Source organism: Tepidiphilus sp. HLB4 (genome assembly GCF_054823945.1).
In genome coordinates, this window is the sequence record NZ_JSYB01000094.1 from 1 (window position 1) to 55899 (window position 55899).

The window sequence follows — 55899 nt, forward strand, 5'->3', positions numbered from 1 at the left end:
ACGAGGTTTGTCCGGTTTTCATTAGGTATGTGTCAGGTCCCGGACAATTACGTGGTGTTTTTATGAAAAGTTCCGGTTTTTCCGCGTACTATCTTTTCATGGCCTCGATGGGCGGGACATGTCCCAGGGCCTTCTGGGGAAGGGGTGATTGTGCCGCCACGTAGCGCTGAATCGTCGCCTCCAGCGCTTCGTGACGGTCGAACCGTTGAGGAAGAGGGCGGCATAAAGCCTCGGAAACCGCTTTCCATAACGCCCTGATACCACGACAACCCCCTCTCCTCCCTAGAGCTTGCGAATAAACCTGCTGCGCGGCCCGATTGCTCTTCGTTGCGCGGAGCTCGCTCCTCGCCTATCTTCGGGATATGTCTCGTCGCTGCGCTCCGGGCGCCTCGCACTCGAACCGCTCGCGACGGTTTCTTCGCCAGCGCTCAAACCGCCTTGCGCCGGAACACCGGTCGATCCGGGCTCGAGGCCGCAGGATCGTAGGCGTAGCCCTCGAGCGAGAAGCCGAGCAGATCCTCCACCTGCTCCGCCCTTTTCAGGGCCGCATGGCGCGCCATCAGCCCGCGGGCGCGCTTGGCATAGAAGCTGATGATCTTGAAGCGCCCACCCTTCCAGTCCTCGAACACGGGGCTCACCACCCGTGCCCCTAGTGCCGCGACGTCGACTGCCTTGAAGTATTCTTCCGAGGCGAGATTGACGAGCACGGGCACGCGCCCAGCCGCCGCCTGCGCCTCGAGCAGCCGCCGCAGGGCCGCCGTCACCGTCTCCCGCCAGTAGGCATAGAGATCGCGCCCGAGCGGATTCTCCAGCCGCGTTCCCATCTCCAGCCGATGCGGCAGGATGCGGTCGAGCGGGCGCAGCACGCCGTAGAGCCCCGAGAGGATACGCAGATTCTCCTGCAGCCAGGCGATCGCCGCCGGGGGCAGGCTCGCCGCCTCCAGCCCCTCATAGACATCGCCCGCGTAGGCGAAGAGCGCCGCCTTCGCCGCGTCGGGCGTATGCTCGGGCGACCAGGCCGCATAGCGTCCCACGTTCAGGGCCGCGAGCTTGTCCGACAAATCCATCAGCTCCTGCAGCTCGGCCGGCGTCAACCGCCGCAACCGCCCGACAAGCTCCTGCGCCCGATCGAGAAAATCGGGCAGTGTCGTCTCCGCCACGGGGGCGGGCGTATCGAAGTCCATCGCTTTGGCCGGGGAGATCACGAATATCATGAGACGACTCCTTTCTTGGCTTGGCAAAGCCGCTGCCGCACCGCCTCGAACAGACACACCGCCACCGCTGCGGCGACGTTGAGCGACTCCATCGCCCCTGGCATGGGGATGCGCACGCAGGCATCCGCCACGGCCAACCACTCGGGACGCACCCCGGCCCCTTCCGCACCGAAAAGCCACAGCGCCGGCGCTTTCAGACCGAGCGCGTAGAGCGGCACGGCATCGGCAGCGAGCGCCGTCGCGAAGACGCGACCGCGGCGCGCGGCGAACCAGGGCGCGGGATCGTCGATCGAGGCAAGGGGTAGCACGAAGTGCGCTCCCATCGCCGCGCGCAACACCTTGGGCGCCCAAGGATCGGCGCAACCCGGTGCGAGCAGCACCGCGCCCACGCCCGCGGCGGCGGCGGTGCGCAGGATCGCGCCGACGTTGCCCGGCTCCTGCACCCCATCGAGCAGCACGAGATCGCGCCCGGCGAGTTCTTCCGGCGTGACTTCCAGTGTACGGCGTGCGAACCGCGCCACGATGCCAGACGGCGTCTCGGTGGCGGCAAGCGCGCGAAAAACCGGGGCAGAGACGCGAACACGCGCGCACGTGGGCGGCAGCGCCTCGAGCACGGCCGCGAAACGCGCTTCCCGCCCCTCCTCGACGAACACCGCCTCCGGCATCCAGCCGGCCTGCAGCGCCGCGGTGAGCAGGTGATCACCCTCGAGCACGAGCCACGGCTCGCGCCTGCGAAAGGGCGCCTCGTTCAGCCAGCGCCGGATCGCGCGCACCTGCGGGTTGTCGCGCGAACGGATCTCCTGCCAGGCGCTCATCGCACGCTTTCCTCGATCGCCGCGCGCACCGGGGCGAAACTGCGACGATGCTCGGGACAGGGACCGAGCCGCGCGAGCGCCGCCAGATGCGCGGCCGTGCCATAGCCCTTGTGCCGGGCAAAGCCATACCCGGGATGGCGGGCTTCCAACGCCACGAGCCGCGCGTCGCGATGCGTCTTGGCAAGGATAGAGGCAGCCATGATGGCCGGTTCGAGGGCGTCGCCGCCGATGATCGTGCGCACCGGCACCTCCAGCGCCGGCGCCTGGTTGCCATCGACGAGCACCTCGTCGGGCATCACGGGCAATGCCGCCACGGCGCGCGCCATCGCCCGCAGCGTCGCCCGCAGGATGTTCCATTCATCGATCTCCGCGGCCGACGCTTCGGCCACCGCCCAGGCGAGCGCCGTGGCGCGGATCTCGGCGGCGAGCCGTTCGCGCCGACGCGGGCTCAGTTTCTTCGAATCGTTCAGCCCCGATAGCGGCGTGTTCGGCGGCAGGATCACCGCCGCGGCCACCACCGGCCCGGCGAGCGGTCCGCGCCCCGCCTCATCCACCCCGCAGATGAGCCTCGACATCGTCTATCCCCTCCCGAGTCTCGGGCCGAAGCGCGTCAGGATCGCCTCGCGCGCGCGCTGGGCGGTGTCCTGACGCAGCATGAGGTGCAGTTCGGTGAAGCGCTCGGCGAGCCGCGCGCATGCCGGCGCGTCTTCGAACCAGCGCAACACCGCCGCGGCCAGATCGGCGGGATTCGCTTCGTCCTGCAGCAGCTCTGGCACCACCGTCTCGCACAGCAGGATGTTGGGCAAACCCACCCATGGCAGATAGGCCATGCGCCGCAGCAGGCGATATTGCCACGGATTCATGCGGTAGGCGATCACCATCGGGCGCTTGAGCAGCGCCGCTTCCAGAGTGGCCGTGCCGCTGGCGAGCAGCACCACGTCGGCCGCCGTCATCGCCTCGTGCGCCCGGCGCGGCAGCACGTGCACCCCGAGCTCGGGCGCCTCGGCCAAGGCTTCGGCCACGAGGGCATCGCCCAAGGCGTTGGCCGTGGGCAAGAGCAGCACCAGATCGGGCAGCGCCTGCCGCAGGCGCGCCGCCGCGGCGAGAAAGACCGGCAAGAGGTGCCTCAACTCCCCCTCGCGGCTGCCTGGCAGCAGCGCCAGCACCGGCGCCTGCGGTGCGATTCCCAGCGCGGCCCGGGCCCCCGCCTGGTCCGGTGCGAGCGGCAGCCGGTCGGCAAGCGGATGGCCGACGAAGCGCGCTTCGATCCCGGCCTCGGCATAGAGCGCTGGCTCGAAAGGAAAAAGGCACAGCATCAGATCGACCGCGCGGGCGATCGTCTTCACTCGCCGGCGGCGCCAGGCCCAGATCGAGGGGCTGACGAAGTGCACCGTGCCGATACCGGCGCGTTTGAGCTGCGCCTCGAGCCCGAGGTTGAAATCCGGCGCGTCGATGCCGATGAAGAGATCCACCGGCGGCGCCGCGAGCGCGTGCACGAGCGCGCGGCGAAAGCGCGCGAGCCGAGGATAGCGCTTGAGCGCATCGACGAATCCGTGCACCGCCAGGGGCTCGTAGGACCAACGCGCATCGAACCCCTGGGCCTGCATCGCCTCGCCGCCCACGCCCCAGAAACGAACCCCGGGCAGCGCCAGGCGCAAACCCTCGAGGAGCAGCCCGCCCAAGAGATCGCCCGAAGCCTCACCGGCCACGAGCGCGACCGAAGGCGTTTCAGCGGACGATGCCACGGCCCGGTTGTGCGAGGAAGTCGATGAGCGGTTGCAGCTCCGGCTGCTCGACGGCCAGTTCCGCGATGCGCTCGCGCGCCTCGGCCAAAGTAAGCCCGCTGCGATAGAGGAGCTTGTAGGCGCGCCGGATGGCGGCGATCGCCTCGGGCGAAAACCCCCGACGACGCAACCCCTCGGCGTTGATGCCGTGTGGCGCGGCCGGGTTGCCCGCCACCGTCACGTAGGGCGGAAGATCTTGCAGCAGCACCGTGCCCACGCCGCAAAAGCTGTGCGCCCCCACGCGCACGAACTGGTGCACGCCGGTGAATCCGCCGAGGATCGCCCAGTCCCCCACGACGACGTGGCCCGCGAGCGTAGCGTTGTTGGCGAAAATGGTGTGATTACCCACCGTGCAGTCGTGCGCCACGTGCACGTAGGCCATGATCCAGTTGTCGTCGCCCACGCGCGTCTCGCCGCCGCCCTGCACCGTGCCGACGTTGAAGGAACAATACTCGCGGATGGTGTTGCGATGCCCGATCGTCAGACGCGTGGGCTCCCCCGCGTACTTCATATCCTGCGGCACCTGCCCCAGCGAGCAGAAAGGAAAGACGTGGTTGTCCTCCCCCAGCGCCGTGTGCCCCTCGAGCACGCAGTGCGCCTCGATCCGCGTGCGCGCGCCGATCTTCACGTGCGGACCGATCACGCAGTAAGGGCCGATCTTCACCCCCTCGGCCAGCTCCGCGCCGGCAGCGACGATCGCGCTCGGGTGGATGTCGACCGTGCTCATTTCAGCCCTTTGAGCGCGCACATGAGCTGCGCCTGGGCCGCCACCTCTTCACCGACGCGGGCCGTGGCGGAATACTTCGAGATGCCGCGCACGTTGCGCAGCAGCTCCACTTCCAGCAGCAGCTGATCCCCCGGCACCACCGGGCGGCGGAACCGCGCCTCGTCGATGCCGGCAAAATAGACGATGGAATCGGCATCGGGGCGCGTGCCCATGGTCTCGAAGGAGAGCACGGCCGCGGCCTGGGCGAGCGCTTCCAGGATCAGCACGCCCGGCATCACCGGCGCATGCGGGAAGTGTCCGGGGAAAAACGGCTCGTTGATGGTGACGTTCTTCAACGCCAGGATGCGCTTGCCCACTTCCATCTCGAGGACGCGGTCGACGAGAAGGAACGGATAGCGGTGCGGCAGATACTGCAGGATCTGTTCGATGTTCATCATGTCGCAGGGCTCGCGGCAGGAAATCGGGAAAGCGACGAGGATCAGTCCTCGTCGGCGAGTTCGGCCAGGCGCTTTTCCAGGCGGCGGATGCGCTCGGCCATCGCGTCGAGATGGCGCAGGTGGGCGAAGTTGCGCCGCCACTCCTCATAGGGCTGCAGCGGGATGCCAGCGCCATAGACGCCTGGCCTGGTGATGGGCTTCATCACGCCGGAACCGGCCATGATGGTCACGTCGTCGCAGATCTCCACGTGCCCGGCAATGCCGACCTGCCCGCCCAGGCGGCAGCGGCGCCCGATGCGGGTGCTGCCGCCCACGCCGACGCAGCCGGCCATGGCCGTGTGCGCCCCGACGTGGCAGTTGTGCCCGATCTGGATTTGGTTGTCGAGGATCACGCCCTCCTCGATCACCGTATCTTCGAGCGCGCCGCGGTCGATCGAGGTGTTCGCCCCGATCTCCACGTCATCGCCGATCACCACGCGGCCCAGTTGCGGGATCTTCACCCAGCGCTCTTCCCCACCGTCCCAGGCGAAGCCGAAGCCGTCGGCGCCGATCACCGCCCCGGAATGGATGCGCACACGCGCGCCGATCACACATCCGGGGTAAATCGTGACGTTGGCGGCGATGCGGCATTCCGGTCCGACGCTGCTACCGGCGCCGATCACGCTGCCCGCGCCGATCACCGTGCCTGCTCCGACCCGCGCCCCGGCTTCCACCACCGCGTTGGGCCCGATGGCGCAGCTCGGATCGACCTCACCCAGCACCACCGCGCTGGGATGCACCCCTGGGCACACCTCGGGTTCGGGGTGCAGCCACTGCGCTGCCTTGGCATAGAGCAGGTAAGGATCGGGCGCCAGCACCAAGGCAAGGTGGGGCGGCGCGCGATCGGCGAATTTCGGCGCGAGGATCACGGCGCTCGCGCGGCACTGCGGCAGGCGCGCGAGATACTTCGGCTGTGCCACGAAGGTGAGATCGCCCGGCTGCGCCGATTCGAGCGAGGCGACGCGGCGCAGCACGAGCGCGGGATCGCCGCGCACCTCGACGCCGAAGCGCTCGGCGAGCGCCCCTAGCGTACGCTCAGCCATCACTGCCCCGCCGACTCGAGCGCTTTGATGACCTGGTCGGTAATGTCGATGCGCGGGCTAGCGTAGACCGCGTCCTGCAACACGAGGTCGTATTTGCCGTCTTCCGCGACTTTCTTGATCGCCTTGTTGGCCTGGTCGAGCACGCGCGCGAGCTCCTCGTTGCGCCGCTGGTTGAGATCCTCACGGAATTCACGCTGCTTGCGCTGGAAGTCGCGACTCATCTCGGCAAACGCCCGTTCCTTGCGGCTGCGTTCGCTCTCGTTCATCGACGAGCCCTTGCGCTCCAATTCCTGCTGCAGCGCCTGCAGCTCGTCGGCCATGCGCTTCAACTCCCGGTCGCGCGGCTCGAACTCCTTCTCCAGGCGTTTTTGCGCCGCCACCGCCGGCGGAGCCTCGCGCATCAGGCGCTCCGAATTGACGAACCCGATCTTGGCCTCCGCCCAGGCCATCGCGCTCGTCAGGCCCAGCGACAACGCCACCAACACCGCCACGGATTTTCTCTTCACGCTGACCTCTCTCGTCGTCATTGCACAACCCACCTTCCGGCATCCTCACACCGACGCCGGAAAAACCGGGACATAGGCTCAGAACATGGTCCCAAACTGGAATTGGAAGTTCTGCGTATCGTCTTTGTAATTGGAACCTCCGACGTCCTTGCGCAGCGGCACCGCGAAGCTGAATTTCAGCGGCCCCAGCGGCGAAGACCAGGAGAAACCGACCCCCGTACTCACGCGCATGTCGTTGAGCTGGATGGGATCGTCCTGATCCCACACATAGCCCGAATCGACGAAGACCGACATGCGGAAGGTCTTGTCCATCCCCATGCCTGGCAAGGGGAAATAGTACTCGGCGTTGAGCACGATCTTGCGCGTGCCGCCGTAGGCGTCGTCGTTCTCGTCCTTGCGCCCGAGGCTACCGGCCTCGAACCCTCGCACGGAACCGATGCCGCCCACGTAGTAGTTGCGGAAGAAGGGGACGTCTTTGTCGCCGTAGGACTCGATCCAGCCGATGTCGCCGTTCAACATGAGCGCCTGGCGCTCGGTGATCGGGATCCACCATTGATGCTGGTAGGAGAGCTTGACGATCTCGATGTCGCCCGGCGGCAGGTCCACTTCGGCCGAGACGCGCTGATAGCGCCCTTTCATCGGGTAGATGCGCGAATCGCGGGTGTCGCGCGCCCAGCCGGCCGTAAATGCCAGCGACGAGACACCATCGCAGTCATAGTCACTGCCCGGACCGCAGAACTCGATGTAGCGCAGCGGGCTATCCCAATAGACGTCGATCTTGGTGAGATCGTAGGCCAGACCGAACTGGATGTTGTCGTCCTCGCCGATCGGCCAGCCCATGCGCAACCCACCGCCCATCGAACGAGTCTTATAGCGGGATATGTTGTAGCTTTCCGAGGGATCGAAGGTGCGGTAGTAAAGGTCGTAGCCGAGCGAGACGCCATCGATCGTATAGTACGGATCGGTGAAGGAGAGCGAGGCGGTGCGTTTCGACTGGCTGGTGTCGAGCTGCAGGCCCAGCGACTTGCCGCTGCCGAAGATGTTGTCCTGCGTGACCGCGCCCGAGAGCACGACGCTATCCGAGCTCGAAAAGCCCGCGCCGACCATCAGGTTGCCCGTGGGCTTTTCCTTGACGGTGAAATTGACGTCGACCTGGTCGGTGGTGCCGGGCACTGGCTGAGTCTCTACTTGCACGTCGTCGAAGTAGCCCAGACGGTCGATGCGCTGCTTGGACTTGTTGATCTTCTCGGCGTCGTACCACTCGCCCTCCATCTGCCGCATCTCGCGGCGGACCACTTCGTCGCGGGTGCGCACGTTGCCGCCCACGTTGATGCGATGCACGTAGGTACGCCGGCCCGGATCGACGAAGATGGTGAAAGCCACCTGGCGCTTCTCGCGATCGATCTCGGGGGCGGCGTTGACGTTGGCAAAGGCGTAGCCTTCGTTGCCGAGCCGGTCGGTTACCGCCTTCACCGTGGCATTGAGCTTCTCGCGCGAGAAGACGTCGCCGGGCTTGAGCTGGGCGAGCTTGCGGTATTCCTCTTCCGGCAGAATGAGATTGCCGGCAAAGCGCACCGCCGAAACGGTGTAGCGCTCCCCTTCCTTGACCGAGATCGAAATGTAGATGTTCTGCTTGTCCGGTCCGATCGACACCGAAGCCGACTCGATCTCGAAATCGAGGTATCCCTGGTTCATGTAGAATGAGCGCAGCGATTCCAGATCCTGCTGCAGTTTCTCGCGCGAATAGCGGTCGGATTTGGTGTACCAGGTGAGCCAGCCCGGGGTGGTCAACTGGAACTTTTTCAGGAGTTCTTTTTCGGAAAAGGCCTTGTTGCCGACGATCTTGATCTCGGCGATCTTGGCCGGCTCCCCTTCGGTGATGTCGAAACGGATGGCCACCCGGTTGCGCGGCAAGGGCGTGATGGTCGTTTGGATATCCACCGCATAATAGCCGCGCGAGAGGTATTGGCGCTTGAGCTCCTGCTCCGCTTGCCGCAGCAGCGAGCGGTCGAAGATGCGCGATTCGGCCAAACCAACGCCGCGCAGCGCCTGCTTGATGGAGTCGACGTCGAATTCTTTCATGCCGACGAACTGGAGCTCGCCGATGGCGGGCCGCTCATCGACGAGGACCACCAGCACGTCGCCGTCGGCCTCGATGCGCACGTCGCTGAAAAATCCCGTCTCGAAGAGCTTGCGCACCGCCTCGTCGGCCTGCTCCTGGGTGATGCGCTCGCCCACCTTCACCGGCAGATAGCTGAAGATGGTCCCGGCCTCGACGCGCTGGATCCCTTCGACGCGGATGTCCTTGACCACGAACGGCTCGAACGCCTGGACCGACCCCACGAGCAAAGCTCCGATCAGGGCCACCGTCGCCGCCAGTTTTTTCTTCATCCGCTCACACTCGACCAAATCCGGGACACATCGTTGAACAGCGCAATCGCCATCAACGTCATCAACAGCGCCAAGCCAATCTGCTGGCCGATCTCCATCGCCCGCTCGGAGAGCGGCCGGCCGCGCACGGCTTCGAGCGAATAATACAGCAAATGCCCGCCATCCAGAATCGGCACCGGCAGCAGGTTCAACACCCCCAGGCTGATGCTCACCAAGGCGACGAAGCGCAGATAGTGCTCCAGACCCATTTTCGCCGTCTGACCGGCATAGTCGGCGATGGTGAGCGGCCCGGAGAGGTTCTTGAGCGAGGCCTCGCCGATGAGCATGCGCCCGAAGAGGCGCAAGCTCATCGCGCTCACTTCCCACGTCTGCCGCAACGCCAGATTCAGCGCCTGCAGCGGCGGATAGCGCACGGATACGAGGAATTCCTCGTCGGGAACGGGGCGTACCGCCACGCCGATGCGTCCGATCGTTCCCCCTTGGCCATCGTCGGCGGACTCGGCGAACACCTCCCGTTCGAGCGTCCGGCCCTCCTGCTCCAGGGTGAAACGCAAGGTCTTGCCGGGATTCGCACGCACGATCTCGACCAGATCCCGCCAATCGGCGATCGGCTTGCCCTCGATGGCGCGCACCCGCATCCCGGGCACGATGCCGGCGCGCTCGGCCGGGCTGCCCGGAGCGACGCTGCCCACCACCGGCTCCAGGGGCGGACGCCAGGGCTTGAGCCCCAGCTGTACCATGACGTCGTCGCTGCCGTGATCGACGACGACCCCGGCGAGCGGCAAAGAGATCGTCAGGCGCTCGCCGGCGCGCTCCACCTCCAGCGTCGCCGCATCGCGGCGCAGGGCCGCGGCGAGCACTTCCCAACGCAGCTGCGGCAGGCTCAGCACCTCGCGCCCGTCGACGGCCATCACCCGGTCGCCCGGCTGCAACCCTGCCTGCGCCGCGATGCTCTCGGGCGGCGGATCGATTCGCGCCACCGGCTCGCGCACTCCCACCGTATAGAGCGCCGCATAGAGAACGATCGCCAACAAGAGGTTGGCCAGGGGGCCGGCGACCACGATCAGCATGCGCTTGCCCACCGGCTGACGGTTGAACGCACGGGCGAGATCCTCGGGCGCCACCGGGCCTTCCCGCTCATCGACCATTTTCACATAGCCGCCCAAGGGGACGGCGGCGAGCACCCATTGCGTGCCATCGCGCCCGAAACGGCGCGACCACAGCGCTGGCCCGAAACCAATGGAAAAACGCAGCACTTTCACGCCACAGGCCCGGGCGACGAGGTAGTGCCCCAGCTCGTGGAAGAAGATGAGGCCACCCAGGGCGATCACGAAAGGAATGAGGTAGGAGAAGACGTTCATGCGCCCTCCCCCGCGAGCAAGGATTCGGCCCGGTCTCGCGCCAGGCGGTCGAATTCCAGCACCGCCTCGATCGTGTCGAGCTCGCGCTTCGGCAGCTGCGCGAGCGTGGCTTCGATCAGGGCCGGAATGCGGTCGAACCGCAAGCGCCCCTGCAGGAACGCAGCCACCGCCACCTCGTTGGCCGCATTGAGCGCGGCAGGGGCCGAGCCGCCTTCGCGCAGCGCCTCGTAGGCGAGCCGCAGGCAAGGAAAACGCTCCAGGTCGGGCGGTTCGAATTCGAGCCGGCCCACGCGCACCAGATCGAGTGGCCTCACCCCCGCCTCGAGCCGCTGGGGAAAGCCCAAGGCATGGGCGATCGGCGTGCGCATGTCGGGCGTGCCCAGCTGCGCGAGCAGCGAACCGTCGCGGTATTCCACCAGCGAATGCACCACGCTCTGGGGATGGATCAGCACGTCGATGCGCGAGGGTGGCAGGCCGAAAAGCCAGTACGCCTCGATCACCTCCAGCCCCTTGTTCATCATCGTGGCCGAGTCGACCGAGATCTTGCGCCCCATCGACCAGTTGGGATGGGCACACGCCTCTTGGGGCGTAATGGCAGGAAACGTCTCCTGCGGCCGCTCGCGAAACGGCCCCCCCGAAGCGGTGAGGAGGATCCGCCGCACGCCGAAATCGTCCGGCCGGCTGCGGTCGTAGTCCGGCGGCAGCGCCTGGAAGATGGCGTTGTGTTCGGAATCGAGCGGCAGCAGCCGCGCCCCGTGACGCGCCACCGCCTCCATGAAGAGTCCGCCGGCGAGCACCAGGGCCTCCTTGTTGGCGAGCAGGATCTTCTTGCCCGCACACGCGGCGGCCCAGGCAGGGGGCAGCCCCGCCGCGCCAACGATGGCGGCGATCACCGTATCCACTTCGGGATGGCGGGCGACTTCGGCGAGCGCAGTCGCTCCTTGACGCACTTCGGTCGGAATGCCCTCACGGCGCAGTGCCGCGCGCAAGGCGTCCGCAGCGTCCGCCTCGCCCAGCACCGCCCAGCGGGGTTCAAACCGCCGGCACGCTTCGAGCAACTCTTTCCAGCGGCGCTGCGCCGTGAGGGCTACGACTTCGAAGCGCTGCGGGTGGCGCGAGACCACGTCCAACGCGCTCGCGCCGATCGAACCGCTCGCGCCGAGGATCGCCAAGCGTTCCCGCTTCATTGCCGCTCCAGCCACCACAGGGCGAGAAAAGGCATCGTCGCCGTCAGACTGTCGATGCGATCGAGCACCCCGCCATGCCCGGGCAAGACATCGCCGGAATCCTTCACGCCGGCGACACGTTTCATCCAGGATTCGAAGAGATCCCCTTCGATCGCCACCGCCGTCAAGGCCAACAGTACAACGAAGAAATGCCCAAAGGGCGTGCCCGCGGGAGCAAGGCCGAGCAAATACAAAAGTGTGGCATACCCCCCCACGGCGACGAATGCGCCCAACGCACCTTCGATCGTCTTGCCCGGGCTGATCGTCGGGGCAAGCTTGTGCCGTCCCCAACGACGCCCGACGTAGTAGGCGGCGGCATCGGCCACCCACACGAGCGCCATCATCGCCAGCAGGTGCAAGGCAGAGAACTCCCGTAGCGCCACGACCGCCAGAGCAGCGGGCCACAGCACCAGAGCACCCACCGCAGCCCACAACGAACGGCTGCGGCAGCGCCAACCCGCGAGCAGCGTCCAGGGCGCGAGGCTCAGCCAGAAAGCAGCCCCGGCGATCATTACTGCCTCGAGCACCGGCAGCACGGGTTCACCCAGGCTCACGCCGCTTACCCGCCACAAGAAGGCATACCCGACCACGTAACCCAGAGCCCCGCCCCAGGCGGGCACCTCGGCCCAACCGATGAGCCGGCACCACTCACGGCCGGCGAGGAACACGACGAACGCGACGGCCACCGCCCACAAAGTGGCCGGCGCAAAAAAAAGCAAGAGGAGCAAACCGGCGATCAAGATCGCTGCGGTAAAGAGCCGGCGCGAGGCATTCCCGAGAGGGGCGATCATGGAGAGGCGGCGAGCTGCTCGCTCGTGCGGCCGAAGCGCCGTTCGCGGCACTGGTAGGAGCGAACCGCCTCGTCGAGTGCCTCCTCGCGGAAATCCGGCCAGAGCATGTCGGTGAAATAGAGTTCGGTGTAGGCGAGCTGCCAGAGCAGGAAATTGCTCAAGCGCTGCTCGCCGCCAGTGCGGATGAAGAGATCGGGTTCGGGTGCCCAACCCAGGGCGAGCTCCGCCTGCAGCTCGGCCTCGGTGTAACCGCCGGCGCGCTCGGGATGTTTGCTGGTGAGCCGGTTCATCGCCTGCACGATGTCCCAGCGACCGCCGTAATTGGCGGCGATGTTGAGGCAGATCTTGGTGTTGGCCGCGGTCTTCGCCTCGGCCCTGGCGATGAGCGCCTGCAATTCCGCATCGAAGCGGCTGCGATCGCCGATGACGGTGAGCCGCACGCCGTTGCGGTGCATGCGCGCGACCTCGCGCTGGAGCATCATGCGAAAGAGCCCCATGAGAAAGCCCACCTCTTCCGCCGGACGGCGCCAGTTCTCCGAGCTGAAGGCAAAGAGGGTGAGATGCTCGACACCAAGCTCGGCGCAATGGCGCACGACGCGGCGCACCGCCTCCACGCCCTGACGGTGCCCCTCCATGCGGGGCAGTCCACGCTGCTTCGCCCAGCGGCCGTTGCCATCCATGATGATGGCGATGTGCCGCGGGATCGGGCGCACTTCGGGGATGCCCATCGTCGATGTCAGGGGAAGTTCGGCCACGGTGCCTCGCGCAGCCCCGCCGGACGCTGCGGCGGGGGAATGGGATCAGATCTGCAGCAGTTCCTGCTCTTTCTTCTCGATGAGCTTGTCGATCTCGCCGATGTAGCGGTCGGTGAGTTTCTGGACGTCTTCCTCGGCCCGGCGCGCCTCGTCCTCACTGATCGTTTTCTTCTTCAGGGCTTCCTTGATCTCATGGTTTACGTCGCGGCGCACGTTGCGCACCGCCACGCGCGCCTGCTCCCCTTCGTGCCGGACCACCTTGCCCAGCTCCCGGCGGCGCTCCTCGGTGAGCGGCGGCATGGGCACGCGCAGGATCTCGCCCATATTGGAAGGGTTGAGCCCCAGATCGCTCTCGCGGATCGCTTTTTCGATCTTGGAGAGCATGTTCTTTTCCCAAGGCTGCACGCCGATGGTGCGCGAATCGATCAGGGTGACGTTGGCCACCTGCGACACCGGAACCATGGAACCGTAATATTCGACCATGACGTGGTCGAGCAGGCCCGTGTGGGCGCGGCCGGTACGAACCTTGGCGAGATCGACCTTGAGCACCTCGACGGCCTTGGCCATGCGCTGCTCGGCGTCCTTCTTGAGTTCAGCGACGTTCATCTCGACTCCTTACGAATGCACGAGCGTGCCTTCGTCCTCGCCCATGACGACGCGGCGCAAGGCCCCCGGCTTGAAGATCGAAAACACGTTGATGGGCAGCTTGATGTCGCGGCACAAGGCGAAGGCGGTGGCATCCATCACCGCGAGATTGCGCCCGATCGCCTCATCGAAGCTGATGCGGTGATAGCGCTTGGCGGTGGGGTCTTTCTGCGGATCGGCGGTATAGACCCCGTCGACCTTGGTCGCCTTCAACACGATCTGCGCCCCGATCTCGGCGCCGCGCAGCGCGGCCGCCGTGTCGGTGGTGAAGAAAGGATTCCCCGTACCGGCAGCGAAGATGACGATGCGACCTTCTTCCAGATGCCGGATGGCGCGGGCGCGGATGTAGGGTTCGACCACCTGCTCGATGCGCAGCGCCGAGAGCACGCGCGACTCGACCTCATGCCGCCGGAAGGCGTCCGACAGCGCCATGGCATTCATCACCGTGGCGAGCATGCCGATGTAGTCGGCGGTCGCCCGGTCCATGCCACTCGCCGCCCCTTGGATGCCGCGAAAGATGTTGCCCCCGCCGATCACGATCCCGATCTGCACGCCGAGCCCGGAGACTTCGGCGATTTCACCGACGATGCGTTCGACGACCTTCTCGTTGATGCCGTAGGGGTCGTCGCCCATCAGGGCCTCGCCCGAAAGCTTCAAGAGGATGCGGCGATAGGCAGGGGTGGACATGGGCTCGCCTCGTCTTCAGGACTTGGCCGCGGCCGCTGCCTGCGCCGCCACTTCGGCTGCGAAGTCGGTCTGTTTCTTCTCGATGCCTTCGCCGACAACGAAGAGTGCGAAAGAGGCGACCCTGGCGTTGCGCTGCTTCAGGAGCGTCTCGACGCTGAGCTTGTCGTCCTTGACGAAGCCTTGCCCCAGCAGGGTGACCTCCTTGAGGTATTTCTGCACCGCGCCTTCGGCGATCTTGTCGAGGATCGCCTCGGGCTTGCCCGATTCGATCGCTTTCTGCCGCGCGATGCGCCGCTCGGTCTCGATAAGCTCGGCGGGCACCTGATCGGCCGAAAGGGCCTTTGGCTTGCACGCGGCGATGTGCATGGCCAGGTCCTTGCCCAGCGCCTCGTCGCCGCCGACGAGATCGACGAGCACGCCGATCTTGGCGCCGCCGTGCACGTAGGAGTACACCTTGCCCTGGGCCTCGATGCGGACGAAACGGCGAATGGTGATGTTCTCGCCGATTTTGCCCACGAGTTCGGTGCGCACCTGCTCGACCGGCTTGCCGTCGAGCTCGAGCTGGGAGAGCGCGGCCACGTCGGCCGGATTGCGCTCGGCTACCAGCTGCGCCAGGCGGTTGGCGAAGGCGATGAATTCGTCGTTCTTCGCTACGAAGTCGGTCTCGCAATTGACCTCGACCATGGCCGCGAGCTTGGCATCGGGCGACACCCAGATGGCGACGATGCCTTCGGCGGCCACGCGGCTGGCGGCCTTGCTCGCCTTGTTGCCGAGCTTGACGCGCAGGATCTCCTCGGCGCGCGCCATGTCGCCGCCGGCCTCCGCGAGCGCTTTCTTGCACTCCATCATCGGCGCATCGGTGCGCTCGCGCAGCTCCTTGACCATGCTTGCGGTAATTTCAGCCATCATCCGTCCTCACGAAAGATTGTCGGGCGGACGCGCCCGAAGCGCGCCCGCCGCATGCACACTGCTTCTGCCTTACTCGGCCGCCGGCGCTTCGCCTTCCTCGGAGGCCGTCTCACCTTCGGCGCCTTCGACTTCCACGAACTCGTCGGAAGCCGCAGCGACCACTTCCTGCAGCGCCATGGCCTTGCCTTCGAGCACCGCGTCGGCGATCGCCCGGGCGTACAGGCGCACGGCGCGGGCCGAATCGTCGTTGCCCGGGATCACGTAATCGATGCCCTCAGGCGCATGGTTGGTGTCGACCACCGCCACGACCGGAATGCCCAGCTTGTTCGCTTCGGACACGGCGATCTTGTGGTGCCCCACGTCGATGACGAAGAGCGCGTCGGGCAGACGATCCATCTCCTTGATTCCGCCCAGGCTGCGCTCGAGCTTGTCGAGCTCGCGCTGCAGACCCAGTGCCTCGCGCTTGGGCAACTGCTGCACCGAGCCGTCGGCGAACGCCGCTTCGAGCTCCTTCAAGCGCGCGATGGACTGGCGCACCGTCTTGAAGTTGGTGAGCATGCCACCGAGCCAGCGTTCATTGACGAAAGGCATGCCGCAGCGCTGGGCTTCCTCGGCGATGATGTCACGCGCCTGGCGCTTGGTGGCGACGAAAAGGATCGTGCCGCCCTTGGCCGAGAGCCGGCGCACGAATTCGACCGCTTCGCGCAGCTTCGCCAGCGTCTTCTCGAGGTTGATGATGTGGATCTTGTTGCGCTCGCCGTAGATGTAGGGGGCCATCTTGGGATGCCAGAAACGGGTCTGGTGCCCGAAATGGACGCCAGCCTCGAGCATTTGACGCATCGTGACGTTCATGAAGACTCCAATGGATAAGGGTTGAACCTCCGCCCGCGACCCACCGTGCGCGAACACGGACCCTCGTCGCTTGCGGGCGTGTGGAATGGCCTGCCGCGTACGGCAGGCCCGGCATTATAACGAAGGCAAGAGCGTCCGTCAAAAAAGGCGGGACGGCGCAATCCCCGGCTCGGGCGTCAAGCGACGTCCGGCTCGGGCTGATCGAGTCCGAAAGCCTTGTGCAGCGCGCGCACGGCGAGCTCGAGGTACTTCTCGTCGATCAGCACCGAAATCTTGATCTCGGAGGTGGAGATCATCTGGATGTTGATCCCCTCTTCGGCAAGCGTGCGGAACATCTTGGCCGCCACGCCGGGGTGCGAACGCATCCCGACGCCCACCAGCGAGACCTTGCACACCGACTTGTCGCCGATCACCTGACGCGCCCCGAGATCGTTCTTCACCCGCTCGAGGATCTCCATCACTTTCTTGAGGTCGTTCTTCGCCACGGTGAAGCTGAAGTCGGTGGTGCCGTCATGGCCGACGTTTTGCACGATCATGTCGACGTCGATGTTCGCATCGGCCACCGGCCCCAGGATCTGGTAGGCGACTCCCGGCTTGTCGGGCACGCCGAGCAACGTCACCTTGGCCTCGTCGCGCTGAAAGGCGATGCCGGAAATGATGGGCTGTTCCATGTTCTTTTCTTCCTCGACCGTGATCAACGTCCCTTCTCCCTCTTCTTCGAAACTGGAAAGCACCCGCAGCTTGACCTTGTACTTGCCGGCGAATTCCACCGAGCGGATCTGCAGCACCTTGGAGCCGAGGCTGGCCATCTCGAGCATTTCTTCGAAGGTGATCTGCGACAAGCGCCGCGCCTCGGGCACGATGCGCGGGTCGGTCGTGTAGACGCCGTCGACGTCGGTGTAGATCTGGCACTCGTCGGCCTGCAACGCCGCCGCCAGTGCCACGGCGGTGGTATCGGAGCCGCCGCGCCCGAGCGTGGTGATGTTGCCTTCGCCATCCACCCCTTGAAAGCCGGCCACGACCACGACCTTGCCTGCGGCCAGATCGGCGAGCATGCGCTCCGGCTCGATCTCCAGGATACGCGCCTTGGTGAAGGCGCTGTCGGTATGGATGGGCACTTGCCAGCCGGTATAGCTCCTGGCCGGGATGCCGAGCGACTGCAGGGCGATCGCGGTGAGTCCGATCGTCACCTGCTCGCCAGTGGCGAGCACGACGTCCACCTCGCGCGGATCGGGTGCGTCGGACAACGCCTGGGTGAGTGCCACGAGCCGGTTGGTCTCACCGCTCATGGCCGAGACCACCACCACCACCTGGTGCCCCTGCTGGCGGTATTTCGCCACGCGGCGCGCGACGTTCTGAATCCGCTCCGGCGAGCCCACGGAGGTACCGCCGTATTTCTGCACGATGAGCGCCATCTTCCCCTCGGAAACGATCTGAAACTTCGAATTTTATCAACGATCGCGTGTTCACGCCACGCGGCGAACTCCTCGCATTTCCGCCGCGGCACTTTCGAGACGATGATAAAGAGCGATACAAAAAATTCGTATTCGCTATCGAAAAATGGTTGTCTTACAATTTGCCTCGTTATATGATTATGCCTCGCTCAGGCACGACATGAGCGAGGCATGATCTCCTATCCACGAGTAATGGAGCCAATCTCGATGAAAAACCTTACCGGCGGCGACATCCGCGAACTGCGCAAGAAACTGGGCCTCAACCAGTCCCAGTTCTGGTCCAAACTCGGCGTCACCCAGAGCGGGGGCTCCCGCTACGAGAGCGGGCGCAACATCCCTCGCCCCGTGCAGGCGCTGCTGCGCCTCGTCCACGTCGAGCAGATCGACGTGAACAAGATCAAGCGGGAAGACTGGGAAGTCGCGCAATATCTCAAGGCAACCGATGCCGAGCGCTTCAAGGAACTCAAGAAAGAAGCGCGCGCCTGGCTGAAAAACCAGGGAAAGACGTCCGCCCCCGTCGAAGAAGGGGAAACGGTGGAAGACTGAGCCTCCTGGCTCGGCCGCGATCGACGGGATCACGGCGACCGCCGCGACCTTGCACCCTGCAGGCCGCGGCGGTTTTTTCCGCTAGAATCCTCCCATGCAGATCACCCGACGCTTCGAATTCGACGCCGGGCACCGCATTCCCAACCATGAAAGCCGGTGTCGCCACCTGCACGGCCATCGCTATGCACTCGAGGTGACGCTCATCGGTGAGCCGGTCCCAGAGGCCGGACGCAGCGACGAGGGAATGGTGCTCGACTTCTCCGCCCTCAAGGCCCTCGTCCACGAAACCGTGGTCGATCCTTGGGATCACGCCTTCCTCGTGCATCGCGACGACGCCTTGGTGCGCTCGCTCCTCGAGCGCATCCCGGACCATCGAACGGTCGTGCTCGACGCCGTTCCCACCGCCGAAAACCTCGCGCGCATCGCCTATGAGCTCCTGTCCGAGCGCTTGCACCTCGCCCATGGCGATCGGCTGCGACTGCGCCGGGTGCGCCTCTACGAGACGCCCAACTGTTGGGCGGATTACCCCGACGACTGAGCGCCTCTTGGCAAAACCCCGGCCGCTGGGGATAATCGCGGCGTCCCCGGCCGGAGAAAGGCGATGGAACGACTCGAACACCCGCTACCGGATGCGGCCGCCTGGATCCGGTTCTTCGCCGAGCGCGCCGACAAGGTCCCCATCCTCAGGCATACCAAGCGCCGCCTCGAGGAACTGCGCCCGGCGGCGGAAACGCTCAATGCCCACGTCCTCTCGCAGGTGGTGCTGCAGGATCCACTCCTCACGCTGCGGCTGATGGTGACGCTGCAAAAGCGCCGCCCGCCCGACCTGCGCACGCGCGAGCTCACCACCATCGACCGCATCCTCCTCATGCTGGGCATTCGCGCCTTTTATGCCGAATGCGACCGCATGGCGCTGGTGGAAGAGGAACTGGCCGATCTGCCCGACGAGCTCACCATGCTGCTGCGGCTCATCGCCCGGCTGCGGCGCGCGGCGCGTTTCGCCCGTGAATGGGCGCTGCTGCGCCGCGACATCGAAGTCTCGGAAGTGGTGGTCGCGGCGCTGTTGCACGACATCACCGAAGTCCTGATGTGGCTCTACGCGCCCCGGCTCATGTCGCTGCTCATCCGCCTGCGCCGCACCTACCCTGCCATTCCGCTCGAGCAGCTGCAGCGCAAGGTGTTCAACGCCACCGAAGTCGAGATCCGCAACGGCCTCATCGACGCGCTGGAACTACCCGAGATCCTGAAAAAGCTGCTCGACGACCACCTCCTGGAGAATCCGCGCACGCGCACGGTATGGCTCGCCACGCGGCTTGCGCGCCACCTCGCCCACGGCTGGAACGATCCGCGCATCCCGGCCGACCTCGACGCCATCCAGGAACTGGTGCACGTCAATCGCGAGATCCTGCTCAAGCAGCTCGGCGCGCCGGAAGAGGCGATGGCGCGCTTGCTCGGCCCCGCAGGCGAGACGACGCCGCCCACCCAAACGAGCGGCGAAGCGGCGGCCGCCGTTTCGGCGGATGCGTCCAAGCCCTCCGGGCCGGACGCCCCCTCCGGCGGCGAATGAGCGCTCACCCCTCGCCGGCGGCGAGCACCTCCAACTCCGACCAGCGTTCCAGGAGCGCCTCGATCTCTTCCTGCAGCGCCGCGAGCCGCGACTTCAGGCCGGCCACTTCCTGCGCCCGCTCGCTGTAGAGCCGCGGATCGGCGAGCGCCTCGGCGAGCGCCGCCTGCTCGGCCTCCAGGGCCTCGATGCGCTGCGGCAGCGCCTCCAGTTCCTGGCGTTCGCGGTACGACAACCGCCGCGGTCGGGAAGACCGAGGTTCCTCCGGCGCGGCAACCTTGGCTTTGACAGGGGCCTTGGTCGGACCCGGAGCCGCGGATACCGATGCGACCTCTCCCTTCAGCCGCAGCCAGTCGCTGTAGCCGCCGACGCACTCTTCCCAGCGCCCGTCACCGGTCGAGGCGATCACCTGCGTGACCACGTTGTCGAGGAAGCGCCGGTCATGGCTCACCAGCAGCAAAGTCCCCGAATAAGAGAGCAGGCGCTCTTCGAGGAGCTCCAGCGTGTCGAGGTCGAGGTCGTTGGTGGGCTCGTCGAGCACCAGCACATTGGCCGGCTGAGCGAAGAGGCGCGCGAGCAGCAGCCGGTTGCGCTCCCCGCCCGAGAGCGTCTTCACTGGCGAGCGTGCCCGCTGCGGCGAGAAGAGGAAGTCCTCGAGGTAGCCGACGACGTGGCGCCGCTGCCCAGCGATCTCCACCGTATCCGAACCGGGACTGACGACGTCGATCAGCCGCGCCTCGGGGTCGAGCTGGGCGCGCATCTGATCGAAATAGGCGACGTTGCGGCGCGTGCCGTGGCGCACCAGACCCGCATCGGGTTCGATCTCGCCCAGAATGAGTTTGAGCAAGGTCGTCTTGCCGGCCCCGTTGGGGCCGATGAAGCCGATGCGATCCCCGCGCAGGATGGTGGTGGAGAAGTCGCGCACCACCGTCCTCTCCCCCCAGGACTTCGTCACGCCCACGAGCTCGGCCACCAACCGCCCGCTCTGCTCGCCCGCCTCGAGCTGCAGGCGCACCCGCCCGAGCCGCTCGCGGCGCGCCTCGCGTTCCTCGCGCAAGCGCTCCAGCCGGCGCACCCGGCCCTCGTTGCGCGTGCGCCTCGCCTCCACCCCCTTGCGGATCCACGCCTCTTCCTGGGCATGGAACTTGTCGAAGCGCGCCTGCGCCTGCGCCTCGGCCGCGAGCTGCTCGGCCTTGCGCCGCTCATACTCGGCAAAGGATCCGGGAAAGCTCGCGAGCCGCCCCCGGTCGAGTTCGACGATGCGCGTGGCGACCCGATCGACCAGGGCCCGGTCGTGCGTCACCAGCACGACGCTGCCGCGAAAGGCGAGCAGCATCTGCTCCAGCCGCTCGATCGCGGCGATGTCGAGGTGGTTGGTCGGCTCGTCGAGGAGCAGCACTTCCGGCTCGGCCACCAGGGCGCGGGCGAGCGCCACGCGTTTCACCCCGCCGCCCGAGAGCGATGCGATGCGCGCCTCGGCCTCCAACCCCAGCGCCGCGAGCGCGGCGTCGATGCGGTGCTGCCACTGCCAGCCGCCTTCCCGCTCCAGCGCCTGCTGGACGGCGTCGAGTTCGGCAAGGAGCGCCGGCTCGGGAGTGGCCGCCACGTGGCGCGACAGCGCCTGAAACCGCCGCAAGAGGCCTGCCGCCTCGCCCAGCCCCTCGGTGAGCACCTCGGCCACCGTGGCCTGCGGCGGGAAGTCCGCTTCCTGCGGCACGTAGGCCAGACGCAGGCCCGGCTGGCGCCACAGGAGCCCGTCGTCGAGCGGCTGCTCGCCGGCGAGCACGCGCAGCAGGCTGGATTTGCCCGCACCGTTGCGCCCGATCAGCACCACCCGCTCACCCTCGTCGAGCTGAAAGGACGCGGCGTCGAGCAGAGGAACGTGACCAAACGCAAGATGGGCGTCGTCGAGGCGGAGCACAGGCATGACAAAAACCTTGAAAGGGAGTCCCCCCGCCAGGAATCGAACCTGGATCTAGCGCTTAGGAGGCGCTCGTTCTATCCATTGAACTACGGGGAGAGAGGGGTGATTCAGCGCGACGGCACTTCCGCATAGAGGTCGTGCACGTCGCAGTCGGTGACGAGGACTTCGGCGAATTCGCCCGGCTGCAAGTCCTCGCCGTTGGGAATGATGACGAGACCGTCGATTTCGGGCGCGTCGGCGCTCGAACGCGCGAGCGCCCCCTCTTCGTCGACCTCTTCCACCAGGACCGTGATCCGGCGCCCGATCCAGCGCTCCAGCCGCTGCGTGGAGATGTCCTCCTGCCACTGCAGCAGGCGCACGCGCCGTTCCTCGCGCACCTCCTCGGGCACGGCACCGGGAAGCGCATTGGCCGCCGCGCCCTCGACGGGGGAATAGGCGAAGGCGCCGACCCGGTCGAGCTGCGCCTCTTCGAGGAACTGCAACAGCAAGTCGAAATCCTCCTCGGTCTCACCAGGGAAGCCGGTGATGAAGGTCGAGCGGATCGTCAAGTCGGGGCAGATCTCGCGCCAGCGCCGGATGCGCTCGAGCACCCGTTCGGTGGCCGCCGGCCGCTGCATCGCCTTGAGGATGCGGGGGCTGGCGTGCTGGAACGGGACGTCGAGATAGGGCAGGATCTTGCCCTCGGCCATGAGCGGGATGAGCTCGTCCACGCTCGGATAGGGATAGACGTAGTGTAGCCGGATCCATACGCCGAGCTCACCCAGCAGACGGGCGAGCTCGGTGAGACGCTGGCGTACCGGCCGACCGTCGACGAAGCCCGTGCGGTACTTGAGGTCCACCCCGTAGGCGGCGGTGTCCTGCGACACGACCAGGATCTCCTTGACGCCGGATTCGACCAGCGCCTCGGCCTCGGCCATGATCTCGTGGATGGGGCGGCTGACGAGATCGCCGCGCAGCGACGGGATGATGCAGAAGGTACAGCGGTGGTTGCAGCCCTCGGAGATCTTCAGGTAGGCGTAGTGCGGCGGCGTGAGCCGCAGTCCCTGCGGGGGGACGAGGTCGGTGAAGGGGTCGTGCGGCTTGGGCAGATGGCGGTGCACCAGATCGAGCACCTCGGCCTCCGCATGCGGACCGGTGATCGCCAGCACCTGGGGGAATTCTTCGAGGATGCGCTGCGGCCGGGCGCCCAGGCAGCCAGTGACGATGACCTTGCCATTCTCCGCCAGCGCCTCGCCGATCGCCTGCAGCGATTCTTCCACCGCCGCGTCGATGAAGCCGCAGGTATTGACGATGACCAGATCCGCCCCTTCGTAGTCGGGGCTGAGCGCATAGCCCTCGGCCCGCAGGCGTGTAAGGATGCGTTCGGAGTCGACGGTGGCCTTGGGGCAGCCCAGGCTTACCATGCCCACGCGGGGCGCAGCAAACTCAAGTTTCATCAGGCTTGGTCGGTGAGGTCGTGCCGCCTTGGGCGGATTCGTCCGCCTGCGGCCGCAGGCCGGAGAACATGGCGCCGAAGAGCCCGCGCGTCTGGCTCTCCGCCTGCTTCTGCATCTGGGTGAGCAGCTGGCGCGATTGCTCGAGATAGGCGTTCATCATCGATTGTAGCGCCGGAGCCTGCAGCGAAAGAAACTGCGCCATCCAGTCGGTGCCGAGCGGCGCCTTGTCCCCGTAGAGCGAGCGCAGCTGCTCCTGGAACTTGTTCTGCATCTCGACGAAGGCGGCGATGCTGTTTTCCAGATAGCGCCCCATCAGGTTTTGCGACGCCTGGCCATAGAAACGGATGATCTGCGCGAGCAGCTCGGAAGAAAAGAGCGGCTGGCCGCAGGCTTCCTCTTCGAGGATGATCTGCAGCAGCACGCTGCGCGTGAGATCTTCCCCCGTCTTCGCGTCGACGATACGGAAAGGCTCGTGTGCGAGCACGAGATTCTTCACGTCGCCGATCGTGATGTAGGCGCTGCTGACGGTATCGTACAAACGGCGATTGGGGTACTTCTTGATCAGGCGGATCTGCTGCGCATCGGTCATTGCCGATCTTTCCCACAAGGAGGTCGCGACGAAACATTATACCGTAGCAAAAGGCAGAGGTTCCCCGCGGCCGAAAAATGCAGGGTCCGCAGGGTGACACCGACAAGGCATCGCCTCTGCAGACCCGGTGACCGTAGCCCCTCTTCCAAGGAGGGAGGTGCCGATCCTCAATACATGTGCTGGCCGCCGTTGATGGCGATGTTGGCCCCGGTCATGTAAGCAGCCTCATCGGAGGCGATGTAGGCCACCAGTCCGGCGATCTCTTCGGGCTTGCCCAGACGTCCCATGGGGATCTGCGGCAGGATCTTGGAGTCCAGGATCTCCTGCGGAATGGCAAGCACCATCTTGGTGCCGATGTAGCCCGGCGAGACGGTATTGACCGTGACGCCGTAGCGCGCCACTTCGAGCGCCAGCGATTTGGTGAAGCCGTGCATCCCGGCCTTGGCCGCGGCATAGTTGGTCTGGCCGAAGGCGCCTTTCTGGCCGTTGACCGAAGAGATGTTGATGATGCGGCCCCACTTGCGCTCGACCATGCCGTCGATGACCTGCTTGGTCATGTTGAAGACGCTGTCGAGGTTGGTGCGCAGCACCGCGTCCCAGTCGGCCTTGGTCATCTTGCGCAGGGTCATGTCACGGGTGATGCCGGCGTTGTTGACGAGCACGTCCACCGGGCCGACCTCCTGCACGATCTTCTCCACGCAGGCCTTGCAGGAATCGAAATCGGCCACGTCGGCCGGATAGGCGGCAAAGTCGAACCCCCTGGCTTTCATCTCGGCGAGCCACTGCGGGGCCTTGGTGTTGCCGAGCGAGTGGGTGGTCACGACGCGATAGCCCATCTGGGCGAGCTTGATGCAGATCGCCTCGCCGAGTCCTCCCATGCCTCCGGTCACCAATGCGATGCGTGTCGTCATTTCCCTTCTCCTCTTCGATGGTTGAATGGCGCCGCTGGCGGCGCCGGCTTACACAACGGGTTCGCGCACGAGCGGCAGCGCGGGTTCTTTCACGTAGCGGCCGGGGGCCGGTTCGATCGGACGGTAGCGATCGTTGCCCAGGGCGGTGCGTGCCGGCACGAGCCTGCCTTTGTGCGTTTCCAGCCAGCGGGCCCAATCCCACCACCAGCTGCCGGGCTGCTCCTGCGCCCCGGCCAGCCACGCTTCCGGCTCTTCGGGCAGGGAATCGTTGGTCCAATAGCTGCGGCGGTTCTTGCGCGCCGGGTTGATGGCCCCGGCGATGTGACCGCTCGCCCCCAGCACGAAACGGCGCGGACCGCCGAGCAGCCGCTGCGACAAGTAGGCTCCGCGCCATGGCACGATGTGGTCTTCGCGCGCCGCCATCACGTAGGCGGGCATGTCGAGGCGGGTGAGGCTCACCGGCTCGCCGAGCATCGTCAGCTTGTTGGGCACGCGCAGGTTGTTTTCGAGATACATGTTGCGCAGATAGTAGGTGACGAACGGCCCGGGCAGGTTGGTGCTGTCGCTGTTCCAGAAAAGCAGGTCGAAGGGCTTGGGGGCCTCGCCCTTGAGGTAGTTGTTCACCACGTAGTTCCAGACGAGGTCGTTGGCACGCAGCGCCGAGAAGGTGTTGGCGAGTTCCGAGCCCAGCATCAATCCGCCCTTGCCGATCGCCGCCTCGCGTGCGGTGACGCTCGCCTCGTCCACGAGGCAGCCGAGATCGCCGCTCTCGGCATAATCGAGCAGGGTCGTCATCAGCGTGAGGCTGCGCACCGGAGTCTCACCCCGGGCGCGCGCCACCGCGAGCGCACAGGAAAGCATCGTGCCGCCGACGCAGAACCCCAGCACGTTGGGGTCGGTCACGCCGGTGAGCTCGCGCACGATCTCCAACGCCCGCAGCGGCCCCAGTTCCAGGTAATCGTCCCAGCCATAGCGCGCCTCGGTGATGCCCGGATTCTTCCACGAGATCATGAACACCGTGTGACCCTGCTCCAGAGCGAAGCGCACGAGGGAATTTTCCGGCTGGAGGTCGAGGATGTAGAACTTGTTGATGTTGGGCGGAACGATGAGGAGCGGCCGCTCGCCCACCTTCTCCGTGAGCGGCGCGTACTGGATGAGCTGCATGAGGGGGTTTTCGGCGATCACCGCGCCGGGAGTGACCGCAAGGTTGCGCCCGACTTCGAAGGCGGACTCGTCGGTCATCGAGATGTGACCTTTGTGCAGGTCTTCGAGCAGGTTGGCGATGCCGCGCCGGATGCTCTCGCCCTGGGTTTCGAGCGCCTGACGGATGAATTCCGGATTGGTGGCGGCGAAGTTCGACGGAGCGAGCGCATCGACGATCTGGCGCACGAGGAAACGCGCCCGCGCCTTGGTCTTGCCGTCGGGGAAGTCGCTCTCTTCCACCCAGCGGGTGAGCATCTGCGCGTTGATCCAGTAGGCCTGGCGGAGGTAGTCGAAGATGGGACTTTCCTGCCACGCAGGCGAGGAGAAGCGCTTGTCGCCGCGCACCTGCGGCACCACCGGCTCGGCGGGCTCGCCCGGCCGACGATGCAGCAGCTGGTCCCACAGCTGGGCGTGCTGCGCCAGCCACTGCTGCTGCCACTGGCGCAGCTTGTCCGGATCACCGGCCATGAGCTGCCAGTACTGCTGCCATGCCTGCAAGGGATGCCCCGGAGGAAGCGAAACGCCGGGCGGATTGGGGAAAGACGTCATATTTTCTCCTTGGTCGAATTCATTGTGGCACGAAAGGTGCATGGCGACAATCATGCGCTGCAGCATGCGTCATGTACCCCGAGGCGCGCCAGAGGCACAAAGCGAAGCGGCCGGTACACCTCCCTTCACGGCGGTAGGAATAGAACGCCTTGTCATGAAATGTACATATACCGCCCAGACTGACTGCGGCCGCTCCCGCGGCGAGCAGCTTCGCCCGCGCAATGCCGACGAGGTCGGCGAGCCAATGCGCACCGTCGCGGCCGGGTACGAAAAACCGGGCAAGCGACGGGGTCTGGTCGAGAAAAACTCCGCGCACTTCCTCCCCCACCTCGTAGTGCGCCTGCCCGATTCCCGGGCCAATCCAGGCAACGAAGCCCTGGGGCGGAAAATGCGCCGCCACCGCTTCCAGCACCCCGCCGGCGAGCCCGCGCCAGCCGGCGTGCGCTACCGCCACTCGGGTACCGTCGCAGGCGGCAAAAGCCACGGGCAGGCAGTCGGCAGTGAGCACGGCAAGCGGCAAGTTCGGCCGGGTCGTCACCGCCGCATCGGCCTGCGGCGGCGTTCCCTCCCAGGGCTCGCGATCGGCATCGAAGACGCGCGCGCCGTGCACCTGCTCGAGCCACAACGGCATGGCGGGAAGGAGCCGCGCGAGGCGCAGGCGATTCTCCGCCACCGCCGCGGGGTCGTCGCCCACGTGCGTGGCGAGGTTGAAGGAGGCATACGGCTCACGGCTCACCCCGCCCTCGCGGTCGGTGAGGCGCAGTACTACGTTGCGCGGTGCTTCCGGCCAATGAATGCGGCGGATCATCGCTTCTCTCCCCGAAGGATTTCCAGCAGCCGGGTCATGTCCTCGGGCAGGGGCGACTCCCAACGGCATGGCTCGCCGCTTGCGGGATGCACGAGGGCAAGCCGCCGGGCGTGCAGCGCCTGACGCGAAAAACGCGCCGCCACCGCGCGCGGGGCGTAGAGTGGGTCACCCAGCAGGGGGAAACCGAGGTGAGCCAGATGCACCCGGATCTGGTGCGTGCGTCCGGTCTCGAGGCGGCATTCGACGAGCGTGGCCTCGGCGAAGGCTTCCAGCGGGCGATAGTGTGTTACCGCGGGTTTGCCCTGCGGTACGACCGCCATGCGCGTGCGCACCCGCGGATGCCGTCCGATGGGCGCTTCCACCGTTCCGGCCCGCTCCAGATGCCCCGCCACCACCGTCCAGTATTCGCGGCGCACCGTGCGCGCCTGCAGCTGACGCACCAGCGCCGTCTGCGCTTCCAGGGTGCGCGCCACCACCATGAGGCCGCTCGTGTCCTTGTCGAGCCGGTGGACGATGCCGGCCCGCGGCAGCGCCGCCAGGCCGGCATCGAGCGCGAGCAGCCCGTTGAGCAAGGTCCCCTCCAAGTTTCCCGCGCCGGGATGAACCACCAGGCCGGCCGGCTTGTCAATGACGAAAATCGATTCATCGGCATAGAGGAGAGACAATGACATCGCCTGTGCCCGCGGGACTTCTCCCAATGCGAATGGCGGCGGCGCGAGCACCAGCCGCTCTCCGCCCAGCAGCCGGCGCCGCACCGAGCCGGCGGGCAGCCCGTCTACGCGCAGGAAGCCTTGCTCGATCCACTGCTGCAGGCGTGAGCGGGAATGCTCCGGCCACAGCGCCGCGGCGACGCGGTCGAGCCGCTCGCCCGCGAGCGCGACCGGCACGAGGCGTGCCTCTTCTTCGGCCGTGATCGCCTCTTCGTCGTCGCCATCCCATTCCGCCTTATAATCGGTCACCGAGTCACTCATGCCCAGATCGTCATCCGCCATGATCCTGCGTTCGCTCACCGCGCTCTTCCTCGCCCTTTCGCTCACGCTCGCCGGCTGCAGCCTCATCCCCGAAAAAGAGGACGAGACCCGCGGCTGGAACGCGCAAAAACTCTATTCCGAAGCCAAGGATGCCCTGAACGAAGGAAATTATCAACGGGCCGTCGAACTCTACGAAAAGCTCGAAGCGCGCTATCCCTTCGGGCGCTACGCCCAGCAGGCGCAGATCGAAACGGCCTATGCCCACTACAAGGCGGGCGAGCCTGAAGAGGCGATCGCCGCCGCCGATCGCTTCATCCGGCTGCACCCCAACCACCCCAACGTCGATTACATGTACTACCTCAAGGGCTTGGCGACCTTCAACGAAGACCTCGGCCTGCTCGGCTCCATCTCCAACCAGGATCTCTCCGAGCGCGACCCCAAAGGCATGCGCGAATCCTACGAGACGTTCCGCGAGCTCATCGAGCGTTTCCCCGACAGCAAGTACGCCGAGGATGCGCGCCAGCGCATGATCTACCTCACCAACGCCATGGCGCGCTACGAAGTCCATGTGGCCGACTACTACCTGCGCCGTGGAGCGTATCTGGCCGCCGCCAACCGGGCGAAAGCCGTGCTCGAGCAGTTCCCCGATTCCCCGGCGCAAGAAGACGCGCTGTGGATCCTCATGCAGGCTTACGACAAGCTCGGCCTGCAGGATCTGCGCGCCGACGCCGAGCGCGTGCTGCGCCACAACTTCCCCCAGTCGGCCTACTTCAAGGGCGGAAAGAAAGGCCCGGACAAACCCTGGTGGCAACTGTGGTGAGCGCGCGGCGCAGCGGTTTTCTCCGAAGTCGCGGCGGGTCCTGATCCCTCGGCGCTTTGCGCTACAATCTGCGGTTACACGGCGCAAACGCCGAGCCCATCCACCCGAGGAGAACCCCATGTCGATGTCCGACCGCGACGGCTTCATCTGGTACGACGGCAAGCTCGTGCCCTGGCGTGAAGCCACCACCCACGTGCTCACCCATTCGCTGCACTATGGCCTGGCCGTGTTCGAAGGCTTGCGCGCCTACGCCACCGAGCGTGGCACGGCGATCTTCCGCCTGCGCGAGCACACCCAAAGGCTCCTCAATTCGGCCAAGATCTACATGATGCCGATTCCCTGGCCGCTCGAGGAGCTCATGGAAGCGCAGAAAGAGGTGGTGCGCGCGAACAACCTCGAATCCTGCTACATCCGCCCCATCGCCTTCTACGGCTCGGAGAAGATGGGCGTCTCGCCCAAGGGCGCCAAAGTGCACGTGGCCATCGCCGCCTGGCCTTGGGGCGCCTATCTGGGCGAAGACGGCCTGGAGCGCGGCATCCGCATCAAGACCGCTTCCTTCCAGCGCCAGCACGTCAACGTGACCATGCCGCGCGCCAAGCTCTCCAGTACCTACGCCAACTCCATCCTCGCCAACATGGAAGCCACCAGTCAGGGCTACGACGAAGCGCTGCTGCTCGACACCCAGGGGTTCGTGGCCGAAGGCGCCGGGGAAAACCTCTTCGTGGTCAAGGATGGGGTGTTGTATGAGCCCGAAATCGCCGCGGCGCTCACGGGCATCACTCGCGACACGGTGATCCGCATCGCCGAGGAACTCGGCATCCCCTTCGTGTCGCGCCGGCTCACGCGCGACGATATCTACATCGCCGACGAAGCCTTCTTCAGCGGCACCGCCGCCGAGATCACGCCGATCCGCGAGCTCGACGACCGCGTCATCGGCGAGGGCAAGCGCGGCCCCGTCACCGCTCGCATCCAGCAGCGTTTCTTCGACATCGTCGCCGGCCGCGCGCCCGAGTACGACCACTGGCTCGCCTACCTGTAAGGAGCGCATCCATGAGTGTCCCCAATCCGCTCGAGACCGTGCGCAAGGAACACGAGATCGCTGTGCGCGCCGAAGATCTGCCGCTGCACTGCCCCCTTCCCGGCGAACCGGTCAATCTGCTGCATCCGCGCGTCTTCCTCGACCCCACGGCCGAAGGCGAAGCCGTCTGCCCCTATTGCAGCCGGCGCTTCCGCTTCGAAGGCCCCCTGCCCAAACACCACCACTGACCCCCGTGCGAGCCCCTGCGATGACGCTTCCCGACGCCAGCATCTTCAAAGCTTACGACATCCGCGGTATCGTCGACGAGACCCTCACCGAAGACGCCTCCCGTGCCATCGGCCGGGCGATCGGCAGCGAAGCGCGCCGGCGTGGCGTGGAGGCGATCGTGGTCGGGCGCGACGGGCGCCTGTCGGGCCCACGGCTTGCCGCGGCGCTCGCCGAAGGGATCATGGCTGCGGGGGTGGACGTCATCGATATCGGCGCAGTCCCCACGCCGGTCACCTACTTCGCCGCCGAGCATCTCGGCACGCGCTCCTGCGTCTCGGTCACCGGCAGCCACAATCCGCCGCAGTACAACGGCTTCAAGATGGTGCTCGCCGGCGAGACCCTCTTTGGGCCGCTCATCCAGGATCTGCGCCGGCGTCTGGCCGAAGGCGACCTGGAAAGCGGCGCGGGGCAGCTGCGCCGGGCCGACGTGCGCGAAGCCTACTTCACGCGCATCACCTCCGACGTCAAGCTCTCCCGCCCCATGAAGGTCGCGGTCGACTGCGGCAACGGCGTAGCCGGGGCCTTCGCCCCGGAGCTCATCGAACGGCTCGGCTGCCGGGTCGACGCGCTCTTTTGCGAAGTCGACGGCACGTTTCCCAACCACCATCCCGATCCGTCCAAACCCGAGAACCTGCGGGATCTCATCGCGCGCGTGGCCGCCAGCGACGCCGAGCTGGGACTCGCCTTCGACGGCGACGGCGACCGACTGGGCGTGGTCACCAAAAGCGGCAAGATCATCTTCCCCGACCGGCAGATGATGCTCTTTGCCGCCGACGTGCTCTCGCGCCATCCTGGCGCCCAGATCCTTTTCGACGTCAAATGCTCGCGCAAGCTCGCCGAGGTCATCCGCGCGCACGGCGGCGTGCCGCTCATGTGGAAGACCGGGCATGCGCTTATCAAGGCGAAACTGCGCGAGACGGGGGCGCCGCTCGCCGGCGAGATGAGCGGGCACATCTTCTTCAAGGATCGCTGGTACGGTTTCGACGACGGCCTCTATGCCGCCGCGCGCCTGCTGGAAATCCTCTCGCGGCACGAAAATCCGAGCGCCGTGCTCGAGGCGCTGCCCGACAGCATCGCCACGCCCGAGCTCAATGTCAAAATGAAAGAAGGTGAGCCGTTTGCCCTCATCGAACGGCTGCAAGGCTACAGCGGTTTCACCGGTGCGCGTGAGATCATTACCATCGACGGCGTGCGCGTCGAATACCCCGACGGCTTCGGCCTCGCGCGCGCCTCCAACACCACCCCGGTGGTGGTGCTGCGCTTCGAGGCCGACACGCCCGAAGCGCTCGCGCGCATCCAGGAAGACTTCCGCCGCGCCCTCACGAGCGTGTGGCCGGGGGTGGAACTGCCGTTTTGAGACTCAATCCTCGACATAGCGATGGATGATCTGAGCGGCTAGTGCCTCGTAGGGGATGCCCACCTCCTGCGCTTTCTGACGCAGACGCAGCATATCGCGTTCAGAGAGACGCAGGCGGATCAATCGTTCCCGACCAACCATTTCTCTCGCATAACTTTGATGGCGGGACTTGAGCTGATCCGCCTGTGGCGTCCGCTTGAGCGCCCCCGCATCGAAGGCTTCGAGGATTTCCCGTTCTTCCGGATCCAACCCATTCATGCCTTTCGCTCCAGATAGGTTTTGGTCGCCTTACGGCTCGGGATGATCGTCTTCAAAAAAATCTCGTCTTCGGACTCTACGAAAGGGACGAGATAGGCATACCCATCGATGTCGACGACGTGGATTTTCTGATCAGGATAGCGGTCCTGATTGGGATGATCGAACGTATCGAGAATGGCACCGTTCGCCATGGCGTAGACCACGTCTTGAAAAGAAACATTCCGCTCTCGACGCAATTTTTCGTTCTTTTCCGCATTCCACGAGATGCGCCCGACTTTGGTGAGTGCTTTATGCCCCATCACGCCACTCCTTTGGCGGGCAAAACGCCCCGACACGATGAGGCATGCAGCGCTCCACCGGGCTCGTCACGCTCAGTGTTTCAGCCGCTCCAGCGCCCACGCCTTGCCCTGCGCGAGCGCCTCGTCGAGCTTGGCGGCATCGCCGCCGCCCGCTTGGGCGAGTTCAGGGCGACCGCCGCCGCGCGCGCCCATTGCCTCGGCCGCGACCTTGACCCAGTCGCCGGCCTTGAGGCGGGACGTCACTTCCTTGCTCACCGCAGCGAGCACCACGGCCTTACCCTCGATCACGGCCCCGAGCAGCACCGCGGCCTTGGGCAGGCGGGAACGCAGCGCGTCGGCGAGTTCGCGCAGCGTCTCGGGCGAGTCGGCCTCCACCCGGCGCACCAGCAGTTTCGCCTCGCCCGCGGTCTCGGCCGCGGCGGCAAGCGCCACTGCCTCGGCCTGGGCGAGCCGCTGCACGAGCCGCGCCCGCTCGCGCCCGGCTTCCTTGACCTGCTCGAGCAACGCTTCCACGCGCGTCGGCACCTCCTCGCGCGCCACCTTGAGCGCCTGGGCGAGCCGCCCCAGGCTGCGATCCATGCCTTGCACCCAGCGCAGCGCCACTTCGCCCGCCACCGCCTCGATGCGGCGCACGCCGGCGGCGATCGCGCTCTCGGCCACGATCTTCACTAGGCCGATGTCGCCGGTGCGCGTCACGTGCGTGCCGCCGCACAGCTCCTTCGAGCTGCCGATGGTGAGCACCCGGACCGTCTCGCCGTATTTTTCGCCGAAGAGCATCACCGCCCCGCTCGCCTTGGCCGCTTCGAGCGGCATCACCTCGGCGCGCGTGGGAACGTTGGCGAGCACCTCGCGATTGACGAGCCATTCGATGCGCTCGATCTCTTCCTGGCTGAGCGGCTGAGGGTGCGCGAAGTCGAAGCGCAGGCGATCGGCATCGACGAGTGAGCCTTTCTGCTCCACGTGCGGCCCCAACACTTCGCGCAAAGCCTTGTGCAAGAGGTGCGTGGCGGAATGGTGCCGCGCGGTGGCGGCGCGGGCCTCGGCATCGACCCGGGCGCGCACGCGCTGCCCCAGCGCGAGCCGCCCCGTGCGCACCACGCCGTAATGGCCGAACACCTCGGCCTGGATCTTCTGCGTATCCTCGACGGCGAAGATCCCCTCCGGAGCGCGCAGCTCGCCGCGATCGCCCGCCTGGCCGCCGGATTCGGCGTAGAACGGCGTGCGATCGAGCACCACCACGCCCTCCTCGCCCTCGGCGAGTTCCTCGACCGGCGCGCCGTCGCGATAGAGCGCCACGATCTCCCCCTCGTCTTCCAAGGTCTCGTAGCCCTCGAAGCGCGTCGTCGGCCCTTCGTATTCGAGCACCGCCTGCATCTTGAATTTGCCTGCGGCGCGCGCCATGGCCTTTTGCCGCGCCATGGCCGCGTCGAACCCCGCCACGTCTACGGTGAAGCCGCGCTCGCGCAGCACGTCGGCGGTCAGATCCAGCGGAAAACCGTAGGTGTCGTGCAGCTTGAAGGCGATCTCGCCGTCGAGCCCGCTCTGGCCGTTGGCCTGCATCTGCGCGATCACGGCTTCCAGCAGCGACATGCCGTGCTCGATGGTGCCGAAAAAGCGTTCCTCCTCCTGCTTCAGCGTCGACTCGATCACTGCCTGGCGCGCCACGAGCTCGGGATAGGCCTCGCCCATCTCGGCCACCAGCGCCGGGACCAGTCGATAGAAGAAAGGCGCGCGCACGCCGAGCTTCCAGCCGTGGCGGATGGCGCGGCGGATGATGCGGCGCAGCACGTAGCCTCGCCCCTCGTTGCCGGGAATGACCCCATCGGCGATGAGAAAAGAAGCGGCGCGGATGTGGTCGGCCAGCACCTTGAGGCTGGGCTGATCGCGGTCGGCGCAGCCGGTGAGTTCCATGGCTGCGGTGATGAGCCGCTGGAAGAGGTCGATCTCGTAGTTCGAATGCACGCCCTGCAGCACTGCGGCGATGCGCTCCAGCCCCATGCCGGTGTCGACGCTGGGCTTGGGCAGGGGATGCATCTCGCCCTGCTCGTCGCGGTTGTACTGCATGAACACGAGGTTCCAGATCTCGATGTAGCGATCCCCGTCCTCGTCGGGCGATCCGGGCGGGCCGCCGGGCACTTCGGGGCCGTGATCGTAGAAGATTTCGGTGCACGGTCCGCAGGGGCCGGTGTCGCCCATCATCCAGAAATTATCGGAAGCGTAGCGCGCCCCCTTGTTGTCGCCGATGCGCACGATGCGCTCGCGCGGCACACCGATCTCCTCGGCCCAGAGGCGATAGGCTTCGTCGTCTTCGGCATACACCGTCACCCACAGCCGCTCGGGCGGCAGCTTGAAGACCTCGGTGAGCAGCTCCCAAGCGTAGGCGATGGCCTCGCGCTTGAAGTAGTCGCCGAAGCTGAAGTTGCCCAGCATCTCGAAGAAAGTGTGGTGCCGCGCGGTGTAGCCGACGTTTTCCAGGTCATTGTGCTTGCCCCCGGCACGCACGCATTTCTGCGCCGTGGTGGCACGCTTGTAGGGGCGTTCTTCCAGACCGAGGAAGACGTTCTTGAACTGGTTCATGCCGGCGTTGGTGAAGAGCAGCGTCGGGTCGCCCTGGGGCACGAGCGAGCTGGAAGGCACGATCGTATGCCCCTTGCTCGCGAAGAAGTCGAGGAAGGTTTTGCGGATGTCGGATGTTTTCATGGGATGGGCGTCGAATGGGACGAAAAAGCGAACTGTTTAGTTTAGCCGAAAAGGGCGACCCCGGCTCAGGAAGGACGGCGCAGGAAATCCACCAGGGCTTGCTGCCGTGCGCTCGGCGCCGGCCCGACGAGGCTCACCACGACGTGCGCCGCCAGGCCCGCGAGTACGCCGAAAATGCCGCAAGCCACCGGCTGGATGCCGAAGAGCTGCAGGTCGACCCGCCCGCCAAACGCCTCGTGCGTCAGGAAATAATAGCCAAGGCTCGTTCCCAGCCCCAGCGCCATCGCCAGCAGCGCGCCGGCAGGAGAGGCCCGACGCCAGAAGATGCCGAGGATGAGCGTGGGAAAGAGGAGCGAGGCCGCGAGCGAAAAAGCCAGGCCCACGAGCAAGAGGATGCTGTCGAAGCGCAGCGTCGCCACCCAGGCGGAAATGATCGCCACCGCCAGCAGCAGCATCTTGCTGACCACCAGGCGCCGCTGGGTGCTCGCCTGCGGCGCGAGGTGCCGGTAATAGAGATCGTGCCCCAGCGCGTTGGAGATGGTCAGAAGCAGCCCATCGGCGGTAGAGAGCGCCGCGGCCAGGCCGCCGGCGGCGACCAATCCGACGAAGAAGGCAGGAAGCCCGCCCATCTCCGGCAGCGCCAGAACAATGCCATCGGGATTGATCGCAAGTTCGGCCAGCTGCAGCCGACCATCGCCATTGATGTCCTCGAAGGCGACGAGGCCGACGCGATACCAGGACACGAGCCAGGCCGGCAGTTCGTCGAAGGAGTGCCCAACGACGTGCTGCAGCACCTCGATCTTGGCCAGCATGGCGTAGATCGGCGCACCCAGATAGAGGAGCGCCACGAAGAAGAGCGTCCAGGCGGTGGACTTGCGCGCCTCCGACACGGTGGGCGTGGTGTAGTAGCGCATCAGGATGTGCGGCAACGCCGCCGTGCCGCACATCAGCACGAAGAGCAGGGCGAGGAAGTTGATCCGGGCATGCTGGCGCGCCGCGGGCGTGTCGCCATGCCAGGCTCGACTGAAATCGCGTGGCGGCCGGGCCTGGGCGAGCGCCGCATCGCGCAGCCGCCGCCAATGGGCGCGTGCCGCTTCCGGCGTCGTCGGCAGGAGCTGCCGCTGACGCTCCAGATGGTAGATGGTGCGCGGATCGCCGCCCTCCTGCCGCAAGCGGGCGAGCTCACGCTCGAGCGTCTCGCGCTCCTCGGCGAGCGAGTCGGGCAGAGCGTCGATCTTGTGCTGATATTGCTCGGCCCGGGCCCGGTAGAGCGCACGGGCGAGCTGCTCGTCGGGGCGGTCTCGCCGTTCGGCCACACCCTGCGCCACCGTCTGCACCATCTCGCCCATCGCCAGATGAGGCAGCGGCACGCCGTAGCGCTCCACCGAGAGCACGAGGATCGGCGCGAGGTAGGCGACGATGAGGATCAGATACTGCGACACCTGCGTCCAGGTCACCGCGCGCATGCCGCCGAGAAAGGAACACACGAGGATGCCGGCCATGCCGATGAGCACGCCGAGCCCGAAATCCACGCCGACGAAGCGGCTGGCGATGAGCCCGACGCCGTAGATCTGCGCCACCAGATAGACGAAGGAGGCGAGCACCACCGCCGCCACGCCGGCGAGCGCCACCGCGCTGCCGTAGCGCTCGTCGAGGAACTCCGGAATGGTGAAACGCCCGAACTTGCGCAGGTAAGGGCCGAGCAGGAGCCCCACCAGCACGAAGCCGCCGGTCCAGCCGGTGACGTAGGCCAGTCCCTCGAAGCCCTGATGGTAGATGATTCCCGCCAGGCCGATGAAGGAAGCCGCGCTCACCCAGTCGGCGGCGGTCGCCATGCCGTTGGCGATGCCCGGCACGCCGCGGCCGGCGACGTAGAATTCGAGCAGGTCGGAGGTCCGCGCCAACACCCCCACGCCCGCATAGAGGGCGATGGTGGCGAAGAGAAAAGTGAAGCCGATGGCGCGCGCCGACATGCCGAAGGATTCCCCCAACGCGAGCGCGGCGCAAAAGAAGGTGAAGCCGATGAAATAGAAGGAGTAGAAGCGCCCGGCCGACGGATTCATCGCCCTCCCCCGACTCAATAACGCAGGCGCGCGTAGTAGGTCTGCTGCGACGCCTCCCGCGCCTGGCGCAGAGTGATCACGCCTTTCTCGGCAAGGAGCGGAATCATCTTGAGGAAGATCTCCGCCGTCACCAGCGCATCGCCCAGCGCCGTGTGCCGGCCGAAGACCCTCACCCCGAAATAGAGCGCCAACGCTTCCAGCGAATGCTCCTGGTTCGGCAGGAGAAAGGCGGCCAAGAGCAGCGTGTCGAGCACGGGCTGATCGAAGCGGATGCCGAGCTTTTCCTCCTTGAGCTGGAGAAAACGCATGTCGAAAGCGGCGTTGTGCGCCACGAGCACGGTATCGTGGGCAAAGCGATGGAAGGCCGGCAGCACCTCCGCGATCGTCGGCTGCCCTTCCAGCATCTCGGGCGTGATGTGATGCACGGCAATGGAGGCCGGATCGAGGGGACGACGCGGGTCGATGAGCTGCTCGAAGGATTCGTGCTTCAGCAGCCGGCCGTTGACGATGCGGGTGGCGCCGATCTGGATGATTTCGTCGCCGCCGGCCGGGTCGAGCCCGGTGGTTTCGGTATCGAACACGGTGTAGCTCAGCTCGGCGAGGGGACGGTCTTCGAGCGCACCTGCCTTGTCCGACCAGGCGAAGAGATCGAAATCGTAGAATTCCGGCCGCCCCTCCTCCAAAGGGGGCATGGTGGGCACCGCCGCCGGCGGGAGGCGAACGGACTGCTTGCGCGGCAGGGCCAGGCGCACGAAGGCGCGATGGCGCGCTTTCTCGCGATCGAACCACATGGCCGCGCCGTGGCGCTCGAGCACCTCACGCAGGGTGAGCGGCGAGCGCGTCCCGCCCAGTCCCAGGGGTTCCAGCTCCCAACCGGTGACGATCTCGTTGCTGAGGCTGCCGCCCGACCACATCAGGTCGAGATAGACCAGGCGCTCGTCGCCCGACAGGCGCAGGCGCAGCGTGCGCACGCCGTAATCCTCCACCAGACGCCCGGCGAGGAAGGCGAGCGCCTGCAACAGCGAGAAATGATCGGCGTCGAACCACAGCTCCTCGTCGAGGATCTCGAGCTTGAGCGCGACCTCGAGCCGGCGCTGCAGATAGGCCGCCGCCGCGCGCACCAGATCGGCGCCGCGCATCGGCTCGAGCGGCCAGCGCGCACGCAGCGCGTCGGCGAAAGCGCGCGAGGCCGCCTCCAGGCGTTCGCTCACTGCCTCGACCTCGCGGGCGATGACGGCGTGGAAACGCGCGCGCATCGCCTCGTCCACGTCGGGCAGGTGCAGCATCTCGGCGGCGAGCCGGATGTTGGCAATGGCCGCGCGGTTGCCCTCGGTGAGTTCGAAGAGCAGCTCGTTGCGCGCGGCTTCGCGCTCGATCTGCTCGGTGACGTCTTCCAACATCAACACGTAGCCGCTGATCTCCTCTCCCGCCGCCTCCCCGGCGATCGGCGAGACGCGCACCCGGATGAGCGAGCCGGCCGGGGTCGCCGTCACCACCTGCAGCTGCGGATGCGCCTCGCCCCCTCCTCGCCGGGCCTCGAGCGCATCGAAGACGTAGGCCACCAGGTCGGGATCGAGCAGCGCGTGGATCGAGCGCCCCAGCCCGATCCAGCCGCTCGCCGCCGTGGCCGAGGTGCCGAAGGCCCGCTCTAGCCGCCGCGCCGCCTCGTTGTAGAGGATGATCCTCCCCTCGGCGTTGCACACGATCACCGCCTCGGCCAGTTGCGCCATCAGCGCGGCCAGACGGTTGCGCTCCTCTTCGACGGCGCGGCGCGCCTCGCTGACCCGCGCATCGAGCTCGGCGAGCAAGCGGTCGCGGTCATCGGCGAGTCGGTTGATCGCCTGGGCAAGCGCCACCACCTCGCGGGGCCCCTCTTCCGGCACGCGAAAACCGGGGTTGGCGCGGCGCAGCACGTCCAGGCCCTCGGCCATGCGCAGCAGCCCTTGGACATAATGGCGAAAAAGCCGGCCGAGCAACGCGATGCCCACGGCAAAGCCGGCCAGCGTCGTCAACACCCCCAACGGCAACCAGCGGTCGGCGAGCAGATGTAAGGCGGAGCGCGTCTCGGCGGGCGTGTCGGCCCAGATCATGACTGCCGTGAGCACGAAGGGGCCGGTCATCAGGGCGGCAAGCACCGCCACCGCCAGGGCGAAACGCCAGCGCGCCTGCATCAAGCCGCTCCCGGTGTCGACGCGAGCAAACGCTCCACGCGCTCGAGCAACTCGCGCGTGGCAAACGGCTTGGTGAGATAATCATCGGCCCCCTGCGCCAACCCCTTGGCGCGGTCGATGTCACGCCCCTTGGCGGTGAGGAGTACGATCTTGCACCCCGCGTAGCGCGGATCCTGGCGCAGCAGATGGCATACCTCGTAACCGTCTTTCTTCGGCATCATCACGTCGAGCAGGATGAGATCGGGCGAGAAGCGCTCGGCCTGCGCCAGCGCCTCGTCGCCATCGCGCGCCAGCGCCACGGCATAACCGGCCCGGCGCAGCAGGAATTCGAGCGAGATGAGAATGTTCTCCTCGTCATCGACCACCAGGATCTTCTTCGTCATCGTGTCTCCCCCCATCCTTGTGTGCGGCGCCTACGGCAAGCGGCAGGGTGAAAGTGAATCTCGCCCCCTTGCCAGGCGTCGATTCGACCCAGATGCGTCCGCCCATATGTTCGACGATGCGCTTGCAGATGGCCAACCCCAACCCCGTACCCGGCGGTTTCGCCGCCCCTTGCGTCGCCTGACGAAAGCGCTCGAAGACGTGAGGAAGAAATTCCGGCGAGATTCCCGGGCCATTGTCGGCGATGTGCACCGCGACTTCCCCTTCCCCCTGTCGGTCGGCCTGGATTTCGATTATACCCGCGCCTTCCGGCACGAATTTGAGGGCGTTGTTGAGCAGATTGAGAATCACCTGGACGACCCGGTCGCGGTCCGCCCAAACCGGTGGCAACCCCGGCGCGACCGATACCTCCAGTCGCACCCCTTTCTCCGTGGCCAGAGGTAGGATCGCCTCGATCGCCTCCTGGAGCAGATGACCCACCTCGAGCGCCTCGGGATGCCACTGTCCATGCCCGGATTCCAGCTTGGCCAGATCCAGCACCTGGTTGACCAGCCGCGTCAGGCGTTCGCATTCGCGCACGATGATGCGGTAGAAGCGCAGCCGGTCGTCGCGCGGCAAATCGGGATCCTCGGCCAGGATCTCGGCCAGTGCCCGGATCGAGGTCAGCGGCGTGCGCAGCTCGTGCGTCACCGCCGAAATGAACTCGTCCTTGAGACGATCGAGTTCGGTGAGTTTCTCGTTGGCTTCCTGCAGCCGGCGCGTCGCCTCTTCGAGCGCGCGCGACTTCTCCTCCAGCATCCGCGAATAGGTCCGGATCTGGTTCGCCTCGTCGAGCACGTGCATCACGTCATCGAAGCTGGGCGAAGACTCCTCGAGCAGCGTCTCCAGCACCAGCCGCGCCGCCGCGCCGCCGATCGCTCCGGCGAGCATCGTCTCGGCGAAACGCACGAAGGCGGCGTCGACCTCCAACGCTTCGAGCGAAGCAAGGCCGCGCCCGCGCGCGTAGCCAACCAGCAACTCGCGGGTTCTCGCCTCGCCAAGAAAACGCGCCATCACCTCGGCCACGGCTGCCGCATCCACCCGCCCGCGCCAGGCGCCGCCGGATCCGGCGGCGGCATCGACGCGCACGAAACGCCGCGCCCATTGCGCTTGCTCCCCGCGCGGCGAAAAGATGAGTGAGACGAGCACATAGACGAGCGTATTGAGCCCCAGGCTCCAGACCACACTGGCAGTCAGCGGCGCCATTCCCTGCACGCCGAAGAGGCGCTCTGGCTGCAACCAGGCGATCCCCCACGGTCCGGCTTCCACCCAGTGCGCCTCGAACCAGCCGGATTTGGCCAGCGACGGCAGCATCAAGCTATAGCTCCATACGAGCATGCCAGTGACGATCCCAGCAGCGGCCCCCATGCGCGACCCCCCAGCCCAGAACAGCCCACCGAGTGCCGCCGGCGCGAGTTGCGCCACCGCCGCGAAACTGATGAGGCCGATCGAGACCAGCGCGAACGACTCGCCCGTGAGGCGGTAATATCCATAGCCACAGGCGAGCACCGCCGCGATCACCACTCGTCGCACCCACAGCAGCGTACCGGCGATCTCCGCATGCCCCAGCGCCGCCACCTGGCGGCGACGCACCCACCACGGCGCCACCCAATCGTTGCAGATCATGGTTGCCACTGCCACGCTCTCGACGATCACCATGCTGGTGGCCGCCGAGATGCCGCCCACGAACACCAGCAAGGCAAGCAGCAATTGCCCTTGGGCTAGCGGCAACGCCAAGACATACGTATCCGGATCGAGCCGACTGTCGCCGAAGAAGAGCCGCCCCGCCAGCGCCACCGGCAGGACGAAGAGATTGATCAGCACGAGATAGGCGGGAAACTGCCACGCCGCCCGCTCGACGTGCCCTTCGCGCACGTTCTCCACCACCATCACCTGGAACTGACGCGGCAGCAACAAGAAGGCGAGCCCGGCGAGCACGATCATCACCGCCCAGTCACCGTAATTCAGCCCATCGACGGCATCGATCGGTGGGACGGCCGTGCCGAATCTCGCCTGCGCCGCCTCGACGATCGCGGCCGGACCGGAAAAGACGATGAAGGTGACCCACGCGCCGAGCAACAGAAAGGCTCCCAGTTTGACCACCGACTCGAAAGCGATCGCCGCCACCAAGCCTTCGTGCCGCTCGGTCACGTCGAGATGGCGTGTGCCAAAGAGCGCAGCGAACACGATCAGCACCGCCGCCACCCACAGGCTGCGATCGGCCCACCACCCCGGCACGGGTACAACCGGGACACCGGTGAGCACATCGAAGGCGAACGAAATCGCCTTCAGCTGCAAAGCGACATAAGGCACCACGCCGACGAAGACGAAGAGCGAGACGAAGCGCCCCAACCCCGCCGCCCGGCCGTAGCGCGTGGCGATGAAATCGGACACCGAGGTGATGCGCCACTGCTTGGCCACCCGCACCATGCGCCGCACCACGACGGCGGCAAGCAGCATCACCAGCGTCGGCCCCAGATAGATGGGTAGAAACCACAGACCACCGCTCGCCGCCCGGCCGACGCTGCCGAAATAGGTCCAGGCGGTGCAATAGACGGCGATCGATAGCGCATATACCCAACCGGCATCGATCCATGACCGTCCGAGCCGGGCCTGCCGGTCGGCGCGATAGGCCACGGCGAAGAGAAGGAAGAGATAGCCGAAGGCGACGGCAGCCGCGAGCCAGGCAGGCAAGGGCTGCCAGGAGGAGGCGCTCTCAGCGCCGGGCATCGTCGCGCTCCGCGCGGTGATAGAGAAAGAAGGCCAACACCACTGCGACCGACCACACGAGGAAGACGTAGACCGCCTGGGCCGTGCCGCCCAGCACTTCAGCCACTGCGGCCGCGGCCGGATAACCGAGGAGCGCCGCAACGATCGCCGTCAGAACGACGGACCAGGTACGCCGGTCGCGAACCATATTTCCCTCCCCTTGTCACGATCGCCTCAGCGCATTGACCTGCTCCCCTCGCGCTTGCGCTGGCGCACCTCGTCCTTGAGCGCCCGGATCTTCGCATCCAGCTCCGCCTCCCAATAATAATCCCCACGCCGGGCTCGGCGTGCCTGCTCGAACTGGTCGATGGCCGCTTCCAAGCGATCGTCGAGCACGAAGCTCTCACCCTGCGCCCGATGCACCCAGGCCTCGTCCCCCTTGGCCGCGGCCACCTTGCCCAGCGCCTGCCAATAACGCCGTTCGTCCTTGTCACGGTCGACGGCTTCGCGCGCGAGCCGTTCGGCCCGCTCCGTCTGCCCCAGGCGCAAGGCCACGTCGATTGCCTCGAGGCGCGGCGCCACCGCCTCGGGCGCGCGTTGCATGGCCCGTTCGAGCTTCGCCAGGGCTTCCGGCAGACGTCCCTCGGCGGTGAGCACCTCCGCTTCCAGCAGGTCGCGCCAATGCTCGTCGGGCCAGCCTTTGGCGTACTGATCGAAGGCCGCGCGGGCACGCTTGACGTCGTTGGCGCGCAAGGCCGCACGCACCCGGGCCATCTGGCGGTCGATCCCGGTGGCGCTGCCGTCGAACACCCGCGTCAAGGCCTCGGACGGGGTGCCGTTCATCGCCATGAGTTTTGCCCGCACCGCCGAAAAGCCGAGCGAATCGAGCCGCGGGCGCAGGGAATACTTGAAATTCGGCGAGGAAATGCGGTTTTCCAGATCCGAGATCCGGTCGGTCGTCAGCGGGTGCGTGCGCATATACACCGGCGCGTTGTTCTCGTAGAGGCGGCTTTCGCGCAGCAGCCGACCGAAGAAGCGCGGCGCGGCGCTCGGATCGAACCCCGCCTTGGCGAGGATATCGAGCCCGGTGCGATCGGCGTCGTGCTCGAATTCGCGCGAGAACCCGAGCTGCTGCTGCACGGCGAAGGCCTGCCCCCCTACCGCCGCGGCCTCCGAGACCTGTGAGCCGCTGCGCGCGGCGAGGATCGCCAGGATCATCGAGCCGAGCATCACCGCGCTCGTCGTTTTCTGCTTGTCGATGAGCTGCGCGATGTGACGATGGATCACGTGCCCCATCTCGTGGGAGAGCACCGCTGCGAGCTCCGATTCGCTCTCGGCGGTGAGAATGAGGCCGCTGTGCACGCCGATGTAGCCGCCGGGCAGCGCGAAGGCGTTGATGGTCGGATCGCGCAGCACGAAGAAGCGGTAGCGGCGGAACGGCTGGTCGGAAGCCTCGGCGAGCTTGCGCCCCACGGCGTTGAGGTAATCTTCGAGTTCGGGATCGTCGATGTAGCTGGGCTCGCGCTCGCGCACCTGCACCATCACCATGCGGCCGACGTCCTCTTCCTCCTGCGTACTGAAGGCATCGGTGGCCACCGCGCCCAGGTCGGGCAGCTGGTAGGCCCAACCCTGGGCGGTGAAGGCGGCAAGCGAGAAGGAGAGAAGGAGGCGGCGCCACATGCCGCCTATGATAGCGAAAAAGGCAGGGAGTTCACTCCCGCCCATAATAGTCGAGATACCACGCCACGAACTTCCTGATGCCCTCGCGCACGCTGGTCTTGGGGCGGTAGCCCACAGCTACCTCCAGCTCGCTCGTGTCGGCGTAGGTGTCGGGCACGTCGCCCGGCTGCAGGGGAAGGTACTCGCGTTTGGCCTTTTTGCCGAGCGCCTCTTCGAGCGCCTCGACGTAGTCGATGAGCGGCACCGGACGGCTCGCCCCGATGTTGTAGATGCGCCAGGGGGCGCGGCTCGACTGGGGGTCGGGCGCATCGCCCGACCAGTTCGGGTCGGGTTCGGCCGGCTTGGCGGCGAGCCGCAGCACCCCTTCGACGATGTCCTCGACGTAGGTGAAGTCGCGCGTGTGCCGCCCCTCGTTGAAGAGCGGGATGGGCTCGCCGGCGAGGATCTTGCGCGTGAAGATGAAGAGCGCCATGTCCGGCCGTCCCCAGGGGCCGTAGACGGTGAAGAACCGCACCCCCGTCGTCGGAATGCCGAAGAGATGGCTATAGGCGTGCGCCATCAGTTCGTTGGCGCGCTTGGTGGCGGCATAGAATTGCAGCGGATGGTCGGCCGGCTGGTGTTCGGAAAAGGGCAGCCGGGTGTTGGCACCATACACGCTCGAGGTGCTCGCATAGACGAGGTGCGGGTGCGGGTCGGCGGCGCGGCAGCATTCCAATACATTGACGAAGGCGTCGATGTTGCTGCGCACGTAGGCGCGCGGGTTCTCCAGCGAGTAGCGCACGCCCGCCTGGGCGGCCAGATGGATGACCGCGTCGAACCGGTGCGCGGCGAAGCAGGTTTCCAGCACTTCGCGCTCGGCCAGATCCGCCCGGTAGAACGTGTAAGGCGTGCCGGTACGCGCGGCCGTGGCTTCGAGCTCGCGCAGCCGCGCGTCCTTGAGCGCCGGATCGTAGTAGTCGTTTACGACGTCGATGCCGACCACGCCCACGCCCCGTTCGAGCAGGGTGCGCGCCGTGTGAAAACCGATGAAGCCGGCGTTGCCGGTGACGAGGTAGGTGGGCATGGGAGCATCGTTTCCGTCGTTGCGATCCACGAAATTATAAGGTAATCTCATTTTCATCCTCGCCGTTTCGTGCGATTCCATGATCCCCTGGCTCGATCCACGCTTCCCTCCGCGTTTCCCTCCGCCGCAGCAGGCGCTGCCCGAACCCAACGGCCTGCTCGCCGCCGGCGGCAGCCTTGCGCCTTCCTGGCTGCTGGAAGCCTACCGGCAAGGGATCTTCCCCTGGTTCGCGGAAGGGCAGCCCATCCTCTGGTGGAGCCCGGCGCCGCGCCTGGTGCTCGAACCGCAGCGGCTACGGGTGCGCCGTTCGCTGCGCAAGGTGCTGCGCCACCGCGGTTTCGTCACCACGCTGGACGTGGACTTTCCGGCGGTGATCGCCAACTGCGCCCGGCTGCGCTCCGAAGGGACCTGGATCACGCCGGAGATGATAGACGCCTACGTCCGGCTGCACGAGCTCGGTCACGCGCATAGCATCGAGACCTGGCACGAAGGCCGCCTCGTGGGGGGACTCTACGGCGTCGCCCTGGGAGGGGTTTTCTTCGGCGAGTCGATGTTCCACCTCGTACTGGATGCCTCCAAGGTGGCGCTGGTGCGCCTGTGCGCCGAATGCCGTGCGCGCGGCATCGCCCTCATCGACTGCCAGATGAGCACGCCGCACCTTCGCTCGCTGGGAGCCGAGGAGATCCCGCGCGAGGAATTCCTCGCCCGCCTTGCCCGGCTCGTGCCCGAGCGTCCTGAGCCGCAGCACTGGCAGGGGGAGATGCCAGCCGCCGCGCTCGCCGAGGAAAAATCAGGAGGAGCTTGCGCATGAGACACGTCACCCCGCCGGAGATCCTGCGGTTCTACCCTTCCCAGCCCTACCCTTGTCCCTATCTGCCCGAGCGCACGGCGCGCTCCTGCGTGGCCACGCCGGCGCACCTGGTCGATGCCGCCACCTACAGCCGCCTGGTGCGCGAAGGGTTCCGGCGCAGTGGCCATTTCTCCTACGGCATGATCTGCACCCAGTGCGAAGCCTGCGTGTCGGTGCGCGTGCCGGCGGCGCGCTTTCAGCCGGACCGCTCCCAGCGCCGTACCTGGCAGCGCTGGGCCGGCAAGCTCAGCGCCGCCGAGCAGCCGCTCGTCTTCATTCCCGAGCACTTCCGGCTCTACCGCCGCTACGTGATGGCGCGCCACGACGAAGCCGACGAAGACGCCTCGCCCGAGAATTACGAGCAGTTCCTGCTGACCTCGCACATCGACACGCGTCTGGTCGAATTCCGCGACCCCGAAGGGCGGGTGGTGATCGTGAGCCTCGTCGACGTGCTCGACGACGGGCTTTCCTGCGTCTATACCTTCTATGATCCCGACGATCCCCGGGCGGGGTTCGGCACCTGGTCGATCCTATGGCACATCGCCCAGGCCCAGGCGAGCGGTATGCCCTATGTCTATCTCGGCTACTGGATTGCCCGCTCGCGCAAAATGGCGTATAAAGCGCGCTTCCGCCCGCTCGAAGGCTACTGGCGGGGCCGCTGGCTGCCCTTCGAGCGCATCGAACCGCTGTTTCGGACCCTGCCATGATCCCCTACTGCCTCGCCCGGCCGGCGCTCTTCGCCCTCGATCCGGAGACCGCCCACGACCTGACGATCCGCGCCTTTGCCACCCTGGGGCGGATGCTGCCCCCACCAGAGCCGCCACGCCGCGCCCCGATCACCCTCATGGGGCTGGAATTTCCCAACCGCGTCGGGCTCGCCGCCGGACTGGACAAGAACGGCGAGGCGATCGACGGTCTGGCGCGACTAGGCTTCGGGTTCATCGAGGTGGGCACCGTCACGCCGCGGCCGCAGCCGGGCAACCCCAAACCGCGGCTCTTCCGCCTGCCGCAAGCGCGTGCGCTCATCAACCGCATGGGGTTCAACAACGACGGCGTGGATGCCCTGGTCGAGCGGGCGCGCGCCCGCCGCTGGCGCGGCATCCTCGGCATCAACCTCGGCAAGAACGCCGACACGCCCATCGAGCGCGCCCTCGACGATTACCTCCTGGGGCTGCGCCGCGTGTGGACCACGGCCGACTACGTGACGATCAACGTCTCCTCACCCAACACGCGCGCCCTGCGCGAACTGCAGCGCGGCGACTCGCTCGATGCCTTGCTCGCAGGGCTGCGCGAAGAAGCCGAGCGGCTTGCGGCGAGCCAGGGCAAGCGCACGCCGCTCGTGCTCAAGATCGCCCCCGACCTGGAAGAATCCGAGCTCGACCTCATCGCCGAGAAAGTGCTCGCATACCGCATCGACGGCGTGATCGCCACCAACACCACGGTCTCGCGCGAGGGGGTGGCGCAGCTGCCGCATGGCCAGGAAACGGGAGGGCTCTCGGGCGAGCCGCTGCGCGAGCGCGCCACCGCCGTGCTCGCGGCGCTCGCCCAGCGCCTGCAGGGGCGGGTGCCGCTCATTGCCGCCGGCGGCATCCTCTCAGGCGAAGATGCGCGCGCCAAGCTGCGCGCCGGCGCGTCCCTCGTTCAGCTCTACACCGGGCTCATCTACCGCGGCCCGGCGCTGGTGGAGGAATGCCTCAAGGCGACGGAGGAAGAATGCTGCCGATCGACCCACTCGGCGGGGCAGCCTGGCTAGTCGGTGCGGCCGCATTCGCGCCGCTCACGGGAACGCGCGACTCCAGGCGGATGGTGACGCGCCGGTTCTTCTGCCGCCCCTCTTCGGTGGAATTGTCGGCGATGGGACGCTGGTCGGCGTAGCCCACGGCCGCCAGGCGCGAAGGGGCCACGCCTTCCTGGATGAAGAGCTGCACCACCGCCGCCGCGCGCGCCGCCGAGAGCTCCCAGTTGGAAGCGTAGCGCGCGCCGGGACGCAGGGGAACGTTGTCCGTGTGCCCCTCCACCCAGATGGGCGCATCGCCCGTGAAGGCGAGCACGCGCGCCATCTGCCGCAGCGCGGCGATCGCCATCGGCCCGAGCGTGGCCTCGCCGCTGGGAAAGAGGATGCCGGCGTCCATCTCCACCGTCACCCCGAAGGCACCGTCGTTGATCGAGACCTTTCCGGCCTCGATGAGGGGAGAGAGCGCCGAGCGCAGCGCCGTCGCCGTCTGGGCCGTGGTCTGGAGCACCTGACGCACCTGCTCCTCCCCTTCGCGGGGACCTCCTTCCCCCTCGCTCTTGCGCTCGGGCGCCGCGCGGCGCTGCACCGCCAGGGGCAAGCCCTGCACCACCGAAGGCACGACGGTGTCCTTCCCCTCCTGCACCTGGGGCGTGACCAGACCGGCGCGGAACGCCTGGCTCAAGGATTCGGAAATGACGCGGTATTTGCCCTCGTTGGCCGACGTCAGGGCGTACATGACGACGAAGAAGGCAAAGAGCAGCGTGATGAAGTCGGCGTAGCTCACCAGCCAGCGCTCCAGGTTCTCGTGCTCTTCTTCCTTTTTGCCGCGCCGCGCCATGGCACGTCCTCCTTCAGGATTTTTCTTCGGACGGCGCTTCCTCGCCACTTTCGGCGAGATAGGACTGCATGCGGCTCTCGATCAGGCGCGGGTTGTCCCCCTGGGCCACGCCGACGAGGCCATCGACCAGCATCTGCCGCTGGATGACGATGGAACGGATGTAGGTGGTGAGTTTCTTCGAGATAGGGATGAAGATGAGGTTGGCCGAACCCACGCCGTAGATGGTGGCGACGAAGGCCACGGCAATCCCCGCCCCGAGGCGGGCAGGATCGGCGAGGTTCTCCATGACGTGGATGAGCCCCATCACGGCGCCGAGAATGCCGATCGTCGGCGAATAGCCTCCGGCCGATTCCCACACTTTCGCCCGCAGCTTCATCTGCTCCTCGCTCATGTCGATCTCGGTCTCGAGCACCTCCCGCATCCGCGTCGGCTCGATGCCGTCGACGAGCAGCTGCAGCCCTTTCTGCACGAAGGGATCGGCCTCGGCGGCGATGCGCGCTTCCAGCGCGAGCAGACCGTCACGCCGGGCGGTGCGCCCCCAATCGACCACCTTGCCGATCAGTTCCTGGGGGTTGGACGCCGGCGGACGGAAAATCCAGGCCAGCATCTTCACCGCACCGACGAAGACACGCAGCGGCGTTTGCAGCAGCACCGCCCCCGTCGTGCCGCCGATGACGATCAGAAACGCCGTGGGCTGCAGCAGCGAGGAGAGATTCCCCCCTTCGAGGAACTGGCCGACGACGATGGCCGACAAACCAAGGGCGAGGCCGATGAGGCTGGTGACATCCATCAGCGCCCCGTCTCACCGGCAGGCGCCTCGCCGCAGGTCGGCGCATTCTTGGGCGGGCGCCCGCGCCGTCCTCTCGGCAGATGGCCTTCTTCCCCGCCAAGCAGGCGCGCGCGCATGCGCAGGATCGCCTGAGTGTGCAGCTGGGAGACGCGCGACTCGCTCACCCCCAGCACGGCGCCGATCTCCTTGAAATTGAGCTCGTGCTCATAGTAGAGTGAGAGTACCAGTTTCTCTTTCTCCGGCAGACTCTCGATGGTGCGAACGAGCTGGGCGCGCAGCTCGGCCGACTCGGTGAGATCCTGCGGACCGGGTTCGTCGTCGCCCAGATGCCGTTCCAGGAAATCCTCGCCGTCTTCCGGCTCCCGCATCAGATCGTCGAAGTAGAGGATCTGGTGCCCCTTGGCCTGGGAAAGCAGCCGTTGATAGGCTTCCAGGTCCAGGCCCAGCGCCTCGGCCACCTCCCCTTCCGTCGGATGACGGCCGAGGGATTGCTCGAGCGCCGCAATGGCCTCCTCGACGCGGCGCATCTCCTTGCGCACCTGGCGCGGCACCCAGTCGGTCTCGCGCAGGGCATCGATCATCGCCCCGCGAATGCGGGCAAGCGCATACGTCTCGAATTCGGCGCGATCGTCGTCGCGGTAGCGCTCGATCGCCTCGATCAGACCCATCATGCCGCACTGGATGAGATCGTCGAGCCCCACGTTGGGCGGCAGGCGGCTCACGAGGCGCAGGGCGAGGCGCTTCACCATCGGCGCATACGCCTGGACCAACGCCGCCACGTCCGGTTTCCCCGTCTCGTCCACCATCCACGCGATCCTAGGTTTCGACGGATTGCGCGCTACCGCGCCGCGCACCAGCCCCGCCCATAAAGGGGATTTTCCCTCAGCCCGGATTTTTTTGCCAGGGGGGGGAAGGGTGGAAGTCAGCATGATCGCGTCCTTGCCTTCGCACGACCAACTTCCGTCGGCGGCCACCCCTTGGGCAAGGCCATTCCTCCATCGTCCCCCGTCATCGCCTGCCAGGTCGCGGCATCGAGCGCTTCGAGCCGGCACCACCCGGCCAAGCGCAGGGACACCTTACGCCACCACACCCCCTGCAGTTCGCGCACGAAGGTCTCCGCCTCGGCCGCATCTCGTCCGCCCACCGTCACCACGCCCAGGCGAGAGCGCCCGTGCAGGGCGGCATCCTGCGCCCGGGCCAGCGACTCGCGCACGCCATCGGCCGACAGTTCTGCGAGCACCACGGCGCTCGGGGCGCTCGTGAGAAAAGGCGAGGCATCGGCCGTCTCGCCGCGACCGGCGTGCACCAGCACCGTCTCGAAGGGGCGCAGCAAGGTCTGGAACAGGCGCAGGAGGCGCTCGCGCCGCATCTCGTCGAGCAGCGGCAAGGCGAGCGCCGCCGCCTTGACGTTCAAATAGCTCACGCCGCCGGGCAGCGCCACGATGAGACGGATCGCCCGCTCGGTCGAGCCCAGGGCGCTCAGCAGATCGGCGGTGCGGCCGGCACCCGCCGCCTCGGGCAAGGTGGGGCTGGAGACCGCCTCGTCGACCACGAGCACCGGGCCGCTCGAACGCGCGAGCCGCCGCGCGAGCCGCATCGTATGATCCGCCCACCCATTGCCGGCAGGAAACACCGCGCACACGGCGGGTGGGCGCTGCCGGAACAGGCGCCGCAGGGTTCCTGCCTGGTCTCCAAGCATCTCACGCATGATGTTCTCCTTGCTCACGCTCCGACCGCCGCCGCCAGCCACAGCGCCGCCTCGTCGGTGGCCATCGTCACCCGTTCGGCCCCTGCGCCGCGAAAGGCCCGCTGCAGCAGCCAGGCGCGGTTGGGCAAATGCAGATCCTCCGGCACGCGCTGCCCATTGGCGACGTAGTGCACACGCAGCCGGTGCCGGATCGCCACGTCCAGCGCCGCAGCGATGGTGGCCGCTTCATCGACCTTGGTGAAAATGCAGCCAGCGAGCCCTTCGCCGCCGAAGGCGCGGGCGACGTCCTCGAGCGTATCGCCGCGGCTGGTGGCGTTGAGGCACACGAGCCGGCGCACCGGCCCCGCGCCCATGAGCATGGCCACCTGCTCGGACACCGCCTTGTCGCGCTGACTCATGCCGATGGTGTCGATGAGCACCATGTGCCGGCCGCGCAGCTCGCTGAGCGTGGCCCGCAAATCGTTCGCGTCGCGCGCGGCGAACACCGGCACGCCCAGGATACGCCCATAGATGCGCAGCTGCTCGTGGGCGCCGATGCGGTAGCCGTCGGTGGTGATGAGCGCCACCCGAGCCGCGCCGTGGCGTACCACGCAGCGGGCGGCGATCTTGGCGGTAGTGGTGGTCTTGCCCACGCCCGTCGGGCCGACGATGGCGTAGACGCCGCCGCGGTCGATCAGGTCGTCGTCGCTGCCCACCACCTCCAGCCGCGCGCCGAGCCGCGCCATGGCCGCCTCGCGCGCTGCGTCCCAGTCCTCGGTCGCCTCAATGCGGTCGCACACCTCGCGCGCGAGCGCCGGCGAGAACCCCGCTTCCAGCATCTCACCGAGCAGCCGCGCGCGGGCCGGGGCCTTGCGCACCGCCTCGTTCCAGGCGAATCCGGCCAGCTGCCGCTCGATCATTTCCTGGATCTTGCCCAGTTGCCGCGCGAGCAGGACGTTTTGCTCCTGCAGCGCCTCGATGCGCGCCTCCACCGCCGGCGCAGACGGCGGCGCCACGCTCGCCGCGCCGAACCAGCCCGGTTCGCGCAGAGGCTCCGGTGCCGGCGGCTCCTTGCGCGCCGCTTCCATCGCCCGACGGATGCGCTCGGCCTCTTCCTCTTCCTTGCGCACGACGTATTCCGGCGTTTCCATGCGCGGTGGCGCGAACGGCTTGATCTCGGGGGCGCTGCGCCGCTGCGGACCGCGCGAGGAGAGCGTCACCACCGGCTCCTCCTCGGAGGAAGCGGCCTGGGCATAGGCGGCCGCGGCGCGATGGCCCCCTTTTGCCGGTTCCGGAGGACGCGCCGCCGCAGGGGCGGACGAACCGCCGGGCAGCGCCCCCACCGCCTCGGCGGGCAGCGCCAGGATCTCGACTCCCCCTTCGACGGGGCGGTTTGCCAGAACGATCGCATCCGCCCCCAGTTCCTGCTTGAGCTGGCGCAATGCCTCCCGTGCCGTCGGTGCGAAATACCGTTTGACATCCATCTGGCTGCTCCCCGATCCGCGGGCCGTCCGGTCGGCCCCTCGATCCCATTATCGGGTGAATGCCCCTTTTGCCGTCGCATGAAAAAAGCGGGGTAAACCCCGCTTTTCTCCGAGCGCCCGTCTTCTGCCGACCTCACCCCGCAGGCGAGCCGATCATCTCCACGATCTCGATGGAGCGCTCCTCGGGCATCTCGCTGGTGGAGATCACGCGCAGACTCGGTACCGAACGGCGCAAGAAACGCGCGAGCAGCCAGCGCAGCTGCGGCGGCACGAGCAGGATGGGCGCCTGCCCCTGCTGCTCCAGACGCTGCGCCGCCGCGCCGGTCTGACGCAGCAAGGCATCGGCCAGCCCCGGTTCGATCGCCCCGGGCTTGCCGCCGCCCGCGCCCACCGCCTGCATCAGGATGCGCTCGAGCGCCGGATCGAGCATCAGTACCGGCACCTTGCCGCTGCCGGGGGCGAGCGACTGTACGATGGCGCGTCCCAGGGCTTCGCGCACCCGGCTGGTGAGCTCGATCGGATCCTGCGTCTTCGGCGCCCACTCGGCGAGCGTCTCGAGGACGGTGCGCATGTCGCGAATCGCCACCCCCTCTTCCAGCAGATATTGCAGCACCTTCTGCACCGTGGTCACTGGCACCACCGTGGGCACCAGATCCTCGACGAGCTTGGGCGACTCCTTTTTGATGCGATCGAGCAGCGCCTGCGTCTCCTCGCGACCCAGCAATTCGGCCGCGTGCTCGACCAGCACCTGGTTGAGGTGCGTGGCGATGACCGTGGCGGCATCGACCACCGTATAGCCCAGCGCGTGCGCCCGCTCACGCAGCGCGGCGTCGATCCACTGCGCCGGCAGGCCGAAGGCCGGATCCGTGCCGGGGCGCCCCTCGATGGTGCCGAGCACCTGCCCCGGATTGATCGCCAGATATTGCCCTGGATAAACCTCGCCGCTGCCGATCTCCACCCCCTTGAGCAGGATACGGTAGGCGTTGGGCCGCAGCTCGAGGTTGTCGCGAATGTGTACCGGCGCCGGCAGAAAACCCACTTCCTGGGCAAAGCGCTTGCGCAAGCCCCGGATCCGCTTCAGGAGCTCGCCGCCCTGCGATTGATCGACGAGCGGAATCAGGCGGTAGCCCACCTCCAGGCCCAAGACATCCACCGGCTGCACGTCGTCCCAGCTCGCCTCCACCACCTCTTCCTTCGGCGGGGGCGGCGCCGCCGCGGCCGCCGCCGGCGCCGCCGTCTCTTCGCGCTCCTGCGCCCAACGCTTCCAGGCAAGCCACCCCAGGCCGCCGCCGATGAGCAGGAAGACGAAGTTCGGCATCCCCGGGATCATGCCCAGCAGCACGAGGATGCCCGAGGAGAGCGCCAGCACCCGCGGGTTGGTGAACACCTGCTGGATCATGAGATCGCCCAGATCCATCGACTCCTCGCCCACCCGGGCCACCACCATGCCCGAGGCGATCGACACCATGAGCGCCGGGATCTGCGCCACCAGACCGTCGCCGATCGTCAGGATCACGTAGGAGTCGATCGCACGCGACAGATCCATGCCGTGTCCGGCCACGCCGACGATGAGCCCGCCGATGATGTTGATGAGCAGGATGAGGATGCCGGCCACCGCGTCGCCGCGCACGAATTTCGACGCACCGTCCATCGCGCCGTAGAAATCCGCCTCCTGCGCGATCTCCTTGCGCCGGCGCCGCGCCTCCGCCTCGTCGATGAGGCCGGCGTTCAGATCCGCGTCGATCGCCATCTGCTTGCCGGGCATCGCGTCGAGCGTGAAGCGCGCGCTCACCTCGGCGATGCGTCCCGCGCCCTTGGTGATCACCACGAAGTTGATGATCACCAGGATCACGAACACCACGATGCCGATGGCCATGTTGCCGCCAACGAGGAAATGCCCGAAGGACTCGATCACCCGCCCGGCCGCATCCGGCCCCGTGTGACCGTGCAACAGCACCACCCGGGTCGAAGCCACGTTCAGCGACAGGCGCAACAAGGTGGTGACCAAGAGCACCGTCGGGAAGACCGAAAAATCCAACGGGCGCACGGTGTACATCGCCACCAGCAGCACCACCACCGACATGGCGATGTTGAAGGTGAAGAAGAGATCGAGCGCGAAGGGCGGCAGCGGCAGCACCATCATCGCCAGCACGGCGAAGATGAACACCGGCGCGGCCAGCAGCCGCAGCTTCGCCGGCACGAACCACGTCCGCCAATCGATCAAGGCCCGCTCACCTGCTGCCATCGCCCCGCTCCATCGCTGCGCTCATCACGCTCCATGCTCCCCGTCTTCATCCGCCGCCGCCACTTCGCCCGGATCGAGCTCCGGCGGCACCGGAACCTCCTGCGGCGGCTGCGGCTTGGGTCCGCCCACGGCCATCCAACGATCCAATTGGAACACATAAGCGAGGATCTCGGCCACCGCCGCGAAGAGCGTAGGCGGAATCGTCTGGCCGATGTCGACGTGCGCATAGAGCGCCCGCGCCAAGGGCGGCGCCTCCACCCGCGGCACCTCGGCCTCATCGGCAAGCTCACGGATCTTCTGCGCGATCACCCCCCGGCCCTTGGCCACCACCACCGGCGCGGCCATGGTTTTTTGATCATACTTCAAGGCCACGGCGAAGTGCGTCGGGTTGGTCACCACCACGTCGGCCTTGGGCACCTCCTCCATCATGCGCTTGCGCGCCATTTCGCGCTGCATCGAACGGATGCGCGCCTTGAGGTGTGGATCGCCTTCCTGTTCCTTGTATTCCTGCTTGACCTCTTCCTTGGTCATGCGCAGGTTCTTGTAGTATTGCCACAGCTGGAACGGGACATCCACCGCCGCGATCAAGGCGAGCCCCGCCACGATCAGCACCGCCCCGAAAACCATCTCGTGCAGGAAACTCGCCGCCGCGTCGTTCACAGGCAACGCCGCGAGCGAGAGCACCGTATCGCGCTCCCGCCGAAAGGTCACCCAAACCATCCCCGCCACCGCTGCCACTTTCAGCAGCGACTTCACCACCTCCATCGCCCCTTGCAGCGAGAACATGCGGCGCAGTCCGTTCATCGGATCGAGCCGCTCCAAGCGGAAACTCAGAACCTTGGGGGAAAACACCAGGCCGCCCAGCAGGAGCGGACCGGCCACCGCCGCCACCAGCAAGACGAGGAAGATCGGGGCAAACGTGAGCAGCGACTCGACGAACACCCGGCGCAGCAGCCATAGCACGCGAACCGGATCGAAAGCCGTATCGTGCTCGAACGCGAATCCGTCGGCGAGCACCCGCACCCAACGCCGCCCCATCCATTCCCCGGCGAGCAAGAGCGTCATCACGCCGGCGAAGAGCACGAGAAAAGTCCCGAGTTCGCGCGAATGCGGGACCTGCCCCTCCTCGCGCGCCTGCTCTAGCCGCCGCGCCGAAGGCTGTTCGGTCTTTTCGAGATCGCTCTCTTCGGCCACGCCGTGGCCCTCCCACTACCCGACCCTTTCATGATCGCAGCCGCGACGGCAAGGTCAACGGCAGAAAAACGCCCCCGAAGAACGGCATTTCCC

The 55899-nt window shown here is 66.8% G+C and carries 52 protein-coding genes and 1 tRNA gene; 10 read left to right on the forward strand and 43 right to left on the reverse strand.

Annotated elements, in window-relative coordinates; all coding sequences use genetic code 11:
• Window positions 1-428: 428 nt before the first annotated feature.
• From yaaA to OA56_RS10770, 18 genes are all read right to left on the reverse strand, one after another.
• Window positions 429-1214 (reverse strand): peroxide stress protein YaaA, encoded by a 786-nt coding sequence (gene yaaA, locus OA56_RS10685; RefSeq protein ID WP_461585237.1) that lies wholly within the window; start codon window positions 1212-1214, stop codon window positions 429-431.
• Window positions 1211-2029, reverse strand: coding sequence for a TrmH family RNA methyltransferase (locus OA56_RS10690; protein WP_461585239.1), 819 nt, complete (start codon window positions 2027-2029; stop codon window positions 1211-1213). Before OA56_RS10690 ends, yaaA begins: the two co-directional genes overlap by 4 nt.
• Window positions 2026-2604: a ribonuclease HII gene (gene rnhB / locus OA56_RS10695; RefSeq protein ID WP_461585241.1), complete on the reverse strand. Its 579-nt coding sequence runs from the start codon at window positions 2602-2604 to the stop codon at window positions 2026-2028. The genes OA56_RS10690 and rnhB overlap by 4 nt, the downstream gene beginning before the upstream one ends.
• Before the next feature lie 3 nt (window positions 2605-2607).
• A complete protein-coding gene (gene lpxB, locus OA56_RS10700; RefSeq protein WP_461585243.1) occupies window positions 2608-3774 on the reverse strand; it encodes a lipid-A-disaccharide synthase in 1167 nt (388 codons plus the stop codon).
• Window positions 3758-4540 (reverse strand): acyl-ACP--UDP-N-acetylglucosamine O-acyltransferase, encoded by a 783-nt coding sequence (gene lpxA, locus OA56_RS10705; RefSeq protein WP_141055830.1) that lies wholly within the window; start codon window positions 4538-4540, stop codon window positions 3758-3760. Before lpxA ends, lpxB begins: the two co-directional genes overlap by 17 nt.
• On the reverse strand, window positions 4537-4974 hold the full coding sequence (gene fabZ / locus OA56_RS10710) for a 3-hydroxyacyl-ACP dehydratase FabZ (protein WP_055423760.1): 438 nt from the start codon (window positions 4972-4974) through the stop codon (window positions 4537-4539). Before fabZ ends, lpxA begins: the two co-directional genes overlap by 4 nt.
• A gap of 44 nt (window positions 4975-5018) precedes the next feature.
• Complete coding sequence (gene lpxD / locus OA56_RS10715) at window positions 5019-6059, reverse strand: UDP-3-O-(3-hydroxymyristoyl)glucosamine N-acyltransferase (protein WP_055423714.1); 1041 nt, start codon at window positions 6057-6059, stop codon at window positions 5019-5021.
• Window positions 6059-6586, reverse strand: coding sequence for an OmpH/Skp family outer membrane protein (locus tag OA56_RS10720; protein ID WP_408646107.1), 528 nt, complete (start codon window positions 6584-6586; stop codon window positions 6059-6061). The genes lpxD and OA56_RS10720 overlap by 1 nt, the downstream gene beginning before the upstream one ends.
• Window positions 6587-6643: 57 nt before the next feature.
• Window positions 6644-8956 carry an outer membrane protein assembly factor BamA gene (gene bamA, locus OA56_RS10725; protein ID WP_461585246.1) on the reverse strand — a complete coding sequence of 771 codons (2313 nt, stop codon included), beginning with the start codon at window positions 8954-8956 and terminating at the stop codon, window positions 6644-6646.
• On the reverse strand, window positions 8953-10317 hold the full coding sequence (rseP, locus tag OA56_RS10730; protein WP_461585248.1) for an RIP metalloprotease RseP: 1365 nt from the start codon (window positions 10315-10317) through the stop codon (window positions 8953-8955). The genes bamA and rseP overlap by 4 nt, the downstream gene beginning before the upstream one ends.
• Window positions 10314-11504, reverse strand: coding sequence for a 1-deoxy-D-xylulose-5-phosphate reductoisomerase (gene ispC / locus OA56_RS10735; RefSeq protein WP_055423711.1), 1191 nt, complete (start codon window positions 11502-11504; stop codon window positions 10314-10316). Before ispC ends, rseP begins: the two co-directional genes overlap by 4 nt.
• Window positions 11501-12334: a phosphatidate cytidylyltransferase gene (locus OA56_RS10740; RefSeq protein ID WP_055423710.1), complete on the reverse strand. Its 834-nt coding sequence runs from the start codon at window positions 12332-12334 to the stop codon at window positions 11501-11503. Before OA56_RS10740 ends, ispC begins: the two co-directional genes overlap by 4 nt.
• Complete coding sequence (gene uppS / locus OA56_RS10745) at window positions 12331-13062, reverse strand: polyprenyl diphosphate synthase (protein ID WP_055423709.1); 732 nt, start codon at window positions 13060-13062, stop codon at window positions 12331-12333. Before uppS ends, OA56_RS10740 begins: the two co-directional genes overlap by 4 nt.
• A 72-nt stretch (window positions 13063-13134) precedes the next feature.
• Window positions 13135-13695 carry a ribosome recycling factor gene (gene frr / locus OA56_RS10750; protein WP_055423708.1) on the reverse strand — a complete coding sequence of 187 codons (561 nt, stop codon included), beginning with the start codon at window positions 13693-13695 and terminating at the stop codon, window positions 13135-13137.
• A 9-nt stretch (window positions 13696-13704) separates the two neighbouring features.
• On the reverse strand, window positions 13705-14421 hold the full coding sequence (gene pyrH, locus OA56_RS10755; protein WP_055423707.1) for a UMP kinase: 717 nt from the start codon (window positions 14419-14421) through the stop codon (window positions 13705-13707).
• Window positions 14422-14436: 15 nt separating this feature from the next.
• Complete coding sequence (gene tsf / locus OA56_RS10760; RefSeq protein WP_461585251.1) at window positions 14437-15327, reverse strand: translation elongation factor Ts; 891 nt, start codon at window positions 15325-15327, stop codon at window positions 14437-14439.
• A 72-nt stretch (window positions 15328-15399) separates the two neighbouring features.
• Complete coding sequence (gene rpsB, locus OA56_RS10765; protein ID WP_055423706.1) at window positions 15400-16182, reverse strand: 30S ribosomal protein S2; 783 nt, start codon at window positions 16180-16182, stop codon at window positions 15400-15402.
• Between the two features lie 176 nt (window positions 16183-16358).
• Window positions 16359-17597, reverse strand: a complete 1239-nt coding sequence (locus OA56_RS10770; protein ID WP_055423705.1) for an aspartate kinase — start codon at window positions 17595-17597, stop codon at window positions 16359-16361.
• Window positions 17598-17843: 246 nt separating this feature from the next.
• Between OA56_RS10770 and OA56_RS10775 the strand changes: the two genes are divergently transcribed.
• From OA56_RS10775 to OA56_RS10785, 3 genes are all read left to right on the forward strand, one after another.
• Window positions 17844-18182 (forward strand): helix-turn-helix domain-containing protein, encoded by a 339-nt coding sequence (locus tag OA56_RS10775; protein ID WP_055423704.1) that lies wholly within the window; start codon window positions 17844-17846, stop codon window positions 18180-18182.
• A gap of 94 nt (window positions 18183-18276) precedes the next feature.
• A complete protein-coding gene (gene queD, locus OA56_RS10780) occupies window positions 18277-18720 on the forward strand; it encodes a 6-carboxytetrahydropterin synthase QueD (RefSeq protein WP_055423703.1) in 444 nt (147 codons plus the stop codon).
• Window positions 18721-18783: 63 nt separating this feature from the next.
• Complete coding sequence (locus tag OA56_RS10785; protein ID WP_141055818.1) at window positions 18784-19749, forward strand: HDOD domain-containing protein; 966 nt, start codon at window positions 18784-18786, stop codon at window positions 19747-19749.
• A gap of 4 nt (window positions 19750-19753) precedes the next feature.
• Here the strand turns inward: OA56_RS10785 and OA56_RS10790 are convergent, their stop codons facing one another.
• The 8 genes from OA56_RS10790 to OA56_RS10825 form a co-directional block, all read right to left on the reverse strand.
• Window positions 19754-21673: an ATP-binding cassette domain-containing protein gene (locus tag OA56_RS10790; protein WP_461585255.1), complete on the reverse strand. Its 1920-nt coding sequence runs from the start codon at window positions 21671-21673 to the stop codon at window positions 19754-19756.
• A 21-nt stretch (window positions 21674-21694) separates the two neighbouring features.
• A tRNA-Arg gene (locus tag OA56_RS10795) sits at window positions 21695-21766 on the reverse strand.
• 11 nt (window positions 21767-21777) lie between these two features.
• On the reverse strand, window positions 21778-23106 hold the full coding sequence (gene rimO, locus OA56_RS10800) for a 30S ribosomal protein S12 methylthiotransferase RimO (RefSeq protein WP_141055812.1): 1329 nt from the start codon (window positions 23104-23106) through the stop codon (window positions 21778-21780).
• A complete protein-coding gene (phaR, locus tag OA56_RS10805; RefSeq protein ID WP_141055809.1) occupies window positions 23096-23695 on the reverse strand; it encodes a polyhydroxyalkanoate synthesis repressor PhaR in 600 nt (199 codons plus the stop codon). The genes rimO and phaR overlap by 11 nt, the downstream gene beginning before the upstream one ends.
• 167 nt (window positions 23696-23862) lie before the next feature.
• Window positions 23863-24606 (reverse strand): acetoacetyl-CoA reductase, encoded by a 744-nt coding sequence (phbB, locus tag OA56_RS10810; RefSeq protein WP_461585258.1) that lies wholly within the window; start codon window positions 24604-24606, stop codon window positions 23863-23865.
• 48 nt (window positions 24607-24654) lie between these two features.
• Window positions 24655-26358 carry a PHA/PHB synthase family protein gene (locus OA56_RS10815; RefSeq protein ID WP_461585260.1) on the reverse strand — a complete coding sequence of 568 codons (1704 nt, stop codon included), beginning with the start codon at window positions 26356-26358 and terminating at the stop codon, window positions 24655-24657.
• 19 nt (window positions 26359-26377) lie between these two features.
• Window positions 26378-27166, reverse strand: coding sequence for a peptidoglycan editing factor PgeF (gene pgeF, locus OA56_RS10820; RefSeq protein ID WP_055423696.1), 789 nt, complete (start codon window positions 27164-27166; stop codon window positions 26378-26380).
• Window positions 27163-28137: an RluA family pseudouridine synthase gene (locus tag OA56_RS10825; protein WP_461585315.1), complete on the reverse strand. Its 975-nt coding sequence runs from the start codon at window positions 28135-28137 to the stop codon at window positions 27163-27165. Before OA56_RS10825 ends, pgeF begins: the two co-directional genes overlap by 4 nt.
• Here OA56_RS10825 and OA56_RS10830 point away from each other — a divergent pair.
• The 4 genes from OA56_RS10830 (at window position 28136) to OA56_RS10845 (ending at window position 31620) form a co-directional block, all read left to right on the forward strand.
• Entirely contained in the window at window positions 28136-28957 is an 822-nt protein-coding gene (locus OA56_RS10830; RefSeq protein WP_461585262.1) for an outer membrane protein assembly factor BamD, read from the forward strand. The genes OA56_RS10825 and OA56_RS10830 overlap by 2 nt on opposite strands.
• A gap of 118 nt (window positions 28958-29075) precedes the next feature.
• Window positions 29076-29996, forward strand: coding sequence for a branched-chain amino acid transaminase (locus tag OA56_RS10835; RefSeq protein ID WP_055423693.1), 921 nt, complete (start codon window positions 29076-29078; stop codon window positions 29994-29996).
• An 11-nt stretch (window positions 29997-30007) separates the two neighbouring features.
• Window positions 30008-30223 (forward strand): zinc-finger domain-containing protein, encoded by a 216-nt coding sequence (locus OA56_RS10840; protein WP_055423692.1) that lies wholly within the window; start codon window positions 30008-30010, stop codon window positions 30221-30223.
• A 20-nt stretch (window positions 30224-30243) separates the two neighbouring features.
• Complete coding sequence (locus OA56_RS10845; RefSeq protein ID WP_055423691.1) at window positions 30244-31620, forward strand: phosphomannomutase/phosphoglucomutase; 1377 nt, start codon at window positions 30244-30246, stop codon at window positions 31618-31620.
• 3 nt (window positions 31621-31623) lie between these two features.
• Here the strand turns inward: OA56_RS10845 and OA56_RS10850 are convergent, their stop codons facing one another.
• From OA56_RS10850 to OA56_RS10895, 10 genes are all read right to left on the reverse strand, one after another.
• Window positions 31624-31878 (reverse strand): hypothetical protein, encoded by a 255-nt coding sequence (locus OA56_RS10850; protein WP_055423690.1) that lies wholly within the window; start codon window positions 31876-31878, stop codon window positions 31624-31626.
• The gene (locus OA56_RS10855) at window positions 31875-32177 is read right to left on the reverse strand and encodes a DUF4258 domain-containing protein (RefSeq protein ID WP_055423689.1); all 303 of its coding nucleotides are present in this window, start codon (window positions 32175-32177) and stop codon (window positions 31875-31877) included. Before OA56_RS10855 ends, OA56_RS10850 begins: the two co-directional genes overlap by 4 nt.
• 72 nt (window positions 32178-32249) lie before the next feature.
• The gene (alaS, locus tag OA56_RS10860; RefSeq protein WP_461585266.1) at window positions 32250-34877 is read right to left on the reverse strand and encodes an alanine--tRNA ligase; all 2628 of its coding nucleotides are present in this window, start codon (window positions 34875-34877) and stop codon (window positions 32250-32252) included.
• Between the two features lie 65 nt (window positions 34878-34942).
• On the reverse strand, window positions 34943-36940 hold the full coding sequence (locus OA56_RS10865) for a sodium:solute symporter family protein (RefSeq protein ID WP_461585268.1): 1998 nt from the start codon (window positions 36938-36940) through the stop codon (window positions 34943-34945).
• Between the two features lie 14 nt (window positions 36941-36954).
• Window positions 36955-39111: a 3'-5' exonuclease gene (locus tag OA56_RS10870; RefSeq protein WP_461585270.1), complete on the reverse strand. Its 2157-nt coding sequence runs from the start codon at window positions 39109-39111 to the stop codon at window positions 36955-36957.
• Entirely contained in the window at window positions 39111-39494 is a 384-nt protein-coding gene (locus tag OA56_RS10875; RefSeq protein ID WP_461585272.1) for a response regulator transcription factor, read from the reverse strand. Before OA56_RS10875 ends, OA56_RS10870 begins: the two co-directional genes overlap by 1 nt.
• Window positions 39466-42261, reverse strand: a complete 2796-nt coding sequence (locus OA56_RS10880; RefSeq protein WP_461585274.1) for an ATP-binding protein — start codon at window positions 42259-42261, stop codon at window positions 39466-39468. Before OA56_RS10880 ends, OA56_RS10875 begins: the two co-directional genes overlap by 29 nt.
• Complete coding sequence (locus OA56_RS10885; RefSeq protein ID WP_461585276.1) at window positions 42248-42448, reverse strand: hypothetical protein; 201 nt, start codon at window positions 42446-42448, stop codon at window positions 42248-42250. The genes OA56_RS10880 and OA56_RS10885 overlap by 14 nt, the downstream gene beginning before the upstream one ends.
• A gap of 26 nt (window positions 42449-42474) precedes the next feature.
• Window positions 42475-43920, reverse strand: a complete 1446-nt coding sequence (locus OA56_RS10890; RefSeq protein WP_461585278.1) for a beta-barrel assembly-enhancing protease — start codon at window positions 43918-43920, stop codon at window positions 42475-42477.
• 31 nt (window positions 43921-43951) lie between these two features.
• The gene (locus OA56_RS10895; protein ID WP_461585280.1) at window positions 43952-44983 is read right to left on the reverse strand and encodes an NAD-dependent epimerase; all 1032 of its coding nucleotides are present in this window, start codon (window positions 44981-44983) and stop codon (window positions 43952-43954) included.
• Window positions 44984-45062: 79 nt separating this feature from the next.
• Between OA56_RS10895 and aat the strand changes: the two genes are divergently transcribed.
• Genes aat through OA56_RS10910 form a run of 3 tightly spaced genes read left to right on the forward strand, consistent with a single transcriptional unit; the run spans window position 45063 to window position 47586 of the window.
• Window positions 45063-45794 (forward strand): leucyl/phenylalanyl-tRNA--protein transferase, encoded by a 732-nt coding sequence (gene aat, locus OA56_RS10900; protein WP_461585282.1) that lies wholly within the window; start codon window positions 45063-45065, stop codon window positions 45792-45794.
• Entirely contained in the window at window positions 45791-46540 is a 750-nt protein-coding gene (locus OA56_RS10905) for an arginyltransferase (protein WP_055423681.1), read from the forward strand. Before aat ends, OA56_RS10905 begins: the two co-directional genes overlap by 4 nt.
• Window positions 46540-47586 carry a quinone-dependent dihydroorotate dehydrogenase gene (locus OA56_RS10910; RefSeq protein ID WP_461585317.1) on the forward strand — a complete coding sequence of 349 codons (1047 nt, stop codon included), beginning with the start codon at window positions 46540-46542 and terminating at the stop codon, window positions 47584-47586. Before OA56_RS10905 ends, OA56_RS10910 begins: the two co-directional genes overlap by 1 nt.
• On the opposite strand, the gene motD is transcribed toward OA56_RS10910, so the two are convergent.
• From motD to flhB, 7 genes are all read right to left on the reverse strand, one after another.
• Window positions 47528-48406 carry a flagellar motor protein MotD gene (gene motD / locus OA56_RS10915; RefSeq protein ID WP_461585285.1) on the reverse strand — a complete coding sequence of 293 codons (879 nt, stop codon included), beginning with the start codon at window positions 48404-48406 and terminating at the stop codon, window positions 47528-47530. The two genes, OA56_RS10910 and motD, sit on opposite strands and share 59 nt — an antisense overlap.
• A gap of 13 nt (window positions 48407-48419) precedes the next feature.
• Entirely contained in the window at window positions 48420-49196 is a 777-nt protein-coding gene (locus OA56_RS10920; RefSeq protein ID WP_055423679.1) for a flagellar motor protein, read from the reverse strand.
• Window positions 49196-50002, reverse strand: coding sequence for an RNA polymerase sigma factor FliA (locus tag OA56_RS10925; RefSeq protein WP_461585287.1), 807 nt, complete (start codon window positions 50000-50002; stop codon window positions 49196-49198). The genes OA56_RS10920 and OA56_RS10925 overlap by 1 nt, the downstream gene beginning before the upstream one ends.
• Before the next feature lie 116 nt (window positions 50003-50118).
• A complete protein-coding gene (locus OA56_RS10930; RefSeq protein WP_461585289.1) occupies window positions 50119-50904 on the reverse strand; it encodes a MinD/ParA family ATP-binding protein in 786 nt (261 codons plus the stop codon).
• 14 nt (window positions 50905-50918) lie between these two features.
• Window positions 50919-52367, reverse strand: a complete 1449-nt coding sequence (gene flhF / locus OA56_RS10935; protein ID WP_055423676.1) for a flagellar biosynthesis protein FlhF — start codon at window positions 52365-52367, stop codon at window positions 50919-50921.
• 133 nt (window positions 52368-52500) lie between these two features.
• The gene (flhA, locus tag OA56_RS10940) at window positions 52501-54612 is read right to left on the reverse strand and encodes a flagellar biosynthesis protein FlhA (RefSeq protein WP_055423675.1); all 2112 of its coding nucleotides are present in this window, start codon (window positions 54610-54612) and stop codon (window positions 52501-52503) included.
• A 24-nt stretch (window positions 54613-54636) separates the two neighbouring features.
• Window positions 54637-55806, reverse strand: a complete 1170-nt coding sequence (flhB, locus tag OA56_RS10945; RefSeq protein WP_055423674.1) for a flagellar biosynthesis protein FlhB — start codon at window positions 55804-55806, stop codon at window positions 54637-54639.
• Window positions 55807-55899: the final 93 nt, after the last annotated feature.

What these genes read in the sequence shown, in the direction of transcription:
- yaaA (WP_461585237.1), bottom strand. Translation starts at nt 1,214, where the DNA reads ATGATATTCGTGATCTCCCCGGCCAAAGCGATGGACTTCGATACGCCC.
- OA56_RS10690 (WP_461585239.1), bottom strand. Translation starts at nt 2,029, where the DNA reads ATGAGCGCCTGGCAGGAGATCCGTTCGCGCGACAACCCGCAGGTGCGC.
- rnhB (WP_461585241.1), bottom strand. Translation starts at nt 2,604, where the DNA reads ATGTCGAGGCTCATCTGCGGGGTGGATGAGGCGGGGCGCGGACCGCTC.
- lpxA (WP_141055830.1), bottom strand. Translation starts at nt 4,540, where the DNA reads ATGAGCACGGTCGACATCCACCCGAGCGCGATCGTCGCTGCCGGCGCG.
- fabZ (WP_055423760.1), bottom strand. Translation starts at nt 4,974, where the DNA reads ATGAACATCGAACAGATCCTGCAGTATCTGCCGCACCGCTATCCGTTC.
- lpxD (WP_055423714.1), bottom strand. Translation starts at nt 6,059, where the DNA reads ATGGCTGAGCGTACGCTAGGGGCGCTCGCCGAGCGCTTCGGCGTCGAG.
- OA56_RS10720 (WP_408646107.1), bottom strand. Translation starts at nt 6,586, where the DNA reads ATGACGACGAGAGAGGTCAGCGTGAAGAGAAAATCCGTGGCGGTGTTG.
- bamA (WP_461585246.1), bottom strand. Translation starts at nt 8,956, where the DNA reads ATGAAGAAAAAACTGGCGGCGACGGTGGCCCTGATCGGAGCTTTGCTC.
- rseP (WP_461585248.1), bottom strand. Translation starts at nt 10,317, where the DNA reads ATGAACGTCTTCTCCTACCTCATTCCTTTCGTGATCGCCCTGGGTGGC.
- ispC (WP_055423711.1), bottom strand. Translation starts at nt 11,504, where the DNA reads ATGAAGCGGGAACGCTTGGCGATCCTCGGCGCGAGCGGTTCGATCGGC.
- OA56_RS10740 (WP_055423710.1), bottom strand. Translation starts at nt 12,334, where the DNA reads ATGATCGCCCCTCTCGGGAATGCCTCGCGCCGGCTCTTTACCGCAGCG.
- uppS (WP_055423709.1), bottom strand. Translation starts at nt 13,062, where the DNA reads ATGGGCATCCCCGAAGTGCGCCCGATCCCGCGGCACATCGCCATCATC.
- frr (WP_055423708.1), bottom strand. Translation starts at nt 13,695, where the DNA reads ATGAACGTCGCTGAACTCAAGAAGGACGCCGAGCAGCGCATGGCCAAG.
- pyrH (WP_055423707.1), bottom strand. Translation starts at nt 14,421, where the DNA reads ATGTCCACCCCTGCCTATCGCCGCATCCTCTTGAAGCTTTCGGGCGAG.
- tsf (WP_461585251.1), bottom strand. Translation starts at nt 15,327, where the DNA reads ATGGCTGAAATTACCGCAAGCATGGTCAAGGAGCTGCGCGAGCGCACC.
- rpsB (WP_055423706.1), bottom strand. Translation starts at nt 16,182, where the DNA reads ATGAACGTCACGATGCGTCAAATGCTCGAGGCTGGCGTCCATTTCGGG.
- OA56_RS10770 (WP_055423705.1), bottom strand. Translation starts at nt 17,597, where the DNA reads ATGGCGCTCATCGTGCAGAAATACGGCGGTACCTCCGTGGGCTCGCCG.
- OA56_RS10775 (WP_055423704.1), top strand. Translation starts at nt 17,844, where the DNA reads ATGAAAAACCTTACCGGCGGCGACATCCGCGAACTGCGCAAGAAACTG.
- queD (WP_055423703.1), top strand. Translation starts at nt 18,277, where the DNA reads ATGCAGATCACCCGACGCTTCGAATTCGACGCCGGGCACCGCATTCCC.
- OA56_RS10785 (WP_141055818.1), top strand. Translation starts at nt 18,784, where the DNA reads ATGGAACGACTCGAACACCCGCTACCGGATGCGGCCGCCTGGATCCGG.
- OA56_RS10790 (WP_461585255.1), bottom strand. Translation starts at nt 21,673, where the DNA reads ATGCCTGTGCTCCGCCTCGACGACGCCCATCTTGCGTTTGGTCACGTT.
- rimO (WP_141055812.1), bottom strand. Translation starts at nt 23,106, where the DNA reads ATGAAACTTGAGTTTGCTGCGCCCCGCGTGGGCATGGTAAGCCTGGGC.
- phaR (WP_141055809.1), bottom strand. Translation starts at nt 23,695, where the DNA reads ATGACCGATGCGCAGCAGATCCGCCTGATCAAGAAGTACCCCAATCGC.
- phbB (WP_461585258.1), bottom strand. Translation starts at nt 24,606, where the DNA reads ATGACGACACGCATCGCATTGGTGACCGGAGGCATGGGAGGACTCGGC.
- OA56_RS10815 (WP_461585260.1), bottom strand. Translation starts at nt 26,358, where the DNA reads ATGACGTCTTTCCCCAATCCGCCCGGCGTTTCGCTTCCTCCGGGGCAT.
- pgeF (WP_055423696.1), bottom strand. Translation starts at nt 27,166, where the DNA reads ATGATCCGCCGCATTCATTGGCCGGAAGCACCGCGCAACGTAGTACTG.
- OA56_RS10830 (WP_461585262.1), top strand. Translation starts at nt 28,136, where the DNA reads ATGCCCAGATCGTCATCCGCCATGATCCTGCGTTCGCTCACCGCGCTC.
- OA56_RS10825 (WP_461585315.1), bottom strand. Translation starts at nt 28,137, where the DNA reads ATGAGTGACTCGGTGACCGATTATAAGGCGGAATGGGATGGCGACGAC.
- OA56_RS10835 (WP_055423693.1), top strand. Translation starts at nt 29,076, where the DNA reads ATGTCGATGTCCGACCGCGACGGCTTCATCTGGTACGACGGCAAGCTC.
- OA56_RS10840 (WP_055423692.1), top strand. Translation starts at nt 30,008, where the DNA reads ATGAGTGTCCCCAATCCGCTCGAGACCGTGCGCAAGGAACACGAGATC.
- OA56_RS10845 (WP_055423691.1), top strand. Translation starts at nt 30,244, where the DNA reads ATGACGCTTCCCGACGCCAGCATCTTCAAAGCTTACGACATCCGCGGT.
- OA56_RS10850 (WP_055423690.1), bottom strand. Translation starts at nt 31,878, where the DNA reads ATGAATGGGTTGGATCCGGAAGAACGGGAAATCCTCGAAGCCTTCGAT.
- OA56_RS10855 (WP_055423689.1), bottom strand. Translation starts at nt 32,177, where the DNA reads ATGGGGCATAAAGCACTCACCAAAGTCGGGCGCATCTCGTGGAATGCG.
- alaS (WP_461585266.1), bottom strand. Translation starts at nt 34,877, where the DNA reads ATGAAAACATCCGACATCCGCAAAACCTTCCTCGACTTCTTCGCGAGC.
- OA56_RS10865 (WP_461585268.1), bottom strand. Translation starts at nt 36,940, where the DNA reads ATGAATCCGTCGGCCGGGCGCTTCTACTCCTTCTATTTCATCGGCTTC.
- OA56_RS10870 (WP_461585270.1), bottom strand. Translation starts at nt 39,111, where the DNA reads ATGCAGGCGCGCTGGCGTTTCGCCCTGGCGGTGGCGGTGCTTGCCGCC.
- OA56_RS10875 (WP_461585272.1), bottom strand. Translation starts at nt 39,494, where the DNA reads ATGACGAAGAAGATCCTGGTGGTCGATGACGAGGAGAACATTCTCATC.
- OA56_RS10880 (WP_461585274.1), bottom strand. Translation starts at nt 42,261, where the DNA reads ATGCCCGGCGCTGAGAGCGCCTCCTCCTGGCAGCCCTTGCCTGCCTGG.
- OA56_RS10885 (WP_461585276.1), bottom strand. Translation starts at nt 42,448, where the DNA reads ATGGTTCGCGACCGGCGTACCTGGTCCGTCGTTCTGACGGCGATCGTT.
- OA56_RS10890 (WP_461585278.1), bottom strand. Translation starts at nt 43,920, where the DNA reads ATGTGGCGCCGCCTCCTTCTCTCCTTCTCGCTTGCCGCCTTCACCGCC.
- OA56_RS10895 (WP_461585280.1), bottom strand. Translation starts at nt 44,983, where the DNA reads ATGCCCACCTACCTCGTCACCGGCAACGCCGGCTTCATCGGTTTTCAC.
- aat (WP_461585282.1), top strand. Translation starts at nt 45,063, where the DNA reads ATGATCCCCTGGCTCGATCCACGCTTCCCTCCGCGTTTCCCTCCGCCG.
- OA56_RS10905 (WP_055423681.1), top strand. Translation starts at nt 45,791, where the DNA reads ATGAGACACGTCACCCCGCCGGAGATCCTGCGGTTCTACCCTTCCCAG.
- motD (WP_461585285.1), bottom strand. Translation starts at nt 48,406, where the DNA reads ATGGCGCGGCGCGGCAAAAAGGAAGAAGAGCACGAGAACCTGGAGCGC.
- OA56_RS10920 (WP_055423679.1), bottom strand. Translation starts at nt 49,196, where the DNA reads ATGGATGTCACCAGCCTCATCGGCCTCGCCCTTGGTTTGTCGGCCATC.
- OA56_RS10925 (WP_461585287.1), bottom strand. Translation starts at nt 50,002, where the DNA reads ATGGTGGACGAGACGGGGAAACCGGACGTGGCGGCGTTGGTCCAGGCG.
- OA56_RS10930 (WP_461585289.1), bottom strand. Translation starts at nt 50,904, where the DNA reads ATGCGTGAGATGCTTGGAGACCAGGCAGGAACCCTGCGGCGCCTGTTC.
- flhF (WP_055423676.1), bottom strand. Translation starts at nt 52,367, where the DNA reads ATGGATGTCAAACGGTATTTCGCACCGACGGCACGGGAGGCATTGCGC.
- flhA (WP_055423675.1), bottom strand. Translation starts at nt 54,612, where the DNA reads ATGGCAGCAGGTGAGCGGGCCTTGATCGATTGGCGGACGTGGTTCGTG.